Source organism: Leptothrix ochracea, assembly GCF_041083635.1.
Taxonomy (GTDB): Bacteria; Pseudomonadota; Gammaproteobacteria; order Burkholderiales; family Burkholderiaceae_C; genus Sphaerotilus; species Sphaerotilus ochraceus.
The window spans coordinates 55,791-100,452 of sequence record NZ_JBFPHB010000016.1 but is presented as its reverse complement, the minus strand read 5'-3'; the positions used below and the strand labels follow the sequence as shown (position 1 = coordinate 100,452).

The window sequence follows — 44,662 nt, the reverse complement described above, 5'->3', positions numbered from 1 at the left end:
CCTTGCATCCCCCAGATCCACCGTTCGCAATTCCTCTGCTGCCCACGTCATCACCACACTCCTGCTGCCCTCTGTTCAGCTTAGACACTTCGCCACAGAGTTCAATCAACTTGTGGGTAATGGATAGAGTAAAGGAGGGGGGTAGTTCGTAATTGCAAGCGGCAGCAGCACTTTTGAAAAGAGGATAAGGTGCTTTGGCTTCTGCGCAATAGACGACTGTTGGAGCCTCAGTAATGTCAAATCCGATGCTTGCCTGAGCCCAGACCGTCAAAGGGGCACCCAAACCCAGAGTGGACAAAACGAGCAGGAATCCCGAGCTGAGACGAAGACGTGCGGACGTCTTCTGGCGGCTGATGCGCACTGTGCACTCCCTGGTGGCGATTTATGGCGTCGAATCTTGATCGCCTGTCTGATGGGTGGCAAGTGTCAACGTCTGGATGTGAGGGGTGATTGAGCTTGTCTTTGAGGTGCATCAAATGACGAGCGTCAGCCAGCGACGCCGAAGTCCGCACCCAACTGGCTCGGGTTGTGCCGGAATACCGCCCTGCCGCGCGCCTGTAAAAACCAGCCGAAGGTTAAATTAAGGGTTTACCCTTGATTTAACCTATGCTCTGGAGCCGACACCTCTCTTGCCGTGGAAGGCTCATCATGGACCATCATTTTCTGACCCCGCTGTTCTCACCGTCTTCGGTGGTGGTCTTCGCTGGCCCGCAGGATCAGCCCGAGCAGCAAACACCGCTGGCCCGCACCTTGATCCGTGAGCTACAGGCCCAGCCCTTTGAGGGCAGCCTCAGTTTTCTCGACATCAAACGCCAAGGCACCTTGGCTGATTTGGTGCACTCGCGCGCTGATCTGGCCCTGATCGCGCTGCCCCCCGAGCAGATCGCCGAGGCGCTGGAGATCGCCGGGCGCATTCGCTGCCGGGGTGCGGTGGTGCTGTCCAACGGCCTGCCGACCGCGCAGTGCAACGAGCTGCACGCCATTGCCAAACGGCACGGGGTGCATCTGCTCGGGCCGAACACGCTCGGCTTTCAACGGCCCTTCTTGAAGCTCAACGCCAGCGCTTTGGGCCCCTTGGGCGGGGCCGGCCCGCTGGCGCTGGTGTCGCAATCCGGGGCGCTGACCACCTCGATCCTCGACTGGGCCAGCCGCAACGGCGTGAGCTTTTCGAGCGTGGTTTCGCTCGGTCCCAACACCTTGGTGGATCTGCCGCAGGTGCTGGACTTCTTGGCCAACGACGGCGCCACGCAAAGCATCCTCGTCTACATGGAAGGCATCCACCACGCGCGCCGTTTCATGAGCGCGCTGCGCGCTGCGGCCTACACCAAGCCGGTGGTGGTGATGAAAGCCGGCCGCCGTCCCGCAGGCAGCAAAGTGGCGCTGACCCATTCGGCCGCCATCGTCGGCTCGGACGACGTGTTTGAAGCCGTGCTGCGCCGCGCTGGCGTGGTGCGGGTGCGCGAATTCACCCAGTTGTTCTCGGCCGCCAAATGCCTGGCTTCGCGCTATCGCCCGGTGGGCAAGCGCTTGGCGGTGATCACCAACGGCGGCGGACCTGGCGTGCTGGCCGCCGACCGGGCCAATGAAATCGGCATCGACATCGCCCGCCTCAGCGCCACGCTCCAAACCGACCTGCTGCCCAAACTCGGGCCGCAAGCCAACGCTGAATCAGTCATCGATCTGGGCGAAGACGCCACGCCCGAGCAGTTCCGCGAATCGATGCTCGCTTGCGGGCGCGACACCCAAGTCGATGGCGTGCTGGTGATCTACTCGCCCAAGCCCGACACCGACCCCGCCGCCATCGCCAAAGCGGTGGGCGAAAACCACAGCCGGGTCAGCAAACCACTGCTGACGTGCTGGATGGGCGACACCCGGGTGCGAGAGGCGCGTGAATCGCTCAACGACCGCTCCATCCCGAGCTTTCGCACCCCAGAGGCGGCGGTGGACGCCTTCAACAACATCGCCAGCTTCTATCAAAACCAGCAGCTCTTGCAGCAAACGCCCTCACCGCTGTCGAGCTTGGCCAAGCCCGACACCGAAGGGGCCCGTTTGCTGATCGAATCGGTGCTGGCTGAGCGCCGCAAGGTGCTGACCGAGATGGAATCGAAGGCCCTGCTGGCCTCCTTCCACATCCCCGTCACCCGCACGATGCTGGCGCGCACGGTCAACGAAGCGATGCTGATCGCCAGCCAGATCGGCTACCCCGTGGCGCTCAAGATCGATTCGCCCGACATCAGCCACAAGTCCGACGTTCAAGGCGTGGCGCTGAACGTCATGACCGCAGTGCAAGTGCGCGACACCTTCACCGACATGGTGCACACCGTGAGCCGCGCCTTGCCCAAAGCGCGCATCAACGGCGTCACCATCCAGCCCATGGCCGCCAAGCGCCGGGGCCGCGAGATCTACATCGGCATGACCACCGACGAGCCCTTCGGCCCGGTGATCACCTTCGGTGCCGGCGGCACGATGATCGAGCTGATCGCCGACCGCGCCATGGAGCTGCCGCCGCTGAATCAGTTCCTGGCGCACCGCTTGATTGAGCGCGCCCGCGTCGCTGAAACCTTGGGCGAATGGCGCGGTCACCCTGCCGCCAACCTTGAAGCCATCGAGCAGATCTTGCTGCGCGTCTCAGAAATGGTTTGCGCCCTGCCGCAACTGCGCGAGATGGACATCAACCCCATCATCGTGGACGAGCAAGGTGCGGTGGCGGTGGACGCCCGCATCGTCATCGACCACGCCCCCACGGGCACGCAGGACTACAGCCACCTCACGATCCTGCCCTACCCGGTGGTGCATGAGCGCGAATGGCCGATGAAGGGCGGCGACCTCTACACCATCCGCCCCATCCGCCCCGACGACGCCGACATGCTCCAGACCTTCGTGCGCAGCCTGTCGTCGGAGAGCCGCTACTTCCGCTTCGCCAGCGCGATCCAAGAACTGCCCGCCCGCATGCTGGCGCGCTACACCCTGATCGACTACGACCGCGAAATGGCCCTGGTCGCCATCCACCGCGACCGCCAGCCCGACGGCGAGGACGGCTTCATCGACACCGAAAAGATCCTCGGCGTCTCACGCTTCATCACCAATCCCGACCAAACCACCTGCGAGTTCTCCTTGGTCGTCTCCGACGCCGTCAAGGGCCAAGGCTTGGGCTCGCGGCTGATGCTCTCGATCATCGAATTCGCCCGCAGCAAAGGCCTGAGCCAAATCGAAGGCTTGGTCCTGGCCAACAACCCCAACATGCTGCGCCTCATGCGCAGCCTCGGCTTTCACGTCGGCCCCTTCCCCGAAGACACCGACTTCAAGCTGGTGACGAAGGCGCTGTGAGCGCCCGGGGCGGCTTGTGATTTGGTGCTTCCATGAAGTGCATGCTATAAACCTCCCCGGTTCCACAAACAAGACCCTCTCTTGGATATCAAAACATCCATATTGAATGCAGATTGTTTGTTGCTTTGAATAACTGAGTATGTCGAGCGGTATATAAATATTGTTCCGTCATTGAACCGAATTTTTGAAAATGATCAAGCCAATGATGAATCCACAAAAATCCCTCAAATCTCTGCCAACCACCCATATTTTTCGGCCAGGCGACGTATTCGTTTTGTTTGGTGAACTCTTTGGCCGTGGATATGCCAACGGCTTGGTCAATGAGGCCCGCAACGCCGGGATGGATATTATTGGTATCACGGTTGGCCGCCGCGATGAGCACAATGCCTTGCGCCCACTGACCGACGAAGAGCTGGCGACAGCCGAGGCGCATCTGGGCGGGCGAATCATCAATGTGCCGTTGATGGCTGGTTTTGACCTTGATGCACCGGCAGGCACCCCCACACCAACGGACATGCTTGGCAGCATGACGCTCAAAAACTGGGCCGATGTCAACCTTGATTGGTCGCACATCGACACATGCCGGGCGTTGGGCGTTCAGCGATTCAAGGATGCCGTGGCTGAGGTCATGGCAACGCTGGATACCATGATTCCAGACGGTCGCAATGTCTTCTTTGCGCACACGATGGCGGGTGGCATACCGAAGGCCAAGGTATTTTTGGCCATCGCCAATCGTATCTATAAGGGCAGTGGCGATCGGTTCATGTCCTCGCGACAACTCCTCGACAGCGACCTTGGCAAGCTGATTCTTCAAAACTTTGATGAGGTCACTGCCCATACTTTCCAGCATCTTATGGAAGGAAGCTCAGCCATTCGCAAACGCATCGAAGCCAGTGGCGGAGAGGTTCGTTATTCGGCCTACGGATATCACGGCACAGAGATTCTCATCGACGGCAGCTATCAGTGGCAAACGTACACCAGCTACACGCAGGGATACGCCAAAATGCGACTGGAGCGCATTGCTGAATCAGCGTGGGATCAAGGCATCAAGGCCGTTGTCTATAACTGCCCAGAAATCCGGACCAACTCTTCCGACATTTTCGTCGGCGTCGAATTGCCGCTGATCGCCCTGCTCTTGGCCCTCCAAAAGGAAGATCCCAACCCGTGGACACAAGCGCAATGGCAGGCATGCGCCGACATGTTGCTGGAGGGATGCTCACTGGACGATGTGCTCGGGAAAATCAATGCCTTCAACGGCAGTGAGGTCGCAAAAAGTTTCCGCGATTTTGCCGCTTGGCCGATGTCCAACACGGCTGAGTTGGCCGACATCATGATCGGCACCTCTGAGGCCATCACCAAGATGCATAAAGATCGGAAATCGCTCATCACCGATCACCTCAGCTCCTTGGTCATCGAAGCCGTGGGACCGCTGATGTTTAAGGAGTCCTCTTGCCCAAGCGGGCCGGTGCTTTGGATCAATCACGACATCATCGCCAAGCAGTTGAACGAGCTTCATCGCTGAACACGGCTTGCGATAAAGGCCGAACGGCAAAAAGTTCACCGAACTTAGGGGGAAGCCGGGCTGTTGAGATGTCGGCGCCGTGTTTGAATGCGGCCTGAATAAATCTGGCCGCCCCCTTTCCATGCCGACATCGCATCACCCACGCTCACGCATGCAGCAAAGTCGCTGGCAACTCGCCTTGGCGGGTGCGCGCGATCTGGTCATCAACAGCTTGCCGCTGATCTTGGTCGGCGCGGTGCTGGTGGCTTTGGCGTATTACGTGATCGACCCAGCGCCACCGCCCGTGGTGACGATCTCCACCAGCCCCAAGGACAGTACCTATTGGAAGGTGTGCCAGAAGTACAAGGCTTTCGTGGAAAAACACCACGACATCCAAGTGACCTGCCAAGAGTCAGGGGGCTCGGTCGATAACGTTCGCCAACTGCTTGGGCACCAGGCTACAGCCGCCTTCGTCGGCTATCTGCCGGAAAGCGAGCGTCTTCATCCTGACATCAAGAGCTTGGGCTTGCTGTTTCGTCAACCGCTTTGGATCTTCTATCGGCGTGATGTGGCCCGACAAAAAGGCCTGCCCCAAGATCTGACGCGTCTGACACAGCTCCAAGGCTGGCAGATCAATGTCGGCAAAGAAGGCAGCGGCGGGCGCGCCCTGTTTTTGGAGATGCTCAAACTCAACGACATTGCGCTGACGCCCACCCCAGAGAACCAACGCTCCCCCACCGAAGCCATGCAGGCCTTGATCGACAAAACCGTCGAAGCCATCGTGTTTGAGGGTGTGTCGGACATGGTGAACCCGGCCCTGTTTCATGACCCCAACATCGGCTTGATGGAACTCAAGCACGCCATGGCTTACGACCAGCTGCTGCCCAACATCGACGCCATCACGCTGCCGATGGGGGCGGTGGATCAAAGCGCCACGATCCCGGCGCAAGACACCCACATGATCGGCACCCAAGCTTCGCTGGTGGTGCATGCCAGCGCCCACCCGGCCCTGCAAAGCCTGTTGATGATGGCGGCCCGTGAGATTCACGGTGAGGCGAGCTGGGTGCAAAACGAGGGCGAGTTTCCGATCGGCAAACCGGGCTGGTTTGCCCTCTCGACCGAAGCCGAGCGTTTTCATCGCCAAGGCTTCACGCTGAAAGAACGCAAACTGCCGTTCTGGCTGGTGAACTTCTTCGAGCGCATGTGGATGGCCTTGGTCACCATCTTGGCGCTGATGGTGCCGCTGTCACGCATCGTGCCCACGCTGTACACCTTCCGCATTCGCTCAGGCATCTTCCAGTGGTACGCCGCCCTGCGCGAGATCGAGGATGAACTGGTGCAACGCAGCCGCGACGGCGAAATCGCTTGGACCGATCTGCGCCAGCGCTTGCGCGAGATCGAAGATCAAGTCCGGCGCATCCAAGTGCCGCTTTCCCACGCCCACGATTTGTACGCGCTGCGCAGCCACATCACCTTGGTGGGCCAACGCATCGACAGCGCCGCCACCAGCGACCACCGGCCCTTCATGCTCAGCACGATGAACGCACCGCTATGACGACCTCCCGTCTTCGCAACATCTTCGCCCAAGGCGGTGATCTTCTTTGGACCATCCTGCCCCTGCTTGCCTTGCTGGGCATGCTGCTGATCTCGGTGTACTACTGGCTCAGCCCAAGACCCCCCATGCAATTGCGTTTTGCCACCGGCCAAGCCAACGGCACTTACATCGAATTGGCCCACCAATACGTCACCGACATCCAAGAGCACTACCCCGGCCTGAAGGTTGAACTGATCGAAACCAAAGGAGCGACGGACAACATCCAGCGCCTGCGCATGGCGAGATCGGCCGCCAGCAGTGCCGAAGTGGCCTTTGCGCAAAACGGTGGCGTCGATGCCCGCATTGGCCTTGATCCGGCCAAATCCGATCCCAACGACCCCATGCCCGAGGACATCGACAGTCTGGGCACCGTCCTGCGGCAAGCGCTTTGGATCATCTACAACGCCGATGTCGCCAAGCAGCTCCGGGGCAGTGAAACGCTGACGCATATCCATGAGCTGAACGGCTTCAAGATCAACGTCGGGGTGGAAGGCAGCGGGGGCCGGATGCTCGCGCTGAAGCTGCTGGGACTCAACCAGCTCCCTGCGCCGCCGGCCGACGAGGTGGATCTGTCGCAAGCGATGTCAGAGTCGATGATCGACAAAGTGGAAGCCGGCCACATCGGAGCCAGTCTCTTCGTGGCCTCCACCGATGCCAAGGTGGTCAAAACCTTGTTCAGAAAGCTCGCCAGCAGCACGCCGTCCAAAATCCGGCTGCTCAATTTGGTCGATGCTGAGGCTTACACCCATGTCATCCCGCACCTGTCACGCGCCGTATTGCCCAGCGGCATCATCCATCTGGGTCGCGAGATTCCGACCACCGAGATCGCCCTGTTGACCTCCACCACCTCGCTGATCGTGCGCGAGGATCTGCACCCGGCGCTGCAAAACATCCTGCTCGAAACCAGCCGACGGGTGCACAAAAAGGCCGACCTTTTCCAGAAGGAAGGCGAATTCCCCATCGGTCAACCCAGCTTGTTTCACCTCTCCGATGAGGCCGAGCGCTACTTCCGCCAAGGTAACAGCACCCCTCGACGCCCATGGCTACCGTTTTGGGTCAGCAACATGATCGACCGGATGTGGCTCACGCTGATGACCGTGGCGGCCGCGCTGATCCCGATCTCGCGGCTGATTCCGCCCTTCTACGCCTGGCGCATGCGCCGGCGCATCTTCCGCTGGTACGAAGACCTCTACCGCATCGAAGAAGCCATCGACGGCGGCCAAGTAGCCCGCACCGAGCTGCAAGACAACCTCGACAAACTGCTGGCACGGGTGGAGCGCACCCGCGTGCCGCTGTCACGCACCGACGAGCTCTACAACCTGCGCAGCCACATCACGTTGGTGCAACAGCGTTTAGATAGCGTGCCATAACGCCACGATCTCGGCAAAACTGGGCCGCGCCAGCACCTCGGGTTGCAAGCAGGCGTCGCGCAGCGTTGCCAAAGGCGCAAGCAACGCGTCGGCCGGATCGACGGCATGGTCGAGCCACTCCTCCAGCAAGCAGCCGAAGGCACGCACTTCCAGCCGCTCCAGCGCCCCAGCGTCGGGAGCGGTGCGGTCGTAGAACGTTGCCGCGCCAAAGTCGCTCAACAGCGCCTCGTGGCCCGCCGCACCGTCCCACAAGATGTTGTGGGCATAGAGATCGCCGTGCATCAGCCCTCGGGCGTGCAGATGAGCCACCACATCGGCCATACGCCGGGCCAGCCCCAGCACACTGGCCGTGGACAGATGCAAGGCGTCAGCGTAAACATCCCGCGTGCACGAACTCAGGCTCGGCGGGCCCGCCAAGGCCCGAAAAGCCGGGTCCAACAGCGCCAGCACCAGTCCGGCGCCATCTTGCCGGTGGCCTGGGATCGGCCCTTTCAACAGCCCTTCCACCGGGATCAAACCGGGATGCCCCGCAGCGGCCACACAGGCGGCCATTTCACTGTCAGGCGAGCCGTCACTGGTCATGGCCGCGCGAAACAACTTCACCGCCACCGGCTGCGGCGCTTGGTCCGGCCCGCGCCGCCACAGGGCTCGGTGGATCACCCCCGAAGCGCCTTCGCCCAAGGTGTGTTCCAACGCCAAGGCTGAGCCGGGAATGCGCGCCAAGTCGGGGCGATCATGGCGCGCGTCGTGCCGCTGCACCTCAGCCTGCCAAAGCGGATTGCCCGCCAACGCCACCCACGACAAACGCGGCAAAGCGCTCAGCCAAGGGGGCAACACCTCGATGCGATTGGCTGCCAAGCGCAGCAGCTCCAGCCGCTCGCAGTTGGAAAGATCCGGCAAGGTCTGGAGCCGATTACCCGCCAGCATCAACTTTTGCAGCCGCTGGCAGCGACCCAGTTCAAGCGGCAGCTCAGCCAGCCGGTTGTCGGTCAGGATCAACCAGCGCAACCGCGCCGGCAGCGCTGCCGGCGGCACCACACGAATGTGATTGGCCTTGAACCCCACCATCTCCAAACGCTCGCAGGCCCCCAGCACCGCCGGCAAGGCGCTGAAGTCGTTGTCGGAACAAAAAATCACCTTGAGCTTTTTGAGCCGAGGCAAGTCATCGGGCAAGGTGCTGAGCCGATTGCCCGACAGGTTCAAGACTTCGAGCGTGTCCGCCAGATCAAAGATCTCCGGCGGAAACACCGTCAAATCCGCCGACAAATCCAGCCGACGTGTGCCTGCCAAGGCTCCTGAGCGAAGTTGGGAGAGGGTGTGCATGGGTTTCAGCTGGAAGATCAATCGAGCGGGTCAAACGACCGTGCCAATCACATGGCGGAAAGGAGCTGAACGCATGAAATCAGCCCATTCGTCGGGGGCCTCTTGTAACAGGTTCAAAACTTGATCGAGCCACTGCTTGCGTTCACGGCTCAGCGCCGGGGTATTGAGGCCCAGCATGTCGCGGGTCTGGGTCGCGGCGTGGCGGCGCTGACGTGTCAAACCCAGCACCGGCTCCACGTGGCCCGTCACGGTGGAAAGCGTCCACTCAGCGTTGCAACCAGGGCCGGGCTCAATCGGAAGCAGGCCGTGTTTCTTCTTCTGCCCACAGGTGGCGTTGTCGATGCAGCTATGGGCGTAGTTGCGGTACTGATAGCAAAGGTCCGGCCGAGCATTCGGGCCGCCTTTCGGCTTGATGTGATCGATCTGTCCAGCGGTGGAAACGAGTTCCCGCTCGCAGTAGGCACACAGGCCGTGCTGATCCTCGTTCAAGGCAGCCTTGACCGCGTCCTTGATGGGGCGGAAGGCCAAACTGTCGAAGTCTGCAACAGCAGCCCTCGGGTTGACCTGCATAAAGTCGGTGAGCGCCTGTGGCGCTGAGCCGTGCTGCAACTCCACCATGGTTCACCCTCGCATGGCCCGACGCTGCGCCAAAAACCGCCAAGTCGCCAGATCGCTTTCGTGGAGTTGGTAGCCGGCTTCGTCAAGCTGGCGTTTGAGCGCTTGGGCTTCATCCGACGCCTCGCGACCGGCACGTACCTGCTGTTCAAACTGCTGAACGGTCGCCAGCAGTGCCAGCGGAGCATGCGGGTGCGTGCCCATCACCTTGGCCAGCGCATCGCCAGCCTCATGGGCCAACGGACTGAAGTCGGGCATGACCGCTTCGTGCCCGCCCCCTGCGATTTCGCGCAGGATACGGATGTGCTCCTTGCTGACGGTGCTGAGTACCTGCGGGCTGTGCGTCGTGACAATGAACTGCACCTCGGGGAAGGCTTGCATGAGCCCCTGCAACACCACTTGCTGCCACTCGGGATGCAGGTGCATGTCCACTTCGTCGATCAGCACGATGCCGGGCGTTTCCCGCGAGGCACGTGCACCAAGCTGCGGATTCAGCTTGGTGGCACGGAAGGCGATGTCAGCCACCATGCCAATCATGTTGCGAATGCCGTCGCTCAAGCGTTCAACCGGCAACTCTCCATGCTGGTCATGCACGGCCACCAGCGCATCGCGTGAGAACGAATAGCTGATGTCTTTCCAACCCGCAGGCTCCAAGCAGATATTGACGGCCCAATTGACCGAGGCAATCAACGCATCGAACTCAGTCGCCTCATGGGGTAAGCCTTGTTCCATCGAACGGATGCGCTGGTCCTTGGCGTTGAAGTTCCAGTACCGAAACCAAGCAAGGAAGGACTTGTAGCTGGAGGCTGGGTCGAGGCAATCGGCGTAGCCAAGGGTGCGCGAGGTGCGCGGCAGCTTGGCGTCGGTGAGCTTTTTCTGCTGCCACAGCCGGCCGGTGCCGTAGTAGGCGATCAGGGGCAGGGTGACGTCACGGCCGGGGGTACGGACCTCCGTCTGAAGTTCCTTGCCGTACTCGATCAGGTCGCGCGCATCCTTGATCGTGGTCTTGCTGCCCGTCGGGCCGGACAGACTGCGCGACCACACTGCGGGCCGGTCAAAAATATTGACCCTGTCGGCGGTCGGAATCCACCCGGTCGCCTTGATGTGAACCCCACCATCGGCGTATTCCATCTCATGGGTCTGCGACTCCCGCGCTCGAATCTGCCGAATGTCGCTGCTGTCGAAATGGCGCCCCACCGCCTCATCGAATGCCCCCACAAAGGGACCAAAGGCCACCGCGATGGCATCAAGAACCGCCGTCTTACCCATGCCATTCGATGCGACCAGCACCGTCAGCTTGCGATGGAAATCCAGCTCGACGGACGTAAAGCAGCGGAAGTTGGTCAGCTTGAGTCGGTCAAGGGTCAGTTCAGATGGCATGAGTCTGTGCCCGGTTTAGCAGCGCTTTCAGGTTCCTATGCACGCTGGTCGCGGCCCCAGTGGGGCGCTGCGTGAACAGCTTGCGAATGTAGTCGGCCCCGTCAAGTGACATTACTTCAACGCAATGAACAAAATGGCGCCCACGAAGGCGAGAAGAAACAAGATTTCCATGAGCTTGGCTCCAGCGAGAACCCCGGAAGTGTAAGTTTCATGGTCCGTCGTGGCTGGACTGACCGCACACACCCGCACAATCACGCCTCCAACCTTTTCTCACCTTTGCGCGATCCTCGCCCCTCGCTTCAGCCATGACCCAGCGCGTTCTGACCGGCATCACCACCACCGGCACCCCTCACCTTGGTAATTACGTCGGCGCGATCCGCCCGGCGATTGCGGCCAGCCGCACGCCTGACGTCGAGAGCTTTCTGTTTTTGGCTGACTATCACGCCCTCATCAAGTGCGATGACCCCAGCCGGATTGAGCGCTCGCGCCAACAGCTGGCGGCCACGTGGCTGGCAGCGGGGCTCGATCCGGAGCGCGTCACCTTCTATCGCCAAAGCGACATCCCCGAGATCCCCGAGCTGACTTGGCTGCTGACCTGCGTCACCGCCAAGGGCCAGATGAACCGCGCCCACGCCTACAAGGCCTCGGTGGACGTGAACGTGGCGGCCGGTGAAGACGCCGACGCCGGCATCAACATGGGCCTGTACTGCTACCCGATCCTGATGGCGGCCGACATCCTGATGTTCAACGCCCATCAGGTGCCGGTGGGGCGGGATCAGATCCAGCACATCGAGATGGCGCGTGATGTGGCGCAACGCTTCAATCATCTCTACGGCGGTGGCCGTGAGTTCTTCGTCCTGCCCGAGGCCGCCATCGAGCCCGACATGGCGCTGCTGCCGGGCTTGGACGGCCGCAAGATGAGCAAGAGCTACGACAACGTCATTCCACTCTTTGAAGGTGGCGCCAAGGCGCTCAAAGAGGCCATCGCGCGCATCGTCACCGACTCCAAGTTGCCGGGCGAGCCCAAAGAGCCGGAAGGCGCGCACCTTGTGACGCTGTTTGACGCCTTTGCTACACCCGAGCAAGCCGCCGCCTTTCGCACCGAGCTGCGCGCCGGACTCGCTTGGGGCGAGGCCAAGCAGCGTTTGTTCGAGCTGATCGACGGCCAGCTCGCCCCGATGCGCGCGCGCTACGAAACGCTGATGGCGCAGCCCGCTGAGCTCGAAGCGATTTTGCTGGCCGGGGCCGCCAAGGCGCGCCGCATCGCTGCACCCCTGCTGGCCGAGTTGCGTGCGGCGGTGGGCTTGCGCCGCATGGTCGCCGCACCCGTGGCGACGGAGGCCAAGGCCAAAGTCAAAACCGCCCAAGCCGTGTTCAAGCAATACCGCGAGAGCGACGGTCAGTTCTATTTCAAGCTCAGTGCCTTTGATGGCCGCTTGTTGCTCCAAAGCCAAGCGTTTGCGGGTGGCCGTGAAGCTGGCGAGTGGGTCAAAAAGCTCAAGACGGACGGGGCGGCGGCGCTGAGCACCGCACCTGTGAGCTTGGCAGCAGGCGTCACGCTGGATGACGCGGCGCAAGCGCTGCGCAGTTTCGAGGGCTAAGCCCTGTGGCTCGGCCGCGTCCCGTTTGGACCCCGCCGACGCTGGCCGGGGTCAGTCCCAGCCGGGTCGCTCTGCCGCACCAAGGCCCATGGCCGAGCTTGGCGGATTTTCTGGCCGAGCGACTGCCGATCATCCCTGCGGCCACGTGGCGTGAGCGCCTCGCTGCCGGTCGGGTGCTCGACGCCCAAGGCCGAGCGCTGGGCCCAGAGAGCCCGTTCCTGCCGCTGGCAGTGATCTGGTACTGGCGAGAGCTGAACCATCCCGAGCCCAAAGTGCCTTTTGAGGCCGAGATCTTGCACCGCGATGCCCATCTGCTGGTGGTGGACAAGCCGCACTTTCTCTCGATGGCCCCCAAAGGACGCCATCTGCACGAAACGGTGCTGGTGCGCCTCAAACAGCAGCTCGGCATCGACACCTTGGTGCCGCTGCACCGCTTGGACCGCGAAACCGCAGGGGTGGTGCTGTTTTCCATCCAACCCGAAACGCGCCACGCCTATCACGCGCTCTTCAGCGGCCGCGAGATCCGCAAGGTCTACGAAGCCGTGGCGCCATGGCGGGCGGATCTCAAGCTGCCGCTGCGCCTTGAAACGCGCCTCGAAGAGCCGCTTGACGAGCCCTTCATGCAAATGCGCCAAGTCCCCGGCGAGCCCAACGCCACCACGCTGATCAGCTTGATCGAGCGCCAAGGCGACTTGGCGCGCTATCGGCTGGAGCCGCTCACCGGCCGCCGCCACCAGCTGCGCGTGCAGCTCAACGCTTTGGGCCTGCCCATGGTTGGCGATCGCATCTACCCCACCCTCTGGCCCGAACCGGCCTTGGACGCCCCGCCCGACTTCAGCAACCCGCTGCGCTTGGTGGCGCGCGCCATCCACTTCACCGACCCCCTCAGCGGCGCAGCACGCAGCTTTGAGAGTCAACGAGTGTGCGCGTTCCCGGCCGAGCCCACGGCTTAAATCGGCGACGAGGGCGCGACAAATTCTGGCCCACGGTGCGGGCGATCAAAGTAGGCCAGCACGGCGATCAAAAGCAGCGTCATGCAAGGCATGGCCCACGCGTTGACGATGCCAACCACCACTGGGGCCACCATCAGGAAAAAGCGTAAGCCCCAGCTGTAAAGCAAGCCGGCGCGCTCAACATAGGCCGAAGCCATCGGGTTGAGCGCTTTGCGCGCGGCAGAAGCCACCGGCATCGACATCACCAAGCCGGCGTGGTTGAAGTAGCGCATCGCCATGGCGGAGCAAACGTAGGACGCAAAGAGCACCGCCATCAACAGACCTTCAAGCAACGGACGCGGCGTATCGAGCCAACTCAGGCCCTCGTGCATCACACTGCGCGCCACCGTCGGCCCGGCCAGCGAGACCGAGCCCATCAGCGCCAAGGCAGCGGTCGAAGCCGCGATGGTGGCCGACATGAGCGAATTGCGCAGCGCCTGCACGGCCACGATCTCAAAGCCCGGCTGGGCGCTCAAGGCTTCGACCCAATTGATGCGCATACGGGCGTGGGCGGTGCGGGCGGTGCGGTGCGGCTGGCGATGTCCAAGCCACAGCACCCGGGCTTCGTAGACCAAGAAAAGCAGCACGCTGCCCAGCACCGGGAGCAATTCATTCAGACCCAGCATGGGATGGTCCTTTGTCGTGGAGAGATGGCGCGCGAGGATAGCCCGTCTTGGGCACACTGCGCAGCATGTCGCTTTCACACCCCAACATCGCTTTCATCGGCTGTGGCCGCGTGGCCCAGGCTTTGGCGCTGGCGTTGCATCGCCAAGGCGTGAGCCTTGCTGCCTTGGCCAGCCGCAACCCCAGCTCAGCCCAAGCCTTGGCGCAGCAGCTCGGACAACCCGCTTTGGCCTGTGCGCCCCAAGAAGCGCTCGCGCGCGCCGAGCTGGTGCTGCTGAGCGTGCCTGACGACGCCATCGCCACCACCGCCCAAGCCTTGCGCTGGCGACCCGGTCAAGCGGCGGTGCACTTGAGCGGCGCGACTGAGCTCAGCGCCTTGGAGGCGGCCGCTCAAGCCGGTGCCGAGGTGGGTGGCTTTCATCCCTTGCAGATTTTCTCGGCCCCCGAGCAAGCCGCGCAGCGCTTAGCCGGCAGCAGTGTGGCCATCGAAGCCGGCCCGGCGCTGGAGCCCCAGCTGCTGGCGCTGGCACATGTTCTGGGGATGCGCCCCCTCCGATTGCCCGAAGGCGCGCGGGCGCGTTATCACGCCGGAGCCGGTTTTGCGGCGAGCTTTCTGCTGCCGGTGCTCGATGAGGCCGTGCAGCTTTGGCAGAGCTTCGGGGTGGACCGGGCCAGTGCCTTGCAAGCGCTCCTACCACTGGTGCGGGGCACGGTCGATGCGGTGGAGGAGCGCGGCATTCACGGCGCGCTCTCAGGGCCGATCTCACGCGGCGATGTGGGGGTGGTGGCAAGACACCTGCAAGCCTTGGAAGCCTTGGGGCCGGAACACGCCGCGCTGTACCGTATGCTCGCCATGCCGCAATTGGGCATGGCCCAAGCCACCGGGCGCTGCGACCCGGATCAAGCTGCGCAACTGCGTTCAGCGCTTGGCCATGATGGCGTCGAGCTCAGCACACGAGGGTGAACACACCATCTGCGCTTTGCCCATGAGGGTCTTGCTGTGCAACATCGAGCGCGGCCGGTGTTTGCCGCACAGCAGACACGACATCGTGCCGCCGACAAAGGCGCCTCGTCCGCCAAACGGCGAGCCGGGGGCTTTGGTCTTGTAGCGCAGCCCATCAGGTTCGATCAGGGTCTTCTCGTCTTCGTCGTGCATGGCGCGGTCCATAGCTCTCTCTCAGGCAAGCCCTCAGTGTGCGCTCATGGCCGCACCTATCGCAGGGAATCTACGTTGCTTGCGGGTTTCTCCTGCTTCGAGCCGTTGCATATCGGTGCCATCCACGCCTGCGCCAGCGCCTAGAATCGTCGCCGACTGACTCGAAGCTTGCGGAGACAGCATGACCCTGCCCCTGGATGACCCCCGTCACGATCGTGAGACTGGCTCACGCAACGCCGAGCTGGACGTTGCGGAGATCGACGATGTGCGCATCAAAGCCGTGCGGCCGCTGATTTCGCCGGCGGTGCTGCACGCCGAAATTCCCTTGAACCAGCGCGTGATCAGCGGCGTACGGCAGGGGCGACAAGACATCACCGCCATCCTCAACGGCCACGATGACCGTCTGATCGTCATCGTCGGCCCATGTTCCGTGCACGACACCGAGCAAGCACTGCATTACGCCCATCACTTGTATCTCGTGGCGCAACAACTCCGTCCCGAATTGGTCGTGGTGATGCGGGCTCATTTCGGTCGCTCGCATCTCGGACGGGACTGGAAAGGCTTTCTCCAAGACCCTCGGATGGACGGCAGCCTGGCCATCAACACCGGCCTGCGCGAAGCGCGCCAGCTTCTGCGGGATCTGGCAGCCTTGGGCTTGCCAGCCAGCACCGAATTCACCGACTTGCTGACCCCCCAATACTTGGCCGACCTGATTTCATGGTGCACGCTGGATGGGCGCGCCACCGAAAGCGCCAGTCATCGCCAACTGGCCTCGGGCATGAGCTGCGCCGTCGGCTTCAAGAACAGCCCGGACGGCAGCCTCTCGGGCAGCGTGGCCTCGATCCAAGCCGCGCGCCGATCGCACGCGTTCATGGGCATGACCAAGATGGGCTTGGCGGCCATCTTCGACACCAGCGGCAACGACGAAACGCATCTGATCTTGCGCGGCGGCCAAGAACCCAACTACAGCGCCAGCGCGATCGACGCGGCATGCAGAGCCCTCCGACAAGCCGATCTGACCGAGCGCGTCATGGTGGACTGTGCGCACGCCAACGCGGACTGGCAAGCCCGACGCCAGATCGAGGTCGCCCAAGATCTTGGCCATCAGATCGCTGGCGGTGAAACCCGTATCCTCGGCCTCATGATCGAAAGTCACCTCCACGAAGGCCGCCAGCAGCTCAACTTGAGCGGCCCCATGACGTATGGCGTCTCCATCACCGACCCCTGCTTGGGCTGGTCGGACACTGAAGCCTTGCTGCACACCTTGGCCGGTGCGGTCCGCCAGCGACGCGCACGGCCCATCCCCCACGCATGAGTACACCACGCCCCCCCAAGATCCCAGAATCGGTCCTCGTGGTGATCCACACCCCGCAACTGGATGTGCTGGTGATGGAACGCGCCGATCACCCCGGCTTCTGGCAAAGCGTCACCGGCTCCAAAGACAGTCTGGACGAGCCGCTGCGCACCACCTGCTTGCGTGAAGTCGAAGAAGAAACCGGCCTGCACATCGAGCATGCCGACGATCTGTGCGACTGGCACTTGCGCAACATCTACGAGATCTACCCGGTGTGGCGGCATCGCTATGCGCCGGGAGTCACCCAGAACACCGAACATGTTTTCAGCCTGCGCGTGCCAGCCTGCGTGCCGGTACGCCTGGCCCCACGCGAGCATCTGAACTACCGCTGGCTACCGTGGCGCGAGGCGGCCGATGTCTGCTTCTCGCCCTCCAATGCCGAAGCGATCTTGCAGCTGCCTCGCTTTGCTTTTCAGGGAACCCCCCATGATGTCCACGAACGGACGACTCCATGACGTGAGATCGACCGCCCATCCCACCCAACTCGCCCCATCCACTCAGGCGTGCCTTCGGGTCGCGACCTACAACATCCACAAGGGCGTTCGCGGCGTGGGTCCCGGCAAGCGGTTGGAAATCCATAACCTCGGCCAAGGCGTGCAGTCCTTGGGGGCCGATTTGGTCTTTCTGCAAGAGGTGCGCCTCTTCCACCACCGCGATGCCCGGCGCTTCCGTCAGGCCCAAGCCGGTTGGCCCGACCAAGGCCAAGCCGACTATCTCGCCCCGGAAGGCTACGCCGTGGCCTACCGCACCAACGCCATCACGCGTCACGGCGAGCATGGCAACGCCCTGCTGTCGCGCTGGCCGATCGGCGAGGTGGCGCATCACGATGTCTCGGATCACCGCTTTGAGCAGCGTGGCTTGCTGCACGTGCAAGTGCAGTGGCAGGGCGTGCAAGTCCATGCGGTGGTGGTGCATTTCGGCCTGATGCATGCCAGCCGGGTGCGCCAAGCCGAACGACTCGGCCGCTATGTGCGCCAAAGCGTGCCGCACAACGCGCCGCTGGTGGTGGCGGGCGACTTCAACGATTGGGGCGACCGCCTTGATCCGCTGATGCACGCCGCCGGTTTGACCCGCGCCTGCGCGCCCGGTTGCCGCCGCCCACCGCAAACCTTCCCCTCGCTGCTGCCAGTCTTTGCCTTGGACCGGGTTTACTTGCGCGGCCTGAGCTGCCAAGCCACCCAAGTGCCCCGAGGCGCGATGTGGGCCCGGATGTCGGATCACCTGCCCTTGGTGGCGGAGCTCGAACTGGCATGAACGGGGCTCGCCTTGGCTGAGTCGGCCCCCCGCCCGTGGACGTGGTACTTGACGCCACGCCCGCTGTTCAGCGGCAACAACCACGTGGCGTTGCTGCGCGGGGCGACAGAACTGCTACCGGCCTTGTGCGCCGCGATCCATGGGGCCAGACACGAGGTCTGGCTGGCGAGCTACATCCTGCACCACGATCCGCAAGTGCTCACGGTGGTGCAAGCGCTGGAGGGCGCAGCGCGGCGCGGCGTGCGGGTACGCATCGTCGTCGATGGTTTTGGCAGCAAACAAAGCATGGCCACCTTGGAGCCGCGCCTGAGCGCCGCAGGCGTGGCGGTGGGCCTTTTTCGTCCCATCGACCGTTGGACCCATTGGTTCCAACCCAGCCAACTGCGGCGCATGCACATGAAAGTGGCGGTGATCGACAGCGAAGAAGGCTTCATCGGCGGCATCAATCTCATCGACGATCACCTCGACATCAACCACGGCCCGAGCCACGCACCCCGCTTGGACTTTGCCGTGGCGGTGCGCGGCCCCGTGGTCGCCTCGATGGAGCAAGCGGTGCGAGCCATGTGGCTGCGCGCTTGGTTCGGCCAAGACTGGCGTGAGGAGCTGCGCGAGCTGATGCGCGGCGCCAACCGCCTGCAACAGATCCAAGCCCTGATTGGCCAGATGCGCCTGACCGGCTGGCGGCGCCCCAGCGATGGTCACCTCTTGGCGCCGGTGCGCGCTGCGTTGGTGGTGCGCGACAACCTGCGTCAGCGCCGCACGATCGAGCGCACGTACGTTGAAGTGCTGCGCAGCGCTCGCCAGCGCATCTGGCTGGTCTCGCCCTACTTTTTCCCCGGTCGCGAATTCCGCAAAGTCATCTGCGATGCGGCCCGGCGTGGGGTGGATGTGCGCCTCCTGCTCCAAGGCAAGCTCGATTACCGCTTGGCGGGCTGGGCGGCCAAAGTGCTCTATGACGAGTTGCTGCACGCCGGGGTCAAGATTTTTGAGTACACCCCAGCCTTTCTGCACGCCAAGGTTGCTTTGGTGGACGATGACTGGGCGACCGTCGGCAGCTCCAACATCGACCCGCTGTCGCTGCTGCTCAACCTCGAAGCCAACCTGATCGTCAGCGACACCGTCTTCAACGCCCGTTTGGCCGCTGAACTGCATCTCGCGCACGCCGCCTCCCACCCCGTCAACCCAGCGGAACAACTCACGCATCACTGGCTCGGGCGCTTGCGCAATGGCTTGGGCCGCGCCTTGGTGACATGGATCGCATCCATTTACTTGCGCATCGCTGGCGCGCAGCCAAGCCGCCGGAAACGTTCTTCGTAAATAACTTCTTACACTTCAGCCCGCTCATACACATCTTGCCCAGCCAAGTCGCGTATGCCACGCGGGACTTGGTGCAGCTCACCGGGTTGATCCATGTCCACGCTTCCACCGTTGTCGTACCCTGTTCTGAACCACCTTGGTTGCCCTCGACCCTTGGAGCTCGCGGTGATCATCCCGACCTTCAACGAAGTCGATAACGTCGAAGAACTGGTCCGCCGACTGCATCACGTGCTGGCGGGCGTGGCTTGGGAGGCTGTCTTTGTCGATGACGACTCGACCGATGGCACCGCCGCCAAGTTGCACGAACTCTCGAACTGCGACCCTCAAGTGCGCTGCCTGCGCCGGGTCGGTCGGCGTGGGCTTTCCAGCGCTTGCGTCGAGGGCATGCTCTCGACCGGCGCCCGTTTCCTAGCGGTGATGGACGCCGACTTGCAACACGACGAAGCCCTCTTGGCCGGCATGCTTCAGGCTCTGCGCGACGAGCCCGTCGATCTGGTGGTGGGTACGCGCTACATGGACGGCGGCGACGTGGGTGAATGGCACACCTCGCGCCAAAAGATCAGTACCTTGGCCACCCACATGAGCCAGAAGATGCTCGGCCTCAATCTGCGCGATCCGATGAGTGGCTTTTTCATGCTGCGCCGCTCGTCCTTTGAAGCATCGGTCTATGGTCTGTCGAGCATCGGCTTCAAGATCTTGGTCGATCTGGTGGCCTCGTCGCCCACGCCCTTGCGCGTCAAGGAACTGCCTTACCAGTTCCGCACCCGGCTGGCCGGGGAAAGCAAGCTCGACAACCGCGTAGCTTGGGACTACCTCATGTTGCTGGCCGACAAGACCGTGGGCCGCTACATCCCCACCCGGCTGGTTTCCTTCGGTGTGATCGGTGGCTTTGGCGTGCTGGTGCATCTGGCCGTGTTGCGCGTGGCACTGGGCCTGATTGGCCCCGATTTTGTCGAAGCCCAAACCGTGGCGGTCACGATCGCCATGATCAGCAACTTCTTTCTCAACAACGCCCTCACCTACCGCGATCAGCGCCTCAAAGGCTGGGGCGTGATCGCTGGGCTGCTGAAGTTCATGGCGGCGTGCAGCATCGGCGCAGTGGCCAACGTTGGGGTGGCAGCCTACATCCACAGCGGCTCAGGCAACTGGCTGGTCTCGGGGCTGGCGGGCATCTTGGTCGGTACGATCTGGAACTACGGTGCCACGGCTTACTTGGTCTGGATCAAACCCAAACGCCGTCGTACAACCATCTGATCGGACATAGACGTGGCCCTACAAGACACCCTGCGATATGCCCGGCATTCAACCCTGCTGATCGGCGCCTTGGTGGCGCATGCGCTGCTGGCTTTGGCCTTTCACCTTTCGCCCGACGAAGCGCACTACGCGCTCTACGCCAGCCATCTCGACTGGAGCTACTTCGACCACCCACCCTTGGTCGGCTGGGTGCAGTGGCCAGCACGGATGCTGGGCGGCAGCGACATGCTGATGCGGGTCGTGCCCATGCTGTGCTGGCTGCTGAGCGCCATCGGATTGATGCATCTGACCCGCTTGCTCTACCCACGCATCAGGCCGACCAAGGCCTACGCCGCAGCCCTGCTGGTATGGACACTCAGTCCGCTGCATCACATGCTCGGCCTGGCCTTGGTGCCCGACACCCTGCTGCTGCCCCTGACCTGCGCCGTCATGATCCTGAGCTGGCACTTGGCCGATCCCCTTCAGCTCCAGCGTCGATCACTCTGGGTGCTCTTGGGCCTGAGCTTGGGTCTGGCTGGGTTGAGCAAGTACACCGCCGTCCTGCTGGGCCTAAGTACGGCATGGGCGCTTGGCCGAGCCCACGGGCTGCGCCTGTTGGTCCAACCGGGGCTGTGGTTGGCCGCCTTGCTGGCCTGCCTCATGATCACCCCAGTGATAGGCTGGAACGCCAGCCATGGCTGGATCTCCTTCGCCTATCAGCTCAACCATGCGGCAGGTCAACGCTCGTGGGAGCTGAGCCAGCTCATGATCTTCATCACCGGGCAACTTTTGGCCTATGGCCCGCTGCTGCTGGTCGGTACCTTGGTGGCCAGCGGCATGAGCATGGACACCCCCAAGCGACGCCCCGGCATGCGCCACCAACTGCGTGCCATCGGCCCCCTTGATGTTGTGTTGTGCTTCGGGCTGCCACCCTTGTTGCTCTACACCTACCTCTCCGGATACGGCACCACCTTGCCGCACTGGTCAGCACCGGCGTGGTTGGCGCTGGTCCCCACGGCAGCAGCAGGGGGGATCGCGCTGTGGCAGTTCTGGCGCAAAACACTGATCGCCCTGTCCAGCTTGCAAGTGCTGGTGATGATCGCCATCGTCGCCTCGATCTTCGGTCTGGGCCAGCCCACCGAAACAGGTGCCCAAGCCACCAGTCAGGCGGGTGAAGGCCATGCGCCCGTCAACCCGGTCGCAGATCTCCACGGTTGGGACGCCGCCGCCCAACGGGCGCTCATCTTGGCCAATGAACGCGGCATCCCCATGCTGGCGGTGATGAACTGGTCCCTGGCCAGCCGGGTGGCTTGGTACGGCCGACCGATGCCGGTCAAAGTGATCCTCAGTCACCACGATCAATTCGATCTTTGGTACGGGCCCATGCAGCCCGGCGACTCGGTCCTGCTACTCGATTGGTCCCTGATGAGCCATGCCCCGCCGGTGGGACCGGCACAATTCGAACGCTGCGACCTGATCGAACAAAGCCCGGTTCGTCAAGCTGGTCAGCAACTCGCCCATTTCAATTACCTGCACTGCCAGCACTGGCAAGGCCCCAAAGTATCCCTTGATGAGCATGCCGTCCGTCCCCGAAGCCCCAACCCCTCAGGGGCGCATTGATACGTTGAGCGGGTGGCTCATGTGGGCCGGTTTGCCGATGGCCCTTGTGGTCGGGTTGCTCTCGCTGCCCGTCATGGACCCGGCGCACAAGCAGACCCTGTTCCTACGCCTGAACCACGCTGCGGCGCACTACCCCGACGCGGTTTGGTCGTTTTTCACCCTCTTGGGCGACACCACCTTGCTCTTTGTGCTGCTGGCGCCTTTGCTGCTGCGTGCCCCGCGCGCGGTGGTCGCAGCGATGATCGCGGCGCCCATCGGCGGCATCATGTCGCTGGTGGCCAAAAACATCCTTGACGCCCCTCGGCCGGGAGCCCTGCTGGAGCCCGAACAATTCCATCTGATCGGCCCGCTCTGGCTCTACAACAGCTTCCCTTCAGGCCACACCCTCACCGCCTTTGCAGCGATCAGCGCAGTGCTGATCAGTGTGGTGCCCACCTTGCAACGCCGCCGAGGCTTGCTGCTGACCCTCGGACTGGTGAGCTTGGCCAGCTTGATCGGTTTTTCACGCATCGCCGTGGGTGCGCACTGGCCGCAAGACGTGGTCGGCGGCGCCGGCATCGGCTGGCTGGCTGGGTTGACGGGCGTGCTGGTGATGCAGCGCTTCCCCAGCTTCTGGCAATCCGAGCTGAGTCTGCGCATCATCGCCAGCTTCTTGGCCACGCTGGGCCTGTGGCTGATCATCACCCCGCTCGACTACCCCCGAGGCTCCTTGGCCGCGTGGATCGCAGCGATCGGTAGCTGGGTGGGGCTGGCGCTGAACATCCGCAAACTTTTGAACCCATCGCCCGCCGCCACATCGTGACCGCGCCATGCGAAGTTCCTATGATCAGCTCATGAAGATCAACCGCCGACAACTGATGCGCTATGGCTTGATGGGCGGAGCTGCTTGGATGAGTAGCTCCATGCTGTCGGGCTGCCTGACGGCGGCCTTGTTTGAGCCGAGCGTCTCAACGGAACAGATCCAAAGCGTGCTCTTGTCGGAGGACGGAGCCACGCTGGCGGTGCTGAGCGATCAGCATCACTACCTCTTCGAAACCACCCCAGAGATCGCTGAGTGGCGTCGTCGGCCCGCTTCCGAGCCCCGTCCAACGCTGGAGTTGGGGATGATCAATGTCGATGAGAAACAAGCCATCCGTTGCGGCTATCGCTTGGTCACCCCGTCCACCGATGGATCAGGTGAAACGCGTGGGCACTACGGCATGCTGGGGGGCGGCGTCTACATCGCCAACGGCATCACAGCCCCCAAAGGCCAAGACTTCTTCGCGCACAACGCGCAAGTGACGGTTCGCACCGCCCTGACATCCCGAGAAACCACCGTTCGCTGGCTGCTCACCCCCATCACACTGGGCCTCGACGGTGTGCTCTTCATCGGCATGATGGCCCTGATGAGCCACGCCCCCGCAGGGGCCAACATCGGGTCCGGTGGCCTGACGCAGCCAACACCATCCACACCACCCTCAACAACACCACAAAATCCAGCGAAGGTGCAGTGAGATCAATCCCTCGGAAACAACCGGGGGTTGCCTTGGCTGTCGATGGCAACGTAGGTGAGGTTGGCTTCGGTGACCTTGACGACGTGGGGGCTGGGCAAGTTGCGTTCGGCCCAGACTTCAACGCGCACGGTGATCGAGGTTTTACCGATGCGCTCGACGCGGGCGTAGAGGCTGAGCAAGTCGCCCACCGAGACCGGCTGCTTGAAGATGAACTGGTTGACAGCCACGGTGGCGATGCGGCCCCGAGCCAAGCGCATCGGCAGCACAGCGCCCGCCAGATCGACTTGGGCCATGATCCAGCCGCCAAAAATGTCGCCGTTCGGGTTGGCGTCCGCCGGCATGGGCATGACGCGCAGCACCAGATTCATGTCGGTGGGCAAGCCCGTGGGGTCGCCACCAAAACGCGGGGCGATGGGCGTGACCATCAAAGGCGCAGTAGGGGTTGTCGTCTGATCAGTCATGATGTGAAGAAGTTTTCCTTGATTCTTTCATGATGCGCCTTCATCCCGTCTCTGATGCCCCGCCGATGTCGGCGGGTGCCCTGCCCCGCAGCGACATGCAAACCCTGCGCAAGCTGGTGCCCTACTTCTGGCCCTACCGCTGGCGCATGGCGGCCGCACTGCTGTTTTTGGTCGGTGCCAAGCTGGCCAATGTGAGCGTGCCGCTGCTGCTCAAGCACTTGGTCGATGAACTCGCCATCCCGGTCAACGACCCGCGCGCTGTGCTGGTGGTGCCGATCAGCTTGCTGCTGGGCTACGCCGGGCTGCGACTGGCGACCACGGTCTTTACCGAACTGCGTGAGTGGATCTTTGCCAAAGCCACCCACGGCGCAGCGCGTGAGCTGGCCCTTTCGACCTTCAACCACCTGCACGCCCTGAGCCTGCGCTTTCACCTCGACCGGCAAACCGGGGGCATGAGCCGCGATATCGAGCGCGGCACCAAAGCGCTGCAATCGCTGGTGTCGTATTCGATCTTCACCATCATCCCGACCTTGATTGAGCTGGGGCTGGTGCTGACCTTGCTCGGCACCCGCTTTGACGCCGGCTACGTCTGGATCACCTTGGCCGCGCTGCTGGCCTACGGGATCTACACCATCACGGTCACCGAGTGGCGCACCCAGTTCCGCCGGCGCATGAACGAGCTGGACTCGAAAGCGCACTCGCGTGCCATCGACGCGTTGCTCAACTACGAGACCGTCAAGTACTTCAACAACGAGCGCTTTGAAGCCAAGCGCTACGACGAAGGACTCGACGCCTACCGCAAGGCCTCGATCCAGTCGCAAGAAAGCCTCTCGCTGCTCAACGCCGGCCAGCAGTTGGTGATCGCCACCAGCTTGATCGCCATGCTCTGGCGTGCCACCCAAGGCGTGGTCGATCATCGCGTCACCTTGGGCGACTTGGTGATGATCAACGCGCTGCTGATCCAGCTCTACATCCCGCTCAACTTCCTGGGCGTGCTCTACCGCGAGGTCAAACAAAGCCTGACCGACCTCGACCGCATGTTCAGCCTGCTGGAGCGTGACCGCGAAATCGCTGACCTGCCCGGTGCCCCGGCGTTGCAGATCAGCCAAGGCACGGTGCGCTTTGAGAACGTGCGCTTTGGCTACGACCCCGACCCCAAACAAGGGCGCGAGATTTTGCACGGCGTCGATTTTGAGATTCCCGGCGGCAAGACCGTGGCGGTGGTTGGGGCTTCGGGCTCGGGCAAGAGCACGCTGGCGCGGCTGCTGTACCGCTTCTACGACGTGGGCCGCAGCGGCCAAAGTGCCGAGGACGCCGTCCGAGCGGGTCGCATCACCATCGACGGCCAAGACATTCGCAGCGTCACCCAAGACAGCCTGCGCCGCGCCATCGGCATCGTGCCCCAAGACACCGTGCTCTTCAACGACACGGTGGGCTACAACATCGGTTATGGCCGAGCCGAGGCCACGCGCGCCGAGATCGAGGCGGCCGCCCGGGCCGCGCACATCCACGACTTCATCCTCGCTCAGCCCAAGGGCTACGACACGATGGTGGGCGAGCGCGGGCTGAAGCTCTCGGGCGGTGAAAAGCAGCGCGTGGCCATCGCCCGCACCTTGCTGAAAAACCCACCGATCCTGATCTTTGACGAGGCCACCTCGGCGCTCGATTCAGCCAACGAACGCGCCATCCAAACTGAGCTGGCCAGCGCAGCCCAAGGCAAAACCGCCTTGGTGATCGCCCACCGGCTCTCGACCGTGGTCAACGCCCACGAGATCTTGGTGATGGAAAACGGCCGCATCATCGAGCGCGGTGCCCACGCAGCCCTGCTGCTGCAAGACGGCCGCTACGCCAAAATGTGGCGCTTGCAAAACAGCGGCAGCAGTCACCACAACGACTTGGCCGCCTCAGCATCCACCCCATTCACCGCCCCTACGCCGACCACCTTGCCCCATGGAAACGCGCTGGCTTGAGGATTTCGTCAGCTTGGCGGAGACGCGCAGCTTTTCGCGCTCGGCCCAGCTGCGGCACGTGACACAGCCGGCCTTTTCGCGCCGCATCCAGGCTTTGGAAGCATGGGCGGGCGCGGATCTGGTGGATCGTTCGTCCTACCCGACCCGGCTCACCCCGGCGGGCAAGACGCTGCTGCCACAGGCGCTGGAGATTCTGGGCAGCCTGCAAGCGGCGCGCAACCTGATGCGCGGCCATCAGGTGTCGTCGCAGGACATGATCGAGTTCGCCGTGCCGCACTCGCTGGCCTTTACCTTTTTCCCGCACTGGGTGATGGATCTGCGCCAGCGCTTCGGCGCCTTCAAAAGCCGGCTGGTGGGTTTGAATGTGCACGACGCGGTGATGCAGCTCACCGAAGGCAGTTGCGATCTGCTCTTGGCGTATCACCACGCCTCGCTGCCGTTGCAGATCAACCCGGAGCGCTACGAGATGCTCAGTCTGGGCACCGAAACGCTGGCGCCCTACGCCAAGGCCGACGGCGAGGGCCTGCCACTTTTTGCCCTGCCCGGCTCGGCCCACGACCGAGTGCCCTTTCTGGGTTATTCCTCAGGAGCCTACCTCGGCCGACTGGTCGATCTGCTGCTCAAGCAAGCCTCGGGTCAGATCTACCTCGACCCGATCTATGAAACCGACATGGCTGAAGGCCTCAAAGCCATGGCGCTCGAAGGCCACGGCGTGGCTTTTTTGCCCTCAAGCTCGGTGCGCAAAGAGCTGCGCGCGCACCGCCTCGTACCTGCGGGACCGCAACGCGGAGCGCACGAACGCGCCTTCGAAGTAAGCATGGAAGTGCGGCTTTACCGCGAGCGCCCCGAACTCACTCGCCATCCCAAACCGGCAGCGCGCGCCCTTTGGGACTTTTTGCGGACGACGGCATCGCAAAATACCTCCCGTACGCATGGAAAGACATCATGAAGAAAAACTCCTTCGCGACAGCACTGAGTGTGCTTGGCCTGATCGCGCTGACCTTCAGCCTAAGCGGCTGCGGCGGCGGCTCCGCCCCAGCCGACAGCCCCATCAATCCCAGCCCGCGCTATGTGGTTTGGAATGGCAATGCCAACGGCTCAACCATCCTTGACGCGACCGGACACCCCTTTGCAGTCGATGCGACCAACAACACGGTGATTGATCTCAGCACCGGCGCGGTGATTGCTGGCCTGAACGTGGACCCAAGCACCGCCACGATTTCGGACACCACGGGCGTGATCGGTACGGTCAAAGCCGTGGCGGCCACGGGGAGCGGCACCGTGGTGGTCTTGCGTTGCAACAACCCGGCCAACCAAGACATGACGCTGACCATCACCCCGCAGAGCTGGTCGCACAACTGCACCACGGGTACAGGCAACACCGGTGGCGGCACCACCACCCCGAGCTATGTGAACTGGAGCGGCAACGCCAACGGTTCGACCTTGCTCGACGGTGCCGGGCGCACCTTGGCGGTCCGCAGCAGCGACTTGGCCGTGGTCGATCGGAGCAACAACGGCAGCACCATCCTGAGCGGCTTGCGCATCGACATCAACAACGGCTCCATCAGCGACGCCGGCAACACGGTGTTTGGCTCGTTGGTTTCTGTACCGGCGGTGATCGGCAACGTGCTGCTCCTGCGTTGCAACAGCCCCGCCTCGCTGAACATGATCCTGAGCGTCTCGGCCCAAGGCTGGTCGCATAACTGCGGTGGCAGCGCCAGCGGCGGCGGAACCACCACCCCCCCAAGCTATGCCAACTGGACCGGCAACGCCAACGGCACCACGCTGATCGATGGCTCAGGCCTGAGCTACGCGGTCATCAGCGCGCCCGGTCAAAGCACGGATCGCAGCTTGATCGACCTCAGCACCAACAAATCGCTGAGCCAAGTCACGGTGGACACCCAAGGCCAGATCTGGCTGGCCAACACCCTGATCGGCAACGCCAACTTGGTGACACGCAACAACGCCAACATCGTGGTGCTGCAATGCACCCCGAGCAATGGCAGCATCATCGACATGGTGATCACCTACAGCGGCACCGGCTGGACCCATAACTGCGCGGTGGCTCAACCGATTGCTTCTCGCTATCTGGACTTGACGGCTTCTGGCAATCTGAACGGCGAAGTGATTCAAGATGCCAGCAACCCGATCCATCACTTCTCGGCGCGCTTGAGCGACAACGCTTTGGTCGATATCGACAACAACGCGGTGCTGGCCGGCCTAGCGGTCAATACCAGCACGGGGGCCCTGACCCAAAATGGCACCGCGCTGGGTCAAATCAGTCTGGTCGCCGCCGGAACGGTGGGCACGGGCAAAGTGGCGATCCTGATGTGCACGGATGCCACCACCCGCATGGCCATCAGCTACAGCGCCACAGGTTGGACGCACAACTGTCCAAGCAGTTCCACCACGGGCGGGACCACGGCCACCGACTACATCGTCTGGAGTGGCAACAGCACCGTGCCCAACTACGCCGTGCTGGATGCGGTCGCGACCCATCGTTTTGCGGTGCAAAGCGCCGACAACTTGGTGGTGGACATCAGCGGCGCCGTGCCGGTGCGTTTGCTGGGCTTGACGATCGACACCACCCATCCAACGGCGACAACCGTGCTCAAACTGGGCAATCCGATCGGCACCCTCGTCAACCTAGGCGGCCAGATCAAGCTGCAATGCACCAATGGCAACCCCATGACCTTGAACGTCAGCAGCAGCTCTTGGAGCTTTGGTTGCTGAAGTCAAGGACAATCACGCCTTCGGCCCCTTTCTTGGCATGTGTCAAGTTGAGTCGCTCACACCTCGGATAGTGTGAGCGCTATTTTTCATTCAACTGGTTCATCCGTCTGGACTTATATTGTCATGAGCGCTTTCCACGAAGAACGAGTCCTGTCCGTCCACCACTGGACCGACCGTCTGTTCACCTTCACGACCACCCGCGACCCGGGCCTGCGGTTCAGCAACGGCCACTTCACCATGATTGGCTTGCGCGGCGCCAACGGCAAACCGCTGCTGCGCGCTTACTCGATCGTCAGCGCAAACTACGAAGAACACCTTGAGTTCTTGAGCATCAAGGTGCCGGACGGCCCACTGACCAGCAAGCTGCAACACATCCAAGTCGGTGACACCATCATCGTCGGCAAAAAGCCCACCGGCACCTTGCTGATCGACTACCTGCTGCCCGGCAAGCGCTTGTACATGCTCTCGACCGGCACCGGCTTGGCGCCCTTCATGAGCATCGTGCGTGACCCAGAAACCTACGAAAAATTCGATCAAGTCATCTTGGTGCACGGCGTGCGTCAAGTCGATGAACTGGCTTATCACGACTGCCTCACCGAGCATCTGCCCAAGCACGAGTTCTTGGGTGATCTGGTCAGCGACAAACTGCGCTACTACCCCACTGTCACCCGTGAATCGTTCCAGAACATGGGCCGCATCACCGATTTGATGGAAAACGGCAAGCTCTTTGAAGACTTGGGCGTGCCCACCATCAACCCTGAAGAAGACCGCGTGATGATCTGCGGCAGCCCCGCCATGCTGCGCGATTTGAAGCATCTGCTTGAAGGACGAGGCTTCAAGGAAGGCAACACCACCAAGCCGGGCGACTTCGTGATCGAACGCGCTTTTGCTGAGCAGTAAAGTCATCTTGCCCACGCCGGGAAGCCGCATGGGCCATGCGCCGGAGCGCATCCCGATCTGAACGCTTAAAGTTCAGGCTTGAACCGAAGAAAGTTGACGATGAAACGTTTGGATGACTTCCGCATGCGCATGGGCAACCATGAGTTGGTGCCCATCATGATTGGTGGCATGGGCGTGGATATTTCCTCCGCCGATCTGGCGCTGGAAGCTGCGCGTCTGGGAGGTGTGGGCCACATCTCCGACGCCATGATCAAGACAGTCACCGACCGGCGCTACAAAACCAAGTACGTCAAGGCCAAGCAGGCTTTGTACAAGTACAACGCTGACAACGAGAACAAAGCGGACGTCAAGTTCAACCTTGGTCACTTGGCCGAGGCCACACGCCTGCACGTTGAAGGCACCATGACCCGCAAGCAAGGCAGCGGTCTGGTGTTCATCAACTGCATGGAAAAACTGACCATGAACGCCCCCAAGGAAACCTTGAAGGTGCGCATGGAAGCCGCACTGACGGCGGGCATCGATGGCATCACGCTGGCTGCCGGGCTGCACTTGGGCAGCTTTGCGCTGCTCGAAGACCACCCGCGCTTCCGGGATGCCAAGCTCGGCATCATCGTGTCCTCCTTGCGCGCTTTGCAACTGTTCCTGAAGAAGAACGCGCGCCTGAACCGCTTGCCTGATTACATCGTGGTCGAAGGCCCGCTGGCCGGCGGCCACTTGGGCTTCGGCATGGACTGGGCCCAATACGACTTGGCCACCATCGTGGCTGAGATCATGGCGTGGATGAAGGCGGAACAGCTCGACATCCCCGTCATCCCTGCGGGCGGTATCTTCACCGGCAGCGACGCCGTGCGCTTCATGGAGATGGGCGGTGCAGGGGTGCAGGTGGCCACACGCTTCACCGTGACCAAGGAATGCGGTCTGCCCAGCGATGTCAAGCAGGAATACTTCAAGGCCGAGCAAGACGACATCGAAGTCAACCAGATCTCGCCCACCGGCTACCCGATGCGCATGATCAAGTCGAGCCCCGGCATCGGTGACGGCATCCGCCCAAACTGCGAGGCCTACGGCTACTTGCTCGACGCCAACGGCAAGTGCGCCTACATCACGGCTTGGAACCGCGAAGTGGCGGCCCATCCGGACGAAAAGCGCGTGGTGGTGATGGACAAGACCTGCCTGTGCACGCACATGCGCAACTTCGAAATCTGGACCTGCGGTCATCTCACCAACCGTCTCAAAGACACCACCCTGCGCCATGCGGACGGCAGCTACCAGCTCCTGAGTGCTGAGCACGTCTTCAAGGACTACCAGTTCAGCGTTGACGACAAGATCTTGTTGCCTGAAAGCGATCAGGTCGCGGCGGGGTAACCCAAGCCCTCCGTCCCTTCAAGGCGCACAACCGCGAGGTTGAGCGCCTTTTTTCTGCGACGATCACGCCCCATGAATGCAGCACCCCAACCCACCCCTTCGATCACCACATTGGCCCCCACCTCGGCCCCAACATCGCTCACCCTGACTCGCCCGGACGACTGGCATTTGCACGTGCGCGACGGCGCCGCCATGGCCGCCGTGGTGCCGCACACGGCACGCCAGTTTGGTCGGGCGATCATCATGCCCAACCTGCGCCCGCCCGTGACCAGCGCCGCGCAGGCCGTGGCCTACGGTGAGCGCATCAAGGCTTGCGTGCCCGCTGGCGTGACGTTCACGCCGCTGATGACGCTCTACCTGACCGACAACACGCCGCCGGAGGAAATTGCGCGCGCCAAAGCAGCTGGCGTGGTCGCCTTGAAGCTCTACCCGGCCGGGGCAACCACCAACAGCGATGCCGGCGTGACCGACATCCGCAAGACCTACGCCACGCTCGAAGCCATGCAGCGCGCTGGCTTGCCGCTTTTGGTGCACGGCGAAGTGACCGACCCGAGCGTGGACATCTTCGACCGCGAGGCGGTGTTCATCGACGAAGTGATGCGCCCGTTGCGCCGCGATCTGCCGGAACTGAAGGTGGTGTTTGAGCACATCACCACCCAAGACGCCGCCCAGTACGTCGCGCAGGCCGACGCCTTCACCGCCGCCACCATCACCGCGCATCACCTGCTCTACAACCGCAACGCGATCTTCACCGGGGGCTTGCGACCGCACTACTACTGCTTGCCGGTGCTGAAGCGCGAGGTGCACCGCGCTGCGCTGGTCAAGGCCGCGACCTCGGGCTCACCCAAGTTCTTCCTCGGCACCGACAGCGCGCCGCACGCCGCACACCTCAAAGAGCACGCCGCCGCTTGCGCCGGTTGCTACACCGCCTTGAGCGCCATGGAGCTGTACGCCCAAGCCTTTGAGAACGCGGGGGCCTTGGACAAGCTCGAAGGCTTTGCCAGCTTCTTCGGCGCTGATTTTTACGGCTTGGCGCGCAACCCCGGCACCCTCACCTTGAAGCGCGAGGCCTGGACCTTGCCCGAAAGCGTGGCCTTTGGCGACGCCCAACTCAAACCGCTGGAAGGCGGCGCCACCCTGAACTGGAAAGTGGTCTGAGCCATGACGCTGATCTCCGCCCAAAGCTTCAACGACGCCGACGCGGCCGTGGCGCATGTCCACGCCGTTTATGACAGCGGCATCGCCCACCTGCGCCAAAGCCTGAAGGAGTTTGTCGGCGGAGCCTTGCCCGCTCAGCGGGTGCGCGCTTGTTACCCCTATGTGCGCATCCGCACCCGCAGCGTGGCGCGGCCTGATTCGCGTCTGGCCTACGGTTTTGTCGCCGGCCCCGGCAGCTTTGAAACCACCCTGACCCGGCCTGATCTGTACGACAGCTACTACCGCGAGCAATTCCGCCTGCTGCTGGAGAACCACGGCATGGCGCTCGAAGTCGGTCTGTCGCGCCAGCCGATCCCGATTCACTTTTCGTTTGCTGAGCACGATCACATCGAAGGCTCAATGAGCCCCGAGCGGCGCATGCAGATGCGCGATTTGTTTGATCTGCCCGATCTAAGTGCGATGGACGACGGCATCGCCAACGGCACCTTCGAGCCCGCCCCGGGTGAGCCGCTGCCCTTGGCGCTCTTTACCGCGCCCCGGGTCGATTACTCGCTGCACCGCCTGCGCCACTACACCGGCACCGCCCCTGAGCACTTTCAGAACTTTGTTCTGTTCACCAACTACCAGTTCTACATCGACGAGTTCATCAAGCTTGGCCACGAGGCCATGGCCCACCACGATCAGAACGGGGATAGCGGCGGGGACAGCAGCGGGGACGGCTACACCGCCTTCATCGAACCCGGCAACGTCGTCACCCGCCGCCAAGGGCTGCCCGCCCAAGCGGGTGACGCGCTGGGCGTGGCCCCGCCACGCCTGCCGCAGATGCCGGCCTATCACTTGGTGCGCCCGGACCGCTCGGGCATCACCATGGTCAACATCGGCGTGGGGCCGGCCAACGCGAAGAACATCTCCGACCACATCGCCGTGCTGCGCCCGCACGCTTGGTTGATGCTGGGCCACTGCGCCGGGCTGCGCAACACGCAGGAGCTGGGCGACTATGTGCTGGCCCACGGCTATGTGCGCGAAGACCATGTGCTCGACGAAGAACTGCCGCTGTGGGTGCCCATCCCACCGTTGGCTGAGGTGCAGCTGGCCCTTGAAGAAGCGGTGGCCAACGTGACACAACTATCGGGCTATGAGCTGAAAAAGATCATGCGCACCGGCACCGTGGCCTCCACCGACAACCGCAACTGGGAGCTGCTGCCCAACCGCGTGCCCGAGCGCCGCTTCAGCCAAAGCCGCGCCATTGCGCTGGACATGGAGTCCGCCACCATCGCTGCCAACGGCTTTCGCTTCCGCGTGCCCTACGGCACCTTGCTGTGCGTCTCCGACAAGCCCTTGCACGGCGAGATCAAACTGCCCGGCATGGCCAACCACTTCTACCGCGAGCGCGTCGATCAGCACCTGCGCATCGGCATGCGGGCGCTGGACATCCTGCGCCGCCAGCGCCTCGATCAACTGCACAGCCGCAAATTGCGTGGCTTTGCGGAAGTGGCGTTTCAGTGAGGGCGAAGCTAACAGAAAGTCTGAGGCATATACAGTAATGCTTCAGGCATCCGAGGATTCGCTACGCTGCATGATGCGGCGTATAAAATTGCCGTGTTAATATCAAATTGTTGACTACAAATAATATTCACAAAGGCAAAAATGAATATAGCAATCATCGGAACAGGTGTATCAGGACTTTTTGCGGCAATGCGACTAGGACGTGATGGTCATGCCGTCGAAATATTCGAACCACGACGCCGGATCGGCGGCAACATGGATACATTGCGCTTTCGCCTGGGGGGTGTCGAGCGTTTCGCCGACCTGGGAGTGAACGACTTCAATGCCAGCACATACACTATGCTGGTCAAATGGCTCGACGAACTGCATGTACCCTATGCACCGCTGATCGATGAATGTTCATTCTTCAGCATGGATGGTGAATTGGCCTTCACGACCGATGGGCGCTGCGGCACCCAGATGACACCACGCATGGCGGCCGACTTCCAGCGTTTCCAGACTGAAGCACCGCTGGATGCAAAAAACATGACCTATGCCGGCATGACGATTGAGGAGTATGTCAAGGCGCGCAACTACAGCGATGAGTTCGCCCGCAACAACCTCTATCCACGCATCAATGCCATGTATTACTGCCATGACACTGGCGCGCAGACCATGCCTTTCCAGGCCGTCATGATCTATTATGCGCTGCAGGAAGGTTTTGGTGGAAAACCGCCACAGCGGATGTATTTCAGCGAGGGCACAGCCAGCTGGACCGAGGCGCTGCGACGTGCCTGCAGCGACGCCGGTGTGACCTTTCATCAACATGAACTGCCTACCGTGCATGCTGATGCTCACGGTTGCCGCCTGCGCACCAGTGGGTATGAACGGAACTTCGATGCGGTGGTTTATGCATTGCATCCGACCGACATCCTGAAAAGTCTGCGTCATGGTCTGACAGCCAGAGACAGCGAGTTACTGGCAAGCTTCAGATACTTCAATAGCGTCGCCTATGTGCATCAGGACAGCACGGTCCTGCCACGTAATGTGAATGCCTGGCGATCTTTCAACGTGGCAATTCAGCGTGGTGCCGATGGGCTGACGCCCTACTCGATGACCTATGTCGAGAACCTGCACCAGAATGATCCCGAAAATCCGCGTTTCAACCGTTTCGACACGCCGCATTTCTTCACTACACTCAACCCCCTGCGACCATTGCGAGCAGATCTTGTGCTGCGCACCAATCAGGGTCAGATGGCGATGGCAAGATTCCCTCACAACACCCTGGATCTGCACACCTTCGATCGCCAGAAGCAGGTCCATGACGAACTCCAAGGGCGCCATGGACTCTATTTCGTCGGTGGCTGGACCAAGGGAGCTGGATTGCAGGAAGAATGCCTGCGCTCGGTCGATTTTGTGGTCCACAAGATCGCCGACGCCGGGCATCAAGACATGCATCTCTGGAACCATGGGCGCGACGAGCACAACGTGCCCGATTATTTCCTGCAAGCATTGCAGCAGGACTGAGGCATGGATTGCCCAGGCTGCCGCCACGTCAACCCGGTGGCACACCGATTCTGCAGTCAGTGCGGCACCCCGCTGAGTTCGGCGCCAGTGCCGGCGCAGGCTCTCGTGCCGGTCCAGCCAGCGCACGTTCTGCCTCCCGAGGCCGACAAGGGCGCTGTCGTCGAAGGGCGTCGGCAGGCGACCATCCTGTTCACCGATCTATCCGGCTTCACCGAACTCTCGGTGCAACTGGATGCGGAGGATCTGCACGCGATCGTTCAAGCCTATTTCGACCGGGTCGAGCAGATCGTCGAGGGGCTCGGAGGCTCGATCGAACGTTATGTCGGTGATGCCGTGATGGCCGTGTTTGGTGCTCGGCGAGCTCACGGCGACGACGCGTTGCGCGCCGTGCGCGCGGGCCTCGACATCCAGGCAGCCATGCCCGCGCTGAGCCAGCACTTCAACCGGCATCTCGCCAGCGTGGTGGGCATCGCCAGCGGCGAGATCGTCGTCATGGCGCCACGCGCCGATTACGCTGCAGAGGTTGCAATTGTCGGGGTGGCGGTCAATCTGGCCGCGCGCGTCGAGTCGATCGGTGCGCCTGGTCAGCTGCTGATCGAGCAGGAGGTGCATCGGCAAGTGCGTGGTCGAGTGCAGGCACGGTCACTCGGCCAGCGGATACTCAAGGGCATCGACCAGCCGGTCCATGTCTGGCGCGTCGAATCACTGATACAAGAGCCCATCGACAGCCAGGGCACACTGCTGGTCGGGCGCCAGTTCGAAATGGAATGGCTCCAAGAGCACCTGCTCAAGGCTCGCTCCCGCCGGCAAGCGCAGACACTGCTCCTGCGCGGCGAGGCAGGCCTGGGCAAGACACGCCTGATCGACGAACTTGGCCGCACAGCGGCAACAGCGGGCTGGGGAGTACACCGAGCGCGCTTCCTCGATTTCGGGCTGCGCCGGGGCGCTGAAGGATTGTCAGCACTGGTCTGCAGTCTGCTCGACGTCGATGTGCTGCAGATGTCGGTGATTCAGCGCCACGAGGCAGCGCAGAATGCCGTGGCCGCTGGCTGGATTGGCGCACATCGGCTGCCTCAGCTGCATGTGCTGATGTCGGTCGGTCAGAACGAGATGACGCGCAAGGCCTTCGATGCGATGGATGCAACCGAGCGTGAGCGCCGCCTTGACGCCACGGTTGCAGAACTGGTCGACGCCGTGGCACGGCACACACCACTGCTGATGCTGGTCGAAGATATCCACTGGGCCGAGCCGGCCGAGTTGCAGCGTTTGGCTCGCTTGGTGCACGCTTGCCGAGACAGCCAGATCGTTCTCGTGCTGAGTACACGACCACAGACGGTCAGTATCGAGCACTGCTGGTCGATGGCCGATGTCCCCCTTCATTCGCTGGACCTGATGCCGCTACAACGATCCGATCTGGAACGACTCTGCCACGCGACCGACCTGGTCGAACCGGAGGTAGTGCAAGGCTGCATCACCCGGTGCGGCGGCAATCCCCTGTTTCTGGAGCAACTGCTGCAGCACGTCATCGAGTGCAGGCAGCACGACTCGGTCCCTGCTTCGATCCGAAGCCTGATGCTGGCCCGCCTGGACCTGCTCGCGCCGGCCCAGCGCGAGGCCGTCCAGATCGCGGCGGTGTTCGGCCAACGTTTCGAAACCGCAGCGCTGTGCGCCCTCCTCGGCGTGCAGGACTTTGATGTCACCGACCTGATCCGGTCGCAGATGCTCTGCCGCGACGGCGCGGAGTTGCGCTTCGCACATGCCCTGGTACATGAGGCCGCCTATGCGTCGCTGCTGCGTCGCAACGCGCGCGACCTGCACCAGCGCGCCGCGACCTGGTATGCCGAGCGCGACCTGCTTCTGCATGCGGGCCATCTGGAGCGTGCGGAAAGTCCGCAGGCACCGCACGCCTACCTGGTCTGCGCCGCCGCAGAAATCGAAGCGGGCCATCTGACAAGGGCGCGCTCCGCGATAGAGCGAGGCTTGGCAGTGGCAACCGCTCAGGAAGATCGAGTCAATCTGATCCTGCAGCTCGGCCAGCTGCTGCACGATGCGGGCCAGATTGCCGAGGCTCATGCCACATTCGACCAAGCTTGCAGACAGGCCGCGCAAGACGCCCAGAAGATACGTGCCTACCTTGGCCTCGCTGCGGCGATGCGGCTATCCGATGACCTGCCTGGCGCAACAGCGGCGCTCGATCAGGCCCAGCAGCTGAGCGTCCATCAGGAAGAGCGGTTCGCTGCCGAACTGGCACGACTCCATTACCTGCGCGGCAGTCTTTGTTTTCCACGCGGCGACATCACCGGGTGCCATCGTGAGCACACCCTAGCACTGGCCCATGCGCGCCGTGCCAACCTGCCCCGCGCCGAAGCCGATGCCCTTTCCGGATTAGGTGATGCTGCCTATGCGGAAGGTCGCATGCGCACAGCCAACAAGGTTTTCTCCGACTGCATGACGTTGTGTGCAAAACATGGCTTTGGGCGTATCGAAGCCGCGAACAGATTCATGGTCGCTACAGTTCGAATCTATCTGACTGAGTTTGAGCCCGCACTCGAAGATGCGCTCGAATCAGCCGATCTGGCGCAGCGGGTCGGGCATCAGCGCGCCGAAATTATCTCAAGACTGACAGCTGGCTGGATTCTCATCAATCTCGGCCGCCTGGATCAGGCACGTCAGCAGGTGACAATCGGCTTGGCCGTCACAGAAAAACTCGGAGCGGCCCGTTTCAAGCCGTTTCTGCTCGAAAGCCAGGCACGCATCGAATTGGCCGAAGGCAATCGATCCGTTGCCTTTCACACCGCCAGCACGGCATGGCAACTGGTGCAAGATGGACAATTGCAGCGTTTCATCGGGCCCTGGGTCCTGGCCACGCTGGCGCTGTGCACCGATGATCCAGAACAACGCAACCAGTCATTGCAGGCAGGAGAACTGCTGCTGGAACAAGGCTGTGTCAGACATAACCATCTGAATTTCCATGTACTGGCAATGCTTTCTGCCGCGCGATGGGGTGACATAACACGCCTGCAACGCAGCGCCCAAGCACTGAAGGCATGCACCGAAGCAGAACCTTGTCCATGGGCCGACTTTCATGTCGACTTGGCACTCACACTCGCTGAATCCTGTAAAAAGCCCCCTGCCGAGTCGGCCAGAACCGTTGCAAGCGCCCTGCTGCGCCTTCGAGCCCAAGCAGAAGCAATGCATTTTCACAGTATAATCCCAGTAATCGATCAAGGCTATGCATAGCATAGAATTGCCGGCCCGATCTTATTACCCAGAATTATACCACCAGACAGTGCAGCCACATATTGATGAAGTCATTCGACTTAATCAGTTTAATAGGACTTACGCAAAACCCATGGAAACGGACGGACTTCGGGGTTCTTGGCGCAAGCAATATGGTTGCGCTGAATCATCGCCTTGCGGCATTGACACTTCTCAATACCTGTCAATTGCTTGATCTCTCGGTGAGTCCTGCAATTTCTCTCATGACCTCACCTCTTCAGATTCTCCGGGCGGCTTTGGGCGCCTTGGTCCTCGGCCTTGGCTCGGGTGCTATGGCCTGCACCGCGCCGGTCGGCTCGTTCTGTGTCGACTACTTTGCCGGCAAGACACTTGGCGGTGTACCGCTGGTCAGCGCCAGCGATGGCGCTACCGTCTCGCATAACTGGGGCATGAATGCGCCGGTGGCGGGAGTGCCGATCGACAACTTCTCGGCGCGCTGGAGCGGGCTGTTCAACTTCGACGGCAGCAACATCATCTTTCGCATCCTCGGCGATGACGGCATCCGCCTGAAGGTGGACGGCGTGGTGGTCGTGAACGGCTGGAAGGATCAGGCGGCAACTCAGTACACCGCTACCGTGCCGGTGAGTGCTGGACAGCATCTGGTCGAGGTCGAGTACTACGACGCAGGCGGCAACGCCCGGGTCGAGGCCGACTGGCAGCCAGTGCGCAGCTGTGACGTGCCCGTGGGCCAGTTCTGTGGCGCTTATTACTTGGGAACCGCCTTCCAAGGCAACCCCCAACTCATCGTCCATGAACCCACCATCAACCACGACTGGGGCGCCGGGGCTCCTGCACCGGGGCTGCCGATCGACCAGTTCTCGGTGCGCTGGCAGGGGGACTTCGATTTCACCCCTGGCACCTACAAATTCAACACCACCACCGATGACGGTGTGCGGCTGCTGATCGACGTCACACCGCTGATCGACTCCTTCGTGCCCCAAGCTGCGACCACCTTTGAGAAGGTCTGGTGGATCGGCGGCCGGCATCGCATCACGGTCGAATACTTTGAGTCCTACGGCAACGCCGTGGCCAAAGCGGGCTGGACCTTGATGGCTAGCGCCGCGCAAACACCGCCGCGCCCCATCGGCAGCAACGCCACCTCACCGTTGGGCTCGAACTTGGGGGCTTGGTCGGACTACGGCACCGAACAGCCGTTCTTGGACTTGTTCAAGAGCTCACGCAGCTGGATTCCGCAAGCACCAGGGGTCTGGGACACCGGCACCGAACGCGCGGCGCTTGATCTGGACGCCGACGGCTGGGTCCGCTCCCTGCCCCTGCCGACCGATACGAGCGTCAAATATCGCAGCGTGGCGACCTTGCTGGTGGTCAGCGGCGATTTGAATGGCGTGCGCCAAGGTGGCGAACACGTGGTGCTCTATGACGGCGAAGGCACGCTGACCTACAGCTTGGGCAGCATGAAGATCGCAGCCAAATCCCGGCCAGGTCGCGACGTGATCAACGTCGATCCCAACCAAGCCGCTGGCGTCCAGATCAGCATCATGGCCACCGACCCGAACCACACCGGCAATTACCTGCGCAACATCCGCGTGGTGCCCGCCGGGACGGTGTGCACCGATGATCCGCTGGCCCTGTGCTTGGCTGACAACGACCCGGCCTGCGCGCGCTCGGCTTGCCAGAGCACCGAAGCCGCTTTGAACGCTGGCCAGCTGTTCCACCCCAGTTTCTTGCGCACGCAAGTGTCTTACCGACTGCTGCGCGCCATGCAAGCCATGTCGGCCAACGTGCTCGACAGCACTTTGCCGCAGCCCGTCGAATGGGTGGAGCGCCATACGCTGAGCAGCGCCCGCTGGAACGGCCAAGCCGGCGCCCCGCTGGAAGTGGTGAGCGCGCTTTCCAACCAAGTGCAGGCCGATGCTTGGGTCAACATGCCGCACCGCGCCTCGGACGACTACATGCGCAAAGCGGCACGGATGATGCGCGATCAACTGGCCCTAGGGCGCAAGGTCTACGTCGAGTACGGCAACGAGATCTGGAACACTGCGTTCTCAGCTGGCAGCTGGGTCGAAGCTCAAGGTCAACTGGCTTGGCCGGGCGGGACGGATTCGGGCTACACCAAGCGCATCAACTGGTACGGCAAGCGCTCGGCCGAGATGTGCGACATCTGGAAGACCGAGTGGGCGGGCGACACCGGCCGGGTGGTCTGCGTGATGGGCGCCCAGATCGCCAACACTTGGACGGCGACCGCCGCGCTGGACTGCGCGCTTTGGAGCGCCGGCAAGCCCTGCCAGAACCACGGCATCGACGCCATCGCTATTGCGCCCTACTTCGGGATGTACATCGGCTCGGCCACCACCCAAGCCGTGCTCGACAGCTGGTTGCTGGACGCTGATGGCGGCTTGGGCAAGCTCTTCACTGAGATCCAGACCGGCGGCATCCTGCCGGGGGGGCCGGCTGGCGGGGCTTTGGCTCAAACCCGTACGTGGGTGCAGCAACACGCCGCCGTGGCTCAAAAGCGCAACCTGAAGCTGGTGGCCTATGAAGGCGGTCAGAGTCTGGTGGGCTTGGGCAACGTGATCAACGACGCGGGCATCACCAACTTGCTGGTCACCGCCAACCGGGATCAGCGCATGAAAGACGCTTACACCCGCTTGCTCAACGACTGGTGCAGCGCTGGGGGCGATCTGTTCGTCAACTTCCAAGGCATCGGGGCGCCCGGTCGCTACGGCAGTTGGGGCGTGCTGGAAAATGCCCTGCAACCCACCTCGCCCAAGTTCGAGGCCTTGCAGGACTACATCACCGCCCATCCGCGTTAACCCCTTCGAGCAAGAAAAGGATCCAGCCTCATGCCACGTTGGTTGAGTCTCAAAAGCAGTACCTGGGACTTGACCGCGTTGCTCAACGCGGTGGATCCACACGCGCCGCGCGCTGAGCGGCATTTGTGGCTGGTGCGGCTGATGGAGTGGCTGCGCCACGACAACAGCCTGCCCGACACCGTCACCCCCGTGGGGGTGCTGCGGTTGCGCCACTTGCTCAACGTGCTGGAGCGCAACCCCAGCTACCGCGCGCCGGTGGCTGCGTTGTTGCAACGCTTGGTGCGTGAAACCGAAGTCGCAGCGCTGTTTGCCGATCTGGGCTTCAGCGCCCGGCGCGAGTTGTGGGGCGACTTGATGGAGCGCCTGCGCATGATGGTGCTGCCCGACACGCCCGACAGCACCGACTTGGCGCAGCTTTTCAGCCTGTTCTTCAGCGACGGGGCCGACGCCCAGTGGCTGCGCGCCATCGACGACCAGACCTTGCAGCGCTTGGCCCAGCTGTTCCACGACCCCGACTGGCATCAGCCCTTCTTTGAGGCCATCACCTACTTGGTCAGTGCCATCCGGGCGGCCGCTTTTTTGCCCACGCTGCGTCGGCGCATGGATGGCGTGCTGCTGGCCGAGCGGCCCTTTGAGGAGCTGGTGCGCGCCAGCGAAGCGTTGGTCGAGGATCTGGAGGCGGGCGACTGGGACGCGGCCGACGACTCGCGCCGTTGGCTCGACGATCTGCTGGCCGATTGCCGCGAGGCCGCAGCCAGCGTGCACGGCCACTTGGAGGCCTACGGTATCTCGGTCGATTTGATGTTCGAGCTGGAGCAACTGCGCCAGCGCACCCTGCGCATCGAAGCCTTGACCGACGCCGTGCTGGCCAAAAAACCCGAGCGCGCCTTGCTCAACTTGGTGGCCGACTTGGTCGAAGTGGCCCAGCGCCGCCGCAGCCTGCGTGCGCCGTTGAGCGAGCACTACGCCTTGCTGGCACGCAAGATCGCCGAGCGCAGCGCCGCCAGCGGCGAGCACTACATCACCCGCACCCGGGCCGAGTACGGCGCCATGCTGCGCAGCGCAGCCGGCGGCGGGGTGGTGATTGCTGGCACCACGTTCATGAAGTTTTTGGTGCTGGCGCTGGGCCTGCCGGCCTTCTGGGCCGGCTTTTGGGCCGGCATGAACTACGCCGGCAGCTTTGTGCTGATCCACCTGCTGCACTGGACCGTCGCCACCAAGCAGCCCGCCATGACCGCACCCGCCATGGCTGCCAAGCTGGGCGAACTCAGTCAAGAACGCGCCGCTGCAACCGGACCACCGCCGCACCCCGACCCGGCGGTGGAAGGCTTTATCGACGAAGTGACCCACCTCATCCGCAGCCAGATCGCCGGCATCGTCGGCAACCTGATGCTGGTCGCCCCGGTGGTGCTGGGGGTGCAGCTGCTGGCGCGCTGGCTGCTGAACGCGCCACTGGTGGGCGTGCACGACGCCGAACACGTGCTGCACAGCCTGACGCTCTTGGGGCCAACGCTGATCTTTGCCGCCTTCACCGGGGTGCTGCTGTTCATCTCCAGCCTGATTGCCGGCTGGGTCGAGAACTGGTTTGTCTGGCACCGGCTCGACAGCGCCATCGCCTGGAACCCGCGCTTTGTGGCCGTGCTGGGGACCTCGCGGGCGCAGCGCTGGTCCCGCTGGTGGCGCGACAACATCTCGGGCCTGGCGGCCAACGTCTCGCTCGGCCTGCTGCTGGGCGTGGTGCCGGTGCTGGGCACTTTCTTCGGCCTGCCGATCGAAGTGCGCCACGTCACCCTCTCCACCGGCCAACTCGCCGCCGCCCTCGGTGCCATGGGCACTGAACTGCTCTACACCCCCGAATTCTGGTGGTGCATGGCCGCGATTCCCTTCACCGGCGCCCTGAACCTGCTCGTCAGCTTCACTCTGGCCTTCCGCGTCGCCCTGCGCTCACGCGGCCTCCTCCTCCAAGACCGAGGCCGCCTCTACGCCGCCCTCCGCCAACGCCTACGCCAAGCCCCGGGAAGTTTTCTGGTGCCACCGGCGGGGTGAGCCCGTCGCAGCCCTCACCCCAACCCATGACGGGCAACCAACACCGCACCACGGCGCCACGAGGCATATCGATACGGCACATCGCAAATCCCCCCTCGCCCCCCTTTGTCAAAGGGGGGAACGACACCGAGCCGAACCGTTTTTCTCCCCCTTTGAAAAAGGGGGCCGGGGGGATTTCGAGTGCCCTGCCTTAGCGCACCACCACCTCGCCACGCAGCGAGTGCGGCATGGCTTGGGTGATGCGCAGGTCGATCATCTTGTTGATCAGGCGAGCGACGTGGGGGCCGGCGGGGAAGTTGACGATGCGGTTGCAGTCGGTGCGACCCATCAGTTCGGTCGGGTCTTTGCGGCTCGGGCCTTCGACCAAGACGCGCTGGACGGTGCCGACGCGTTGTTGGCTGATGGCGAAGAGGTTGGCTTCGATGGCGGCTTGCAGGATTTGCAGGCGCTCGATCTTGCGTTCGTGCGGGGTGTCGTCGTGCAGGGCCGCCGCCGGGGTGCCGGGGCGCGGGCTGAAGACGAAGCTGAACGAGGCGTCGAAGCCGACGTCTTCGATGAGCTTCATCATCTTGGCGAAATCGTCTTCGGTCTCGCCGGGAAAGCCGACGATGAAGTCGCTGGCGATGCTGATGTCGGGGCGCACGGCGCGCAGCTTGCGCACGGTGCTTTTGTATTCGAGCGCGGTGTAGCCACGCTTCATGGCCGAGAGAATGCGATCCGAGCCGTGCTGCACCGGCAAGTGCAGATGGTTCACCAACTTGGGCACCTTGGCGTAGACGTCGATCAGCCGCTGACTGAATTCATTGGGGTGGCTGGTGGTGTAGCGGATGCGCTCGATGCCGGGAATCTCGGCGACGTATTCGAGCAGCATGGCGAAATCGGCGATCTCTGACGTGTCGCCCATGCGGCCCCGGTAGGCGTTGACGTTCTGGCCCAGCAGGGTCACTTCCAACACGCCTTGGTCGGCGAGCCCGGCCACTTCGGTCAACACGTCGTCAAACGGCCGGCTGACTTCTTCGCCCCGGGTGTAAGGCACCACGCAGTACGAGCAGTACTTCGAGCAGCCTTCCATGATGGAAACGTAGGCGCTGCCGCCCTCGACCCGTGCCGGGGGCAAGTGGTCGAACTTTTCGATCTCGGGGAAGCTGATGTCCACCTGCGGACGCCCGAGCTGGCGGCGACGCTCCAGCATTTGCGGCAGGCGGTGCAG

33 protein-coding genes (1 of these 33 running past the window's edge) are annotated in these 44,662 nt (G+C 62.7%); 26 read left to right on the top strand and 7 right to left on the bottom strand.

Annotated elements, in window-relative coordinates; translation table 11 throughout:
- The first annotated feature begins 648 nt into the window (after positions 1-648).
- The 4 genes from AB3X39_RS07870 to AB3X39_RS07855 all read left to right on the top strand — a co-directional run bounded on the left by AB3X39_RS07870 (position 649) and on the right by AB3X39_RS07855 (position 7,792).
- Positions 649-3,327 (top strand): bifunctional acetate--CoA ligase family protein/GNAT family N-acetyltransferase, encoded by a 2,679-nt coding sequence (locus tag AB3X39_RS07870; RefSeq protein WP_369416805.1) that lies wholly within the window; start codon positions 649-651, stop codon positions 3,325-3,327.
- Between the two features lie 190 nt (positions 3,328-3,517).
- The gene (locus tag AB3X39_RS07865; RefSeq protein ID WP_369416804.1) at positions 3,518-4,849 is read left to right on the top strand and encodes an enoyl ACP reductase FabMG family protein; all 1,332 of its coding nucleotides are present in this window, start codon (positions 3,518-3,520) and stop codon (positions 4,847-4,849) included.
- A gap of 121 nt (positions 4,850-4,970) precedes the next feature.
- Positions 4,971-6,383, top strand: coding sequence for a TAXI family TRAP transporter solute-binding subunit (locus AB3X39_RS07860; protein ID WP_369416803.1), 1,413 nt, complete (start codon positions 4,971-4,973; stop codon positions 6,381-6,383).
- The gene (locus tag AB3X39_RS07855) at positions 6,380-7,792 is read left to right on the top strand and encodes a TAXI family TRAP transporter solute-binding subunit (RefSeq protein WP_369416802.1); all 1,413 of its coding nucleotides are present in this window, start codon (positions 6,380-6,382) and stop codon (positions 7,790-7,792) included. The genes AB3X39_RS07860 and AB3X39_RS07855 overlap by 4 nt, the downstream gene beginning before the upstream one ends.
- On the opposite strand, the gene AB3X39_RS07850 is transcribed toward AB3X39_RS07855, so the two are convergent.
- The 3 genes from AB3X39_RS07850 to AB3X39_RS07840 are packed head-to-tail and all read right to left on the bottom strand — an operon-like array spanning position 7,775 to position 11,110.
- The gene (locus tag AB3X39_RS07850) at positions 7,775-9,115 is read right to left on the bottom strand and encodes a leucine-rich repeat-containing protein kinase family protein (RefSeq protein ID WP_369416801.1); all 1,341 of its coding nucleotides are present in this window, start codon (positions 9,113-9,115) and stop codon (positions 7,775-7,777) included. The genes AB3X39_RS07855 and AB3X39_RS07850 overlap by 18 nt on opposite strands.
- Before the next feature lie 30 nt (positions 9,116-9,145).
- The gene (locus AB3X39_RS07845) at positions 9,146-9,733 is read right to left on the bottom strand and encodes a retron system putative HNH endonuclease (protein WP_369416800.1); all 588 of its coding nucleotides are present in this window, start codon (positions 9,731-9,733) and stop codon (positions 9,146-9,148) included.
- Positions 9,734-9,736: 3 nt separating this feature from the next.
- Positions 9,737-11,110 (bottom strand): AAA family ATPase, encoded by a 1,374-nt coding sequence (locus AB3X39_RS07840; RefSeq protein WP_369416799.1) that lies wholly within the window; start codon positions 11,108-11,110, stop codon positions 9,737-9,739.
- 305 nt (positions 11,111-11,415) lie between these two features.
- Between AB3X39_RS07840 and AB3X39_RS07835 the strand changes: the two genes are divergently transcribed.
- The gene (locus AB3X39_RS07835) at positions 11,416-12,711 is read left to right on the top strand and encodes a tryptophan--tRNA ligase (RefSeq protein WP_369416798.1); all 1,296 of its coding nucleotides are present in this window, start codon (positions 11,416-11,418) and stop codon (positions 12,709-12,711) included.
- 5 nt (positions 12,712-12,716) lie between these two features.
- The gene (locus tag AB3X39_RS07830) at positions 12,717-13,664 is read left to right on the top strand and encodes a pseudouridine synthase (protein ID WP_369416797.1); all 948 of its coding nucleotides are present in this window, start codon (positions 12,717-12,719) and stop codon (positions 13,662-13,664) included.
- Here AB3X39_RS07830 and AB3X39_RS07825 read toward each other — a convergent pair.
- Positions 13,661-14,329, bottom strand: coding sequence for a DUF599 domain-containing protein (locus AB3X39_RS07825; protein WP_369416796.1), 669 nt, complete (start codon positions 14,327-14,329; stop codon positions 13,661-13,663). The two genes, AB3X39_RS07830 and AB3X39_RS07825, sit on opposite strands and share 4 nt — an antisense overlap.
- 65 nt (positions 14,330-14,394) lie before the next feature.
- Here AB3X39_RS07825 and AB3X39_RS07820 point away from each other — a divergent pair, with 65 nt between their 5' ends.
- Positions 14,395-15,291, top strand: a complete 897-nt coding sequence (locus AB3X39_RS07820; RefSeq protein ID WP_369416795.1) for a Rossmann-like and DUF2520 domain-containing protein — start codon at positions 14,395-14,397, stop codon at positions 15,289-15,291.
- On the opposite strand, the gene AB3X39_RS07815 is transcribed toward AB3X39_RS07820, so the two are convergent.
- Entirely contained in the window at positions 15,247-15,483 is a 237-nt protein-coding gene (locus AB3X39_RS07815) for a hypothetical protein (protein ID WP_369416794.1), read from the bottom strand. The two genes, AB3X39_RS07820 and AB3X39_RS07815, sit on opposite strands and share 45 nt — an antisense overlap.
- A 181-nt stretch (positions 15,484-15,664) precedes the next feature.
- Here AB3X39_RS07815 and AB3X39_RS07810 point away from each other — a divergent pair, with 181 nt between their 5' ends.
- From AB3X39_RS07810 to AB3X39_RS07775, 8 genes are all read left to right on the top strand, one after another.
- Positions 15,665-16,798: a 3-deoxy-7-phosphoheptulonate synthase gene (locus tag AB3X39_RS07810; RefSeq protein ID WP_369416792.1), complete on the top strand. Its 1,134-nt coding sequence runs from the start codon at positions 15,665-15,667 to the stop codon at positions 16,796-16,798.
- On the top strand, positions 16,795-17,292 hold the full coding sequence (nudB, locus tag AB3X39_RS07805) for a dihydroneopterin triphosphate diphosphatase (protein WP_369416791.1): 498 nt from the start codon (positions 16,795-16,797) through the stop codon (positions 17,290-17,292). Before AB3X39_RS07810 ends, nudB begins: the two co-directional genes overlap by 4 nt.
- Positions 17,264-18,091 carry an endonuclease/exonuclease/phosphatase family protein gene (locus AB3X39_RS07800; protein ID WP_369416790.1) on the top strand — a complete coding sequence of 276 codons (828 nt, stop codon included), beginning with the start codon at positions 17,264-17,266 and terminating at the stop codon, positions 18,089-18,091. The genes nudB and AB3X39_RS07800 overlap by 29 nt, the downstream gene beginning before the upstream one ends.
- Before the next feature lie 12 nt (positions 18,092-18,103).
- Positions 18,104-19,408: a cardiolipin synthase ClsB gene (clsB, locus tag AB3X39_RS07795; RefSeq protein ID WP_369416789.1), complete on the top strand. Its 1,305-nt coding sequence runs from the start codon at positions 18,104-18,106 to the stop codon at positions 19,406-19,408.
- 93 nt (positions 19,409-19,501) lie between these two features.
- Positions 19,502-20,662: a glycosyltransferase gene (locus tag AB3X39_RS07790; RefSeq protein ID WP_369416788.1), complete on the top strand. Its 1,161-nt coding sequence runs from the start codon at positions 19,502-19,504 to the stop codon at positions 20,660-20,662.
- A 12-nt stretch (positions 20,663-20,674) separates the two neighbouring features.
- Positions 20,675-22,261 carry a glycosyltransferase family 39 protein gene (locus AB3X39_RS07785; RefSeq protein WP_369416787.1) on the top strand — a complete coding sequence of 529 codons (1,587 nt, stop codon included), beginning with the start codon at positions 20,675-20,677 and terminating at the stop codon, positions 22,259-22,261.
- A complete protein-coding gene (locus AB3X39_RS07780) occupies positions 22,218-23,063 on the top strand; it encodes a phosphatase PAP2 family protein (protein ID WP_369416786.1) in 846 nt (281 codons plus the stop codon). Before AB3X39_RS07785 ends, AB3X39_RS07780 begins: the two co-directional genes overlap by 44 nt.
- Before the next feature lie 31 nt (positions 23,064-23,094).
- Positions 23,095-23,754, top strand: coding sequence for a hypothetical protein (locus AB3X39_RS07775; protein WP_369416785.1), 660 nt, complete (start codon positions 23,095-23,097; stop codon positions 23,752-23,754).
- 2 nt (positions 23,755-23,756) lie between these two features.
- Here the strand turns inward: AB3X39_RS07775 and AB3X39_RS07770 are convergent, their stop codons facing one another.
- Entirely contained in the window at positions 23,757-24,122 is a 366-nt protein-coding gene (locus tag AB3X39_RS07770) for an acyl-CoA thioesterase (RefSeq protein WP_369416812.1), read from the bottom strand.
- A gap of 122 nt (positions 24,123-24,244) precedes the next feature.
- Between AB3X39_RS07770 and AB3X39_RS07765 the strand changes: the two genes are divergently transcribed.
- From AB3X39_RS07765 to AB3X39_RS07715, 11 genes are all read left to right on the top strand, one after another.
- Positions 24,245-26,185 (top strand): ABCB family ABC transporter ATP-binding protein/permease, encoded by a 1,941-nt coding sequence (locus tag AB3X39_RS07765; protein WP_473964894.1) that lies wholly within the window; start codon positions 24,245-24,247, stop codon positions 26,183-26,185.
- Positions 26,166-27,134 carry a LysR substrate-binding domain-containing protein gene (locus AB3X39_RS07760; protein ID WP_369416784.1) on the top strand — a complete coding sequence of 323 codons (969 nt, stop codon included), beginning with the start codon at positions 26,166-26,168 and terminating at the stop codon, positions 27,132-27,134. Before AB3X39_RS07765 ends, AB3X39_RS07760 begins: the two co-directional genes overlap by 20 nt.
- Positions 27,131-28,918, top strand: coding sequence for a hypothetical protein (locus tag AB3X39_RS07755; RefSeq protein WP_369416783.1), 1,788 nt, complete (start codon positions 27,131-27,133; stop codon positions 28,916-28,918). The genes AB3X39_RS07760 and AB3X39_RS07755 overlap by 4 nt, the downstream gene beginning before the upstream one ends.
- Positions 28,919-29,041: 123 nt before the next feature.
- Positions 29,042-29,818 carry a ferredoxin--NADP reductase gene (locus tag AB3X39_RS07750; RefSeq protein ID WP_369416782.1) on the top strand — a complete coding sequence of 259 codons (777 nt, stop codon included), beginning with the start codon at positions 29,042-29,044 and terminating at the stop codon, positions 29,816-29,818.
- A gap of 99 nt (positions 29,819-29,917) precedes the next feature.
- Entirely contained in the window at positions 29,918-31,183 is a 1,266-nt protein-coding gene (locus AB3X39_RS07745; protein WP_369416781.1) for a nitronate monooxygenase, read from the top strand.
- 72 nt (positions 31,184-31,255) lie between these two features.
- Positions 31,256-32,341: a dihydroorotase gene (gene pyrC, locus AB3X39_RS07740; protein WP_369416780.1), complete on the top strand. Its 1,086-nt coding sequence runs from the start codon at positions 31,256-31,258 to the stop codon at positions 32,339-32,341.
- 3 nt (positions 32,342-32,344) lie between these two features.
- A complete protein-coding gene (locus AB3X39_RS07735) occupies positions 32,345-33,847 on the top strand; it encodes an AMP nucleosidase (protein WP_369416779.1) in 1,503 nt (500 codons plus the stop codon).
- Positions 33,848-33,988: 141 nt separating this feature from the next.
- Complete coding sequence (locus AB3X39_RS07730; RefSeq protein ID WP_369416778.1) at positions 33,989-35,353, top strand: NAD(P)-binding protein; 1,365 nt, start codon at positions 33,989-33,991, stop codon at positions 35,351-35,353.
- A gap of 105 nt (positions 35,354-35,458) precedes the next feature.
- A complete protein-coding gene (locus AB3X39_RS07725) occupies positions 35,459-38,593 on the top strand; it encodes an adenylate/guanylate cyclase domain-containing protein (RefSeq protein WP_369416777.1) in 3,135 nt (1,044 codons plus the stop codon).
- A gap of 242 nt (positions 38,594-38,835) precedes the next feature.
- Complete coding sequence (locus AB3X39_RS07720; RefSeq protein WP_369416776.1) at positions 38,836-41,406, top strand: PA14 domain-containing protein; 2,571 nt, start codon at positions 38,836-38,838, stop codon at positions 41,404-41,406.
- 30 nt (positions 41,407-41,436) lie between these two features.
- A complete protein-coding gene (locus AB3X39_RS07715) occupies positions 41,437-43,452 on the top strand; it encodes a site-specific recombinase (protein WP_369416775.1) in 2,016 nt (671 codons plus the stop codon).
- Between the two features lie 190 nt (positions 43,453-43,642).
- On the opposite strand, the gene miaB is transcribed toward AB3X39_RS07715, so the two are convergent.
- Positions 43,643-44,662, bottom strand: the 3' portion of a protein-coding gene (miaB, locus tag AB3X39_RS07710) for a tRNA (N6-isopentenyl adenosine(37)-C2)-methylthiotransferase MiaB (RefSeq protein ID WP_369416774.1). The gene runs 333 nt beyond the window's last position; the window shows 1,020 of its 1,353 coding nt (coding positions 334-1,353); the start codon falls outside the window, past its right edge; its stop codon occupies positions 43,643-43,645.

Bases quoted from the DNA above. Each gene is read 5' to 3' on its own strand.
- AB3X39_RS07840 (WP_369416799.1), bottom strand. From the start codon at position 11,110: ATGCCATCTGAACTGACCCTTGACCGACTCAAGCTGACCAACTTCCGC.
- AB3X39_RS07815 (WP_369416794.1), bottom strand. From the start codon at position 15,483: ATGCACGACGAAGACGAGAAGACCCTGATCGAACCTGATGGGCTGCGC.
- AB3X39_RS07845 (WP_369416800.1), bottom strand. From the start codon at position 9,733: ATGGTGGAGTTGCAGCACGGCTCAGCGCCACAGGCGCTCACCGACTTT.
- AB3X39_RS07855 (WP_369416802.1), top strand. From the start codon at position 6,380: ATGACGACCTCCCGTCTTCGCAACATCTTCGCCCAAGGCGGTGATCTT.
- AB3X39_RS07870 (WP_369416805.1), top strand. From the start codon at position 649: ATGGACCATCATTTTCTGACCCCGCTGTTCTCACCGTCTTCGGTGGTG.
- AB3X39_RS07860 (WP_369416803.1), top strand. From the start codon at position 4,971: ATGCCGACATCGCATCACCCACGCTCACGCATGCAGCAAAGTCGCTGG.
- AB3X39_RS07765 (WP_473964894.1), top strand. From the start codon at position 24,245: ATGATGCGCCTTCATCCCGTCTCTGATGCCCCGCCGATGTCGGCGGGT.
- AB3X39_RS07810 (WP_369416792.1), top strand. From the start codon at position 15,665: ATGACCCTGCCCCTGGATGACCCCCGTCACGATCGTGAGACTGGCTCA.
- AB3X39_RS07825 (WP_369416796.1), bottom strand. From the start codon at position 14,329: ATGCTGGGTCTGAATGAATTGCTCCCGGTGCTGGGCAGCGTGCTGCTT.
- AB3X39_RS07755 (WP_369416783.1), top strand. From the start codon at position 27,131: ATGAAGAAAAACTCCTTCGCGACAGCACTGAGTGTGCTTGGCCTGATC.
- AB3X39_RS07780 (WP_369416786.1), top strand. From the start codon at position 22,218: ATGCCGTCCGTCCCCGAAGCCCCAACCCCTCAGGGGCGCATTGATACG.
- AB3X39_RS07750 (WP_369416782.1), top strand. From the start codon at position 29,042: ATGAGCGCTTTCCACGAAGAACGAGTCCTGTCCGTCCACCACTGGACC.
- AB3X39_RS07800 (WP_369416790.1), top strand. From the start codon at position 17,264: ATGATGTCCACGAACGGACGACTCCATGACGTGAGATCGACCGCCCAT.
- AB3X39_RS07865 (WP_369416804.1), top strand. From the start codon at position 3,518: ATGATCAAGCCAATGATGAATCCACAAAAATCCCTCAAATCTCTGCCA.
- AB3X39_RS07770 (WP_369416812.1), bottom strand. From the start codon at position 24,122: ATGAATCTGGTGCTGCGCGTCATGCCCATGCCGGCGGACGCCAACCCG.
- AB3X39_RS07730 (WP_369416778.1), top strand. From the start codon at position 33,989: ATGAATATAGCAATCATCGGAACAGGTGTATCAGGACTTTTTGCGGCA.
- AB3X39_RS07775 (WP_369416785.1), top strand. From the start codon at position 23,095: ATGAAGATCAACCGCCGACAACTGATGCGCTATGGCTTGATGGGCGGA.
- AB3X39_RS07850 (WP_369416801.1), bottom strand. From the start codon at position 9,115: ATGCACACCCTCTCCCAACTTCGCTCAGGAGCCTTGGCAGGCACACGT.
- AB3X39_RS07715 (WP_369416775.1), top strand. From the start codon at position 41,437: ATGCCACGTTGGTTGAGTCTCAAAAGCAGTACCTGGGACTTGACCGCG.
- AB3X39_RS07745 (WP_369416781.1), top strand. From the start codon at position 29,918: ATGAAACGTTTGGATGACTTCCGCATGCGCATGGGCAACCATGAGTTG.
- AB3X39_RS07720 (WP_369416776.1), top strand. From the start codon at position 38,836: ATGACCTCACCTCTTCAGATTCTCCGGGCGGCTTTGGGCGCCTTGGTC.
- AB3X39_RS07760 (WP_369416784.1), top strand. From the start codon at position 26,166: ATGGAAACGCGCTGGCTTGAGGATTTCGTCAGCTTGGCGGAGACGCGC.
- AB3X39_RS07735 (WP_369416779.1), top strand. From the start codon at position 32,345: ATGACGCTGATCTCCGCCCAAAGCTTCAACGACGCCGACGCGGCCGTG.
- AB3X39_RS07820 (WP_369416795.1), top strand. From the start codon at position 14,395: ATGTCGCTTTCACACCCCAACATCGCTTTCATCGGCTGTGGCCGCGTG.
- AB3X39_RS07790 (WP_369416788.1), top strand. From the start codon at position 19,502: ATGTCCACGCTTCCACCGTTGTCGTACCCTGTTCTGAACCACCTTGGT.
- pyrC (WP_369416780.1), top strand. From the start codon at position 31,256: ATGAATGCAGCACCCCAACCCACCCCTTCGATCACCACATTGGCCCCC.
- AB3X39_RS07835 (WP_369416798.1), top strand. From the start codon at position 11,416: ATGACCCAGCGCGTTCTGACCGGCATCACCACCACCGGCACCCCTCAC.
- nudB (WP_369416791.1), top strand. From the start codon at position 16,795: ATGAGTACACCACGCCCCCCCAAGATCCCAGAATCGGTCCTCGTGGTG.